Source organism: Cupriavidus sp. FW305-26 (assembly GCF_058787975.1).
This window is the reverse complement of record NZ_JBYTAH010000007.1, coordinates 1-57,146: the sequence shown is the minus strand read 5'-3', so window position 1 is coordinate 57,146 and position 57,146 is coordinate 1. Positions and strand designations below refer to the sequence as shown.

Below are 57,146 nucleotides of genomic sequence, written 5' to 3'. Positions count from 1 at the left end.
CCTCTTCGCCGCGCAGCACCAGCTCGGTCTTGCCGCGATCGGTTTGCACCGTCCACACGCTGGGCGTGGCGTAGGTCGACACGCTGACGATACGCTGGATCTCCGGCATGAACTCGCGCGAGGCGAGTTCCGCTTCGATCATGTCGCGCTCTGCCTGCGGCACATCCTCCAGCCGCGGAATCCACACCACCTCATGCCCGTCGGTGCTCATCAGGCCGATGCCGCCCTGTGGCGCGGAAATCGGGAAGGCGCGCACCGGCACCACGCCTTCGTGGACGGTGCCGTCTTCGGCGATCAGGACCAGGCGGCCAAAACGATTGCGATCTAGCGTAAACATGGGTGTCGGCGTGGTGGCGGGAACGTCATTGGGCATTGGCGGCCTCCGGCGTTTCGATCGCTTCGTCTTCGCCGTCCTCGGTGTCGACATTGCGCGCCTGCGCCTGGTACAGCTTGTAGTATGCGCCTTCGCGCAACAGCAGCTCATCATGGCTGCCGACTTCGACGATCTGGCCGCGGTCCATCACCACCAGCCGGTCGGCCTTGCGCAGTGTCGACAGGCGGTGCGCGATGGCGATGGTGGTGCGGCCCTGCACCAGGTTGTCGAGCGCCTTCTGGATTTCCTTCTCGGTGGCGGTGTCGACCGACGAGGTGGCCTCGTCCATGATCAGGATGCGCGGGTTGATCAGCAGCGCGCGCGCGATCGAGATGCGCTGGCGCTCGCCGCCTGACAGCGCCTGGCCACGCTCACCGACCAGCGAGTCATAGCCGTGCGGCAGGCGCAGGATGAACTCGTGCGCATGCGCGGCGCGCGCGGCGGCGATGATCTCCTCGCGCGTGGCGTCGGGCTTGCCGTAGGCAATATTGTCGGCAATCGTGCCGAAGAACAGGAACGGCTCCTGCAGCACCAGGCCGATATGGCGGCGGTACTCCGACACCGGCAGCGAGCGGATATCGACGCCGTCGACGCGGATCGCGCCCTCGGAAACATCGTAGAAACGGCAGATCAGGTTGACCAGCGTGCTCTTGCCCGAGCCGCTGTGCCCCACCAGGCCAATCATCTCGCCCGGCTCGATCGACAGGTTCAGCCCGCGGATCACCGCGCGGTTGCCGTAGCGGAAGCCCAGGTCGCTCATGTCGATGGCGCCTTCGACCTTGTCCAGCTTCGCCGGGCGCACCGGCTCCGGCACGCTCGACACATGGTCGAGGATGTCGAAGATGCGCTTGGCGCCGGCAGCGGCCTTCTGCGTCACCGAGACGATCCGGCTCATCGAATCCAGCCGGGTATAGAAGCGGCTGATATAGGTCAGGAACGCCACCAGCACACCCACCGTGATGGCGCTGTGCGACACCTGCCAGATGCCGAACACCCACACGATCAGCAGGCCGATCTCGGTCAGCAGGGTCACCGTCGGCGTGAACAGCGACCATACCGCGTTGACGCGGTCGTTGATCGCCAGGTTGTGCTTGTTGGCCTCGCGGAAGCGCGACACCTCACGCTTTTCCTGGGCAAAGGCCTTGACCACGCGGATGCCGGGGATGGTATCGGCCAGCACATTGGTGATCTCGGACCAGATCCGGTCGATCTTCTCGAAGCCGTGGCGCAGGCGGTCGCGCACCAGGTGGATCATCCAGGCGATGAACGGCAGCGGCACCAGCGTGACCAATGCCAGCCACGGGTTGATCGACACCAGGATCACCGCCGTCATGAGGATCATCAGCACGTCGGTGGCAAAGTCCAGCAGGTGCAGCGACAGGAAGACGCAGATGCGGTCGCTTTCCGAGCCGATGCGCGCCATCAGATCGCCGGTGCGCTTGCCGCCGAAGTATTCCAGCGACAGCTTTAGCAGATGTTCGTACGTAGTAGTGCGCAGATCGGCGCCGATACGCTCCGATACGCGCGCGAGCAGGTAAGTGCGCGCCCACCCCAGCGACCAGGCCACCAGCGCCGCCCCCAGCAATCCCGCGAGGTACAGACGCACCAGCCCGTAGTCGATCGGCACCCCGTTCTGGAACGGGATCAGCACCTTGTCCATCAGCGGCATGGTCAGGTACGGCGGCACCAGCGTGGCCGCGGTGGACAGCAGCGTCAGCAGGAAGCCCGCCAGCAGCTGCCACTGGTACGGCCGGGCAAAGCGCCACAGGCGCAGCAGCGCCCAGGTCGACGGCGGGGTTTCCAGCTCCCGGCTGCATTGGGGGCACTGTTCCTCGTCCGGCGGCAGCGGCGCCTTGCAGGTCGGGCACAGCACTTCGCCCGCCCCGCCCGCCGGGCGCGCGCCGGCGGCATCGCGCTGGAATTCGAACTGGTCGGCCAGCCGCAGCGCGGCCGGATTGTAACCAAGCGTGTATCGCCAGCTCGCCAGCCGGCCTTCTGGACCGCTCAGTTCCAGCGCGCCCACGCCCGCGTGGTCGGTGTGCGACAGGCGCAGGGAGGTCCCGATGCTCCATTCCCGCACATTTTTTTCACCGGGAGCCCGGGCAACGATGCGCTGGTCGGTCACAACCAGCCACCCTTGGGTAAAATGCAGCTTCGCGTCGAGGTCCAGAGCCAGTCCGGCCAGGACGGTCTCGCCGGGTCGGAGCCACGATCCGGATTCGGTACGCCAGGGCTCGTCGGCAGCAGGGGCGGTAGGGACAGGCAGGGAGGACTGGGTCATGGATGGCGCGGCGTGCGTCCAGGGGGTACGGACATAACTTGAAACAAATTTAGGCCGGGCACGCTCTGGCGGCCCGCGAATTCGCCCGCAGTATACATAACGACGAACGCGCGGGTACTCCTGATGCACTGCACAATCACTTTTACACGAAGAAAGTCAACCCGCTCTGTGCTGTAACGTTACTGAAAGGTTAGGCTTCCATTTCTCGGGCGGTTCCGCCCACTGCCTCAAGCTAATTCAATGAAAAAGAAGGACATTGAGATTTTCGATGTCATGTCGCTGCGCGGCCCGAATATGTGGACATATCGGCCCGTACTGGAGGCATGGGTCGATATCGGGGAACTGGAGGACTTTCCCTCCAACACGATTCCGGGGTTCCACGAGCGCCTGTCGGCCTGGCTGCCGTCGCTGATCGAGCATCGCTGCAGTATCGGCGAGCGCGGCGGCTTCCTGCAGCGCGTGAAGGACGGCACCTGGCCCGGCCATATCCTGGAACACGTGACGCTTGAGCTGCAGAACCTGGCGGGCATGCCCGGCGGCTTCGGCAAGGCGCGCGAGACCCCGGTGCGCGGCGTCTACAAGGTGATCGTGCGCGCCTGGCACGAGCAAGTCACCCGCGTCGCCCTGTTCACCGCCCGCGACCTGGTCATGGCCGCGATCGAGGACCGTCCCTTCGACGTCCCCGCCGCCGTGGACAACCTGCGCCGCCTGGTGGACGAGCATTGCCTGGGCCCCAGCACCGCCTGCATCGTCGATGCCGCGGACGACCGCGACATCCCGGCGATCCGCCTGTCGGACGGCAACCTGGTGCAGCTGGGCTACGGCGCGCGCCAGCGCCGCATCTGGACCGCCGAGACCGACCGCACCAGCGCCATCGGCGAAAGCATTTCGCGCGACAAGGACCTGACCAAGAGCCTGCTGGAGTCCTGCGGCGTGCCGGTCCCCGAGGGCCGCATGGTCGATTCCCCGGCAGACGCCTGGGACGCCGCCGAGGACATCGGCGTGCCGGTGGTGGTCAAGCCCTATGACGGCAACCACGGCCGCGGTGTGTTCACCAACCTGATGACCCGCGAGGAAGTCGAGACCGCCTACGGCGTGGCCATCGACGAAGGCAACGGCGTCATCGTCGAACGCTTCATCCCCGGCAACGAGCACCGCCTGCTGGTGGTGGGCGGCCGCCTGGTGGCCGCCGCCATGGGCGAGACCGCGAGCGTGGTCGGCGACGGCAAGTCCACCATCGACGAGCTGATCGAGCTGCAGATCAATTCCGATCCGCGCCGCGGCACCACCGAGGATCATCCGCTGAACCGTGTGCGGCTGGACTCGGCCGCGCGCCTGGAACTGAAGCGCCAGGGCATGGACGCCAGCTCGGTACCGCCCGAAGGCCGCACCGTGCTGATCCAGCGCAACGGCAATGTCGCCTTCGACGTCACCGACCGTGTGCACCCGAGCGTCGCCGCGCATGCGGCGCTGGCCGCGCGCGTGGTCGGGCTGGACATCGCCGGCGTGGACCTGGTGGCCGAGGACATCTCGCGCCCGCTGGCCGAGCAGCGCGGCGCCATCGTCGAGGTCAACGCCGGCCCCGGCCTGCTGATGCATATCAAGCCGGCCGAAGGCACGCCGCGCCCGGTCGGCCGCGCCATTGTCAACCACCTGTTCCCTGAGTCCGATGACGACCAGGGCCGCATCCCGGTGGTGGGCGTGACCGGCACCAACGGCAAGACCGTGGTCGCGCGCCTGGTGGCGCGCCTGCTGCAGCTGTCGGGCAAGCATACCGGCCTGGCCTGCAGCGACGGGCTGTTCCTGGACCGCCGCCAGGTGGAAAGCGGCGACCGCGCCAACTGGGAATCGGGCCATCGCATCCTGATGAACCGCGCGGTCGAGGCCGCCGTGTTCGAGAACGACAGCGGCAGCATCCTCTCCGAAGGCCTGGCCTATGACCGCTGCCAGGTCGGCGTGGTCACCAATTTCGACCAGCCCGACCACCTCGGCGACTACTACGTCGAGGACGAGGACCGCATGTACAACGTGCTGCGCACGCAGGTCGACGTGGTGCTGGAGACCGGCGCGGCCGTGCTCAACGCGCGCGACGAACGCCTGGTGGAGATGGCCGGGCTGTGCGACGGCGACGTGATCTTCTTCGGCCTGACGCCGGAGTTGCCCGCGATCGTGTCGCACCGCGCCGCCGGCAAGCGCGCGGTGTACCTGCGCGAAGGCAAGATCGTGCTGGCCACCGGCAGCAGCGAAACCGCGCTGGTGGACGTGGCCGCGGTGCCGCTGACCTATGCCGGGCGCGTCGCGTTCCAGGTCGAGAACGTGCTGGCGGCCGTGGCCGCGGGCTGGGCGCTGGGCATTTCCAACGACCTGATCCGCGCCGGCGTGGTGACCTTCGATGTCGGCCAGGTCGACGTGCCGGGCCGCTTCACGCTGTTCGAGCGCAACGGCGCCACCGTGGTGGTCGACGACGCCCACAACGCGCCCGCGCTGGAAGCCCTGGCGACCGCGCTGGAGCGCTTCCCGGCCGAGCGCCGCATGGTGGTCTACGGCGCCGGCGTGCAGCGCCGCGACGAAGACCTGGTGCGCCAGGGCATGGCGCTGGGGCAGCATTTCGACCGCGTCTTCCTGTGCGAGGACCGCAGCGTCAAGCGCGCCCTGCCCGATGCCGAGGCGCGCGCGCTGCTCAAGCAGGGCCTGTACGAAGGCCGGCGCGTGACCAAGATCATCGACGAAGGCACGCGCGCCAGCGCCATTGAAACCGCGCTCAGCCAGCTGGTGCCGGGCGACCTGCTGGTACTGCAGTGCGACGAGGCCGCCACCGGCGCCACCGTCGACCTGGTGCACCACTGGATGGGCCAGCCTGCGCGCCGCGCCTGACGCGGCCCCAAGCTCAACCGCGCATAGAAGACACGGAAACCGTTCTATGGAAGTCTCACGTATCCGGGCCCTGCGGGGCCCGAACCTGTGGTGCCGCCACACCGCCATCGAGGCGATCGTGGCCTGCCAGGATGCCACCAACATGCTGTCGGCCCTGCCCGGTTTTGAAGACCGGCTGCGCGCCCGTTTCCCTGAGATCGGGCCGCTGCGCCCGGACGAGGAATCGGGCGAGCTGTCGCTGGCCCACGTGCTGGAAGTAACGGCGCTGCGCCTGCAGGCCGCCGCCGGCTGCCCGGTCACCTTCAGCCGCACCGCGCAGACGGTCGAGCCCGGCACCTACCAGGTGATCGTGCAATACAGCGAGGAAGAAGTCGGCCGGCTTGCGTTCGAGCTGGCCGAGGCCCTGTGCCGCGCCGCGCGCAACGACACCCCGTTCGACCTGGCAGACGCGCTGCACCGCCTGCGCGAGCTGGACGAGGACGTGCGCCTGGGGCCCAGCACCGGCTCCATCGTCTACGCCGCCGTGGCGCGCGGCATCCCCTACCGGCGCCTGACGCAGGGCTCGATGGTGCAGTTCGGCTGGGGCAGCAAGCAGCGCCGTATCCAGGCCGCAGAGACCGACCGCACCAGCGCCGTGGCCGAATCGATCGCGCAGGACAAGGACCTGACCAAGACCCTGCTGCACGCCGCCGGCGTGCCGGTGCCGCTGGGCCGCTCGGTGCGCAGCGCCGAAGAGGCCTGGGCCGCAGCGCAGGAAATCGACGCCCCGGTGGTGGTCAAGCCGCGCGACGGCAACCAGGGCAAGGGTGTGGCGGTGCGCATCCGCACCCGCGAGGAAGTGATGACGGCCTACGAGGTCGCCTCGGACATCAGCTCGGACGTAATCGTCGAGCGCTATATCCCGGGCCATGACTTCCGCCTGCTGGTGGTCGGCAAGCAGCTGGTGGCGGCCGCGCGCCGCGACCCGCCGCAGGTCATCGGCGACGGCGTGCATACCGTGCGCCAGCTGGTCGAGGAAGTGAACCGCGACCCGCGCCGCGGTGAAGGCCATGCGACCTCGTTGACCAAGATCCGCTTTGACGACATCGCGCTGGCCACGCTGGCCAAGCAGAACCTGACCGCCGATTCCGTGCCGGCCAACGGCACGCGCGTGGTGTTGCGCAACAACGCCAACCTGTCCACCGGCGGCAGCGCCACCGACGTCACCGATGACGTCCACCCGGACATCGCCGCGCGTGCCGTGGCGGCGGCGCAGATGGTGGGCCTGGACATCGCCGGCGTCGACGCCGTGTGCGAGACCATGCTCAAGCCGTTCGAGGAACAGGCCGGCGGCATCGTCGAGGTCAACGCCGCGCCGGGCCTGCGCATGCACCTGCAGCCGTCGTACGGCAAGGGCCGCGCGGTCGGTGAAGCCATTGTCTCGACCATGTTCTCCGATGGCGACGATGGCCGCATCCCGGTGGTGGCCGTGTCCGGCACCAACGGCAAGACCACCACGGTCCGGCTGATCACCCATATCATGGCCACCAGCGGCCTGCGCATGGGCATGACCGGCACCGACGGCGTGTATATCCAGGGCGAGCGCATCGACACCGGCGACTGCAGCGGCCCGCGCAGCGCGCGCAACGTGCTGCTGCACCCGGACGTGGACGCCGCCGTGTTTGAAACCGCGCGCGGCGGCCTGCTGCGCGAAGGCCTGGCCTTCGACCGCTGCGACGTGGCGGTGGTGACCAACGTGGGCGAAGGCGACCACCTGGGCCTGTCCTACATCAACTCGGTGGAAGACCTGGCGGTGCTCAAGAGCGTGATCGTGCAGAACGTCGCGCCGCACGGCATGGCGGTCCTGAACGCAGCCGACCCGATGGTGGTGCGCATGGCCGACGCCTGCCCCGGCAGCGTCACCTTCTTCGCCCACGATCCCAACCAGCCGGCCATGGCCACGCACCGCGCGCAGGGCAAGCGCGTGGTGTTCGTGGACGGCGCCGACATCGTGGCGTCCGAAGGCGATACTGAAGTGCGCATCGCGGTAGCCGAGATCCCGCTGACGCGCAACGGCACCATCGGCTTCCAGGTCGATAACGCGATGTCGTCGATCGCCGCCGCGTGGGCGCTGGGCATCGACTGGCCGACCATCCGCCGCGGCCTGGCCACCTTCGTCAACGACGCGCAGACCGCCCCGGGACGCTTCAACGTGTTCGACTACCGCGGCGCCACGCTGATCGCCGACTACGGCCACAACCCGGATGCCATCCTGGCGCTGTGCAACGCTGTCGAGACCATCCCGGCCAAGCGGCGCATGGTGGTGATCAGCGGCGCGGGCGACCGCCGCGACGACGACATCCGCCGCCAGACCCAGATCCTGGGCGGCGTGTTCGATGAAGTCATCCTGTACCAGGACCAGTGCCAGCGCGGCCGCGCCGACGGCGAGGTGCTGGCGCTGCTGCGCGAAGGCCTGCAGGGCGCGCAACGCGCCGGCCAGGTCGAGGAGATCCGTGGCGAGTTCCTCGCCATCGATACCGCGCTGTCGCACCTGCAGCCGGGCGACCTGTGCCTGGTCCTGGTGGACCAGGTGGAAGAGGCGCTGGGGCATATCGCCAGCCGCATCGCGCAGGGCTGACCGGCCCGGCGATAAAAAAAGGCCAGCTCCGCAGAGCTGGCCTTTTTCTTTGCGCGCCGATCAGTGGCGCCCGGGCAGCGACAAGCGCCGCTCCAGCATATGCTGCACCCCCGACAGCCCCGTGCTCAGCACCCAGTAGATCGCCGCCACCGCCAGGTACAGAGGCAGCGGCTGGTAGGTGGCCGCGATCACCTCCTGCGCCGTGCGCAGCAGCTCGGTCACAGTGATGACCGATACCAGCGAGGTGTCCTTGATCAGGCTGATCAGGCTGTTGGACAGGCTTGGCACCGCCAGCCGCAGCGCCTGCGGGCCGATCACGTAGCGCAGTGCCTGCGCCGGCGTCAGGCCCAGGCTGTAGGCTGCCAGCCATTGGCCGCGCGACACGCCCAGGATGGCCCCGCGCATGCTCTCGGACAGGTAGGCGCCGACGTTCAGGCTCAGCGTCAGCACGCCCGCGGGCGTGGGCTCCAGCGCGATGCCGATGCCCGGCAGCCCGTAGTAGACGACAAAGATCTGCACCAGCAGCGGCGTGCCGCGCATGATGCTGACGTAGGTGCGCGCCGCCGCCTTGAGCACACGGCTATGGCTGATGCCCATCAGCGCCACCACCGTGCCCAGCATCAGCCCGAACACCATCGACCACAACGCGAACTTGATGGTCAGCAGCGTGCCCTGCAGCAGCACTGGCAGGGAATCGGTGACAAGCTGGAGAGCGGACATGGGCGTGGCGGCGGCAGAAGAATGAAAAAGAAAACGGCGCGGCAGCCATGCAGACCGCGGCGCCGCGACATGATACCGCCCGGCTTGCTGGCCGGCTTACCTGACTGGCTTACTTGATTGGCTTACCGGCGGGCCTGGTCACGTCGGTGCCGAACCACTTCACCGAGAGCTTGCCAAGCGTGCCGTCCTTGCCCAGGTCATCCAGCGCGTGGTTGATGGCCTGCGCGAACTTGGGGTTGTCCTTGCGGAACGGGATGGCCACCTGCGTGGTGGCACCCGCCACGATCGCGCCCGGCCGCAGCGGCAGGTTGGCGGTCTTGACCAGGTAGGCGACCATCAGCCGGTCGTTCAGCGCGGCGTCGACGCGCTGTGCCGCGAGGTCGCGCAGGTACTCAGGCGCGCCGGGATAGGTCTTGACGTCGATGCCCGGCACCGACTTGGCCAGGTCGTTGAAATTGCTGCCCAGGCTGACGCCGAGCTTGTGGCCCTTCAGGTCTTCCAGCGACTTGAACTGGCGCTTGTCGTCCTTGCGCTGGATCAGCTGCGCATCCGAGTAGACGTAGGGCGTGGAGAAGTCCAGCACTTGCTGGCGCTGAGGCGTGACGTTGACCTGGTTGACGATCACGTCGAACTTGCCCGCCTGCAGGCCGGCAATGATGCCGCTCCACTCGGTGGTGACGAACTCCGGCTTCACCCCCAGCTTGCCCGCCACCGCACGCGCCACGTCCACGTCAAACCCTTCCAGCTCGTTCTTCGCGCCGCGGAAGCCGAACGGCGGATACGTGCCCTCCAGGCCGATCTTTAGCACGCCGGCCTGCTTGACGGTATCGAGCAGGTCGGCGGCCTGCGCCGCGGTGGACGCCAGCCCGGCGCCGGCAAGCAGCGAGGCAGCCAGCAGGGATTTGAGCCAGCCAGTACGAATCGATCGCATATGTTCTCCAGTGGATGCGGATAAGCAGTGTGGGGGACAGACAGCGCCGGAGGCCGCTTGTGAGGGCCGCCGGCCAGTTGTGCTGCTATGAGCCTATATCGGGCTCAACACTACCGCAAACACTATCGAGCGCTAAATACTGATTCATTATGGCTAAATAACCGCCGGACCTGATACGGCCCGGCCGTGGCGCCCTGCCCTTACTGGTAGGCCTTGTCGTTGGGCGCCGCGAACAGCGCCTTCATGTCGGCCGAGAGCGGGTAGTTCATGTTGATGCCGCGCGGCGGGATCGGCGACATGAACCACTTGTTGTACAGCTTCTCGGCACGGCCGCTGGTCTGCAGGTCTGCGATCACGCCGTCGGCCAGCTTCTTGAACGAGGGATCGTCCTTGCGGAACATGCAGGCGTAGTTCTCGGTCTGCAGCGGCGCGCCGACCACCACCCAGTCGGCCGCGCTCTTGGCCTTGGTGCGCTCGCCGTACAGCAGCGGCTCGTCCATGACGAAGGCAGCGGCGCGGCCGGTCTCCAGGATCAGGAAGGACTGGCCGTGGTCCTTGGTGCTGATCAGGTTCATGTTCATGGCCTTCTCGCCGTTCATCTTGACCAGCAGGCGCTCGCCGGTGGTGCCGGCGGTGGTGACCACATTGCGGTCCTTCAGGTCGGTGAACTCCTTCACGCCCGAATCCTTCCTGGTCAGCATCTTGATGCCGTAGACGAACATGCTGTTGGAGAACGCCACCTGCTTCTGGCGCTCCAGGTTGTTGGTGGTGCTGCCGCATTCGATGTCGATGGTGCCGTTCTGCACCAGCGGGATGCGGTTCTGCGAGGTGATCGGGGTCAGGCGCATCTGCAGGCCGGGCATCTTCAGTTCGCTCTTCACCTTGTCGACAATCTGCAGCAGGATCTCGTGCGAATAGCCCATGACCTCCTTGCCGTCGGTGTATGAGAACGGGATCGACGATTCGCGATAGCCAAGCGAGATCACGCCGCTGTCCTTGATCTTCTTCAGCGTGTCGCCATCGGCGGCATGGGCGGCGCCGGCGGCCAGCAGCAGCGTGGCGGCCGCAAGCGCGCGGCGGGTGGCGGATCGGTGGGGGTGCAGTGATTGCATGTGGCGCTCCTTGTAGTGGGGCTTGGTCATTGAGGCATGTTTCGTGGACGGCGTCGTGGCTTGCGGACGCACGGGTACGGCATGAACCAACACTTGCCTGCGGCGCTAGCGGGACAGGACGTTAGGCGCACGCAGCATCAAAATCCTCTGCTTCGATGGCCGGACGGCGCCCTGCCAGCCGGTCGGCCAGCAGGCCGGCGCTGCCCATCGCCAGCGTAAAACCGAGCGCGCCATGGCCCAGGTTCAGCCATAGCCCGGACACCCGCGACGGCCCCACCAGCGGCAGGCCGTCCGGCGTGGCCGGGCGCAGCCCGGCCCACGGCTGCAGCTGCGCCAGCGGCAGCTCGGGCACGATGCCCTCGAACAGCGCGCGTGTCTGTGCCACCAGCGTGCCGACCCGCTCCGGGTCGATGCGGGTGCCGCCGCGCACCAGGTCGGCCATGCCCGCCACCCGCAGTGTATTGCCGATGCGCGCGTAGACGATCTTGTTGGCAAAGTCCGTCACGCTGATATGCGGCGCGCGCGTGCCGCTGGCCAGCGGCACCGTGATGCTGTAGCCCTTGAGCGGCCACAGCATCGGCCGCACGCCCAGCGGGCGCAGCAGCGGCACGCTGCCGATGCCGCCGGCCACGATCACTACGTCGGCCGGCACCACGCCGCTGGCGGTCCGCACGCCGGTCACGCGCCCACCCTGCTGCACCAGCTCTTGCACGACGGTGCCGAAGCGCATCGACACCCCGGCGTGCGCCCCGTCTTGCAGCAACCGTGCCAGCGACAGGCAGAAGCGGTGGCAGTCGCCCACTTCCTCGCTCGGCGTGTAGATGGCGCCGGCAATCTCGTTGCGGATGCCGGCCAGCGCGGGCTCCAGCGCCACGCAGGCATCGCGGTCCAGCGCCTGCTGCTCGCAACCCAGGCTGGCTTGGTAGTCCAGCAGCCGGCAGGCCGCATCGAACGCCGCCGCATCGCGGTGCACAACCAGTTTGCCGCGCCGCGCAAAATCGAAACCGGCGCCAACATCGTCATGCTGGTGCCGGGCCACGAACGCCTGCATCAGGTCGCGTGAATAGAACCCCAGCCGCAGCAGCTTGCGCGTGGTGGCTTCACTGGTGGCGGCATTGCAGGCGCCCATGAAGGCTGCCAGCCAGCGCCACTGCGCCGGGTCGGCCGCGGGCCGGAAGCGCATCGGCGAATCGCGCCGCAGCAGCCAGCCCGGCACCTTGGCCATCACGCCCGGCCCGGCCAGTGGCGCCACATAGCTGTAGCTGAGCTGCCCGCCATTGGCAAAGCTGGTCTCCTCGGCCGGCCCGTCGTGGCGCTCCAGCACCGTCACCTGGTGGCCGTCCTCGGCCAGGCGCCACGCCGTCGTCATGCCGACCACGCCGGCGCCCACGATCACTACCTGCATTGCCATCCCTTGATTGCTTTTTCCCGATCCGGCAAAGCGTAGTGCAGGCGGCGCGGATTGCCCAATGCGAATACGTGCCAGAATATGTCATCAGGCTATGGATGCCTGCCCGCTTCCCGGATTGCCATGCGCTTGCGCCAGATCGAAGTCTTCCGCGCCGTGATGCTGACCGGCACCGTCAGCGAGGCCGCGCGCCTGCTGCACGTGTCCCAGCCGGTGGTCACGCGCGTGCTGCAGCACGCCGAGGCCTCGCTCGGCTTTCGCCTGTTCGAGCGGGTGCGCGGCCGGCTGCAGGCCACGCCCGAGGCCAATGCGCTCTATGGCGATGTCGAAAGGCTATATGGCGAGATCGAGCGCGTGCGCCGGGTCTCGGAAAGCCTGCGCCACAAGGGCGCCGGGCGGCTGCGCGTGGCCGCCACCCCCAGCCTGGCCAACCCGCTGCTGGTGCCGGCGGTGCGGCGCTTCTGCGCGCGCCACCCGGACACGCAGGTGCAGGTGCTGACCCACCATACCGACGAGATCGTCGGGGCGCTGCTGGCCAACCAGATCGACCTGGGCTTTGCCTTTGCGCCGCCGGGCCACGAGGCCATCGCCAGCGAGCCGGTGGCCAGCGGCCGCATGCTGCTGGCGGTGCCGCGCGGCCAGCCGCTGCCCGCCGGCGGGCGCCGCCAGGTGGTGCCGATGCAGCGGCTGATGGAGCGCGCCTTCATCGGCTATGACGACAACAGCTCGCTCGGGCTGCTGGTGCGCCAGACCCTGGCCCGGCACGCGCTGGAGCCGCGCTCGACGCTGGAGGTGCAGACCTATTCGCTGGCGCTGGCCCTGGTCGATGCGGGGCTGGGCGTGACCCTGCTGGACCAGTACACCGCGCTCAGCGCCAGCCCCGAGCGGGTCGCGCTGCACGACGTGGCGCCAGTGCTGCCGTTCGAGGTCCAGATGCTGCGCGCCAGCCATCGCGCCGGCTCCAGCCTGGCCGACGACCTGCGCGCGCAGTTTGCGCTGGCCGCCGCGGAACTGGCCGCAACGCTGCCGCAGCGGCTGGAAGCGCCAGCCGCCAGCTTTGACGCCACGCCCCGGAGCCGCGATCGAGGTCCGCCTGATGTCTGACTGATGTCCGATTGACAGCCGCGCGCGGCGTGCACCATCATCAAGCCGCCTGCAGGCACAACCTGCGTGCGCCAAACCGCCTATGTTCGTCCTGACCCTGATCGCCCTTGTCCTTGTCAGCGCCTTTTTCTCGGTCTCCGAGATCGCGCTGACCGCCGCGCGCCGCACCAAGCTGCAAGTCCTGTCGGAGCGCGGCGATGGCCGCGCCACGCGCGTACTGCGGCTCAAGGAAGAGCCCGGGAATTTCTTCACGATCGTGCAGATCGGCGTCAACAGCGTGGCCATCCTGGCCGGTATCCTCGGCGAGAAGCATGTATCGGACCTGCTGCTGGAAACGCTGTCGCCCTATATGCAGGTGGTCCACGCCCAGCGCGTGGCCAATATCGGCTCGTTCCTGATCGTGACGCTGCTGTTCATCCAGTTTGCCGACCTGATCCCCAAGCGCATCGCCATGACCTTCCCCGAGCGGTGCGCGGTGGCGGTGATCGACCCGATGCTGACGCTGCTGCGCGTGCTCAAGCCGCTGGTCTGGATCTTCAACGCCGCCGCCGATGCCACGCTGCGGCTGCTGCGCCTGCCGACCAAGCCGGTCGACCAGATCACCACCGAGGACATCGCCGCGATGGTCGATGCCGGCGCCGAAGCCGGCGTGCTGCACAAGCATGAACTCCACCTGATCGAAAACGTGTTCGAGCTCGAGTTCAAGAGCATTACCGCGATCATGACGCCGCGCGACGACGTGGTCTACCTGAGTCTCGACGAACCCGCCGACAGCGTGCGCCGCAAGCTGGTCAACCAGCCGCACGCGCAATACCCGGTGTGCGGGCACGACCTCGACGACGTGCAGGGCTATATCGATTCCAAGGACATCCTGCAGCTGCTGCTGGCCGACGAGAGCGCCACCGTGATCAACAATATCGGCCGCCACCACGACAAGAACGTGCTGGTGATCCCCGACACGCTGACCCTGTCCGAGGCGCTCACGCGCTTCCGCGAGATGCACCAGAACTTTGCCGTGGTGATGAACGAATACGGGCTGGTGGTGGGCATCGTCACGCTGGACGATATCGTCGGCGCGCTGATGGGAGACATCCTGTATTCCAGCGAGGACGAGCAGATCGTGCGGCGCGACGACAGCTCCTGGCTGGTCGACGGCCTCACCCCGCTGGTGGACCTGAAGAAGGCGCTGGATCTCGACACCCTGCCCGGCGAGGACTATGTCGACACCGCGGCCGGGCTGGTGATCTATTCGCTCAAGCGCATCCCGAAGAAATCCGAGTCGATCACCGTGGCGGGCTATCGCTTCGAAGTGCTGGACATCGACCATCACAAGATCGACCAGCTGCTGGTGTCGCGCCTGCCGCAGGCGCCGGAAGCCGAAGCGCCGCCACGGCTGGCGTAGGCGCGACGGCCTGCCGGTAGCGCTCCAGCGTATCCGGCAGCCGGAACCACGCCACATAGCTGAACGCCACCACCACCGCTGCCGCCGCCACCGCGCCCAGCCGCCATGGCGCCACCGATTCCTTCGGCGCCGGCACGTGCAGCGTGCGGTAAGCCGTGCCGAGCAGCGCGATCCATGCCAGCCCCAGCGCATAGCCTGCAGCGACATCCGACAGCCAGTGCATGCCCAGGTACAGCCGCGATACCCCGATCGCCGCCACCGCCACCACGGTCAGTGCCAGCACCGGGATGCGCACGCGCCACGGCTGGCGCAGGCACATCAGGAAGGCCAGGAAGCCATAGGTGACCATGCTGCTGGTGGCGTGCCCGCTGGGGAAGGAATACGATTCCAGGCCGCTGTAGATGCTGGCCGGGCGCATGCGCGCCATGCCCAGCTTGAGCGCCATCACGCAGGCGCGCGCCCCCAGCAGCGCGGCGGCCCAGTACAGGGCCACGGTCCAGGCGCGCCGCCAGCACAGCCACGCGAACACCGCCACGCCCACCGTCAGGGAAATGCGCGCGCCGCCCAGTTCGGTCACTGCCACCATTGCGATATCGAGCCAGTCGGTACGCAAGGCACGCAGCCATGCAAACACGATCTGGTCGATGCGCACCACGCCCCCGCTTTCTGCGACCTCGCCGGCCAGCCAGAACAGGGCGCTGCCGCAGGCCAGCAGGACCACCAGCAGCTCGGCCATGTCGCGCTCGAGCATGCGCAGCGTGAGCGTGCTCAGCCGGCGCGGCTGTGCGGCCACGCGCGCGGACAGTGCGCCGGCCCCCCACACGCGCCACCGGTCCAGCCAGCGCACCACCGGCCGCAACAGCGCCACCAGCAGCGGCACCAGGCTCAGCAGCAGCACCGTCACCAGCGTGAACAGCGCCAGCAGCCCGAGCGCCGTGCCCGGCGTGAGCCAGGCCTCTGCGAAGGCGCTCGCGCCTGCCGGCACGTCAATCACGGGACCCACCCGCGGCGCCGACGATGCGGGCGATATTGGCGCGCGCCGGCGCCTCGCAGTCGGCAAAGGCGTCGGTCAGGAATAGTCGCGGGCGCTGCGCCAGCTTGCCCAGGAACGCCGCGCGGCGGCGCATGAATTCAGTCTCCAGCGCCTCCCCCTGGAGACCGGTGCGGGCGGCCAGCATGGCGCGGTTCTCGGCGAACACATCCAGGCTGTGGGCATCGAACATTTCCGAAGCCGCGGCCAGCCTGAGCAGGTCGAGATCGAGCACGGTGTCGGCGCCGGCAATGCTCGGGCCATGGCCGCGCGTATCGAGCACGATCTGCGCGGCACGCTCCAGCACCGCGCGGTCCTCGCCGGGCGCCACCGTTTCGATCAGCGCGGCTGAGGCGGCTTCGTTGTGCTCGCACCCCGCCACATAGACCGCGTCGTGGCACAGCACCGCCAGCGCCTGCGCGCGGTCCAGCGCAATGCCGCGCGCGTGGGCGGTCTCGAACATCTCCAGGATATGGCGGCTGTCGTGGTAGTGCCGGTACGGCGTATCGTGCAGCGCCAGCACATCGAGCACCGCCTGGCGCGGCAGGAAGTCCAGGCACGCCAGCGCCGCGGGCCAGGCGGGCGCAAAGCGCGGCACCTCGCCCTGCGGCGTGGCCACCGGTTCACTGAACACATCGGCGCGGCGCACCCACAGCAATGAGGGATCGCGCATCGCGCGGTAGACCACCACGGGCGCGAGATCGGCCTCGAAGCGGCCGATGCCGACTGCCGTGTAGGCGCCGCCCTTGTAGTGCCGGTACGGCATGCCGGCGACCAGGTTGGGGTCGGCCGGCAGTTCGGCCGGATCGCCGTGGAAGGCCGGTGCTGGGGGTTGGCTGGCGGGTGGCTGTGTCATGGTGCGGCATCCTGCGTTGCGGATCGCCATGATAGTGCACCCGGCAGCGCGTCCGGTACGCGGGCCAGTGCCGCGGCCCATGCCCGCCGCATGAAAAACCGGCCGCGGAAAAAACAAAACCGACGCGCACTGTCGTGGGCGTCGGCCTGAGTTTTACTACACTGTTGTTGCCTGCCGGTGGTCGATTCCGACAGCTTCTTGTTTTGGCGGAGAGGGTGGGATTCGAACCCACGGTACCGTCGCCGGTACGCCTGATTTCGAGTCAGGTACATTCGACCACTCTGCCACCTCTCCGGTAACTTGTTGCCGTGTGGCGAAACCGAAATTATAGCCATGTCCGGCCAGCCGATGCAATAGGCTGGCAGCGGATTTTTTCGGTTCGCTTTACATCTCCGGTTCCAGGCGGGTGATGCCGCCCATGTACGGCTGCAGCGCGGCCGGCACGGTGACCGAGCCGTCTGCGTTCTGGTAGTTCTCAAGGATCGCCACCAGCGTGCGGCCCACGGCCAGCCCGGAGCCGTTGAGGGTGTGCACCAGCTCCGGCTTGCCCTGCCCCGCGCGCATGCGCGCCTGCATGCGGCGCGCCTGGAAGTCGCCCATATTCGAGCACGAGCTGATCTCGCGGTAGGTGTTCTGCGCGGGGATCCACACTTCGAGGTCGTAGGTCTTGGTGCTGCCGAAGCCCATGTCGCCGGTGCACAGCACGATGGTGCGGAACGGCAGCTCCAGCTTCTTCAGGATTGCCTCGGCGTGGCCGGTCAGTTGTTCCAGCGCCTCGAACGACTGCGCGGCCGGCACCACCTGCACCAGCTCGACCTTGTCGAACTGGTGCTGGCGAATCATGCCGCGCGTGTCCTTGCCATACGAGCCGGCCTCCGAGCGAAAGCACGGCGTATGCGCGACAAAGCGCAGCGGCAGCTTCTCGCCGGCGACGATGGCGTCGCGCACGATATTGGTCAGCGGCACCTCGGCGGTCGGGATCAGGTAGAAGTTCTCGATGCGCTCGCCGTCTTCGCTGCCGACCTTGCGCGGCACCTTGAACAGGTCTTCCTCGAACTTGGGCAGCTGGCCGGTGCCGCGCATCGAGGCGGCGTTGACCATGTACGGCACGTACATCTCGGTGTAGCCGTGTTCCTGCGTATGGGTGTCGAGCATCAGCTGGACCAGCGCGCGGTTCATGCGCGCCAGGCCGCCGCGCAGCATCGAGAAGCGCGAACCGGTGACCTTGACCGCGGTGTCGAAGTCCAGGCCCAGCTTCTCGCCCACGTCGACGTGATCGCGCACGGCGAAGTCAAACTGGCGCGGCTCGCCCACGCGGCGCACTTCAACGTTCTGGGTTTCGTCGTTGCCCACCGGCACGCTTTCATGCGGCAGGTTGGGGATGGCCAGCATCAGCTCGGCCAGGTGCGCCTGGATCTCGTCCAGCCGCGCGGCCGAGGCCTTGAGCGTGTCGCCGATGCCGCCAACTTCCGCCATCACGGCCGAGGCGTCCTCGCCCTTGCCCTTGAGCATGCCGATCTGCTTGGACAGGCTGTTGCGGCGCGCCTGCAGTTCCTCGGTCTGGGTCTGCAGTTGCTTGCGTTCGGCCTCAAGTGCCTGGAACGCCGCAACGTCGAGTTGGTAGCCGCGCGTGGCAAGGCGTTGCGCCACGGCGTCGATGTCTTTGCGGAACAGCTGGATGTCGAGCATGTTGCTTTGGTGAAGTGCAGGGCCAGCGACATGCCGGCGGACCCGCCATTTTACTGCACCGGCCCCGTCCGGCGCGAACCGGGCGATGCCAGGCCAGCGCCGTGTTGCCGGCTCACGCCACCGCTCACTCCCCGCCCTTGCCGCCGTCCTTTGGCTTGGCCACGCGCTGCTCGCGATGCCAGGCGGCATCCAGCTCGCGCAGGTGGCGCAGCTTCTCGGCGATCTTGCCCTCCAGCCCGCGCGGCACCGGCTGGTACCAGTCCTGGGCCTTGAGGTCGTCCGGGAAGTAGTGCTCGCCGGCGGCGTAGGCCTCGGGCTCGTCGTGCGCGTAGCGGTAGGCGTGGCCGTGGCCAAGCTCCTTCATCAGCTTGGTCGGCGCGTTGCGCAGGTGCACCGGCACCGCGCGCGACTTGTCCTTGGCGACGAAGGCGCGCGCCGCGTTGTAGGCGTTGTAGCCGGCGTTGGACTTGGGCGCCACGGCCAGGTAGATCAGGGCCTGACCCAGCGCCAGCTCGCCCTCGGGCGAGCCAAGGCGCTCATAGGTCTCGGCCGCGTCCAGCGTGATGCGGGCGGCACGGGGATCGGCCAGGCCGATATCCTCCCATGCCATGCGCACGATGCGCCGCGCCAGGTAGCGCGGGTCGGCGCCGCCGTCGATCATGCGGCAGAACCAGTACAGCGCCGCGTCCGGGTCCGAGCCGCGCACGGACTTGTGCAGCGCGCTGATCTGGTCGTAGAAGGCGTCGCCGCCCTTGTCGAAGCGGCGCAGGTTTTCCGACAGCGCGCTGCCCAGCAGCGCGGTATCGATCTGCGCGGCGCCGGCGGTGCGCGCGGCACGCGCCACGATCTCGATATTGTTCAGCAGCTTGCGCCCGTCGCCATCGGCCGAGGCCACGATCAGCTGCAGTGCTTCGTCCTGCCAGCTCAGGTCGCCCGCCTGTGCGCCGAGTTCTTCGCTGGCGCGCAGCGCCAGCTGGGTCAGCTCGGCATCGTCCAGGCTCTTGAGCACATAGACCGCAGCGCGCGACAACAAGGCACCGTTGACTTCGAACGAGGGGTTCTCGGTGGTGGCGCCGATAAAGGTGAAGAGCCCGCTTTCCACATGCGGCAGGAAGGCATCCTGCTGGCTCTTGTTGAAACGGTGGACTTCGTCGACGAACACCAGCGTGCGCCGGCCGTGCGCGCGAAACTGCTCGGCGCGCTCGACCGCCTCACGGATGTCCTTGACCCCCGACAGCACCGCCGACAGCGCGATGAACTCGGCGTCGAAGGCACTGGCCATCAGCCGCGCCAGCGTGGTCTTGCCCACGCCCGGAGGGCCCCACAGGATCATCGAATGCGGCTCGCCGGACTCGAACGCCACGCGCAGCGGCTTGCCCGCACCGAGCAGGTGCTGTTGCCCGATCACCTCGTCGATGGTGCGCGGGCGCAGGCGCTCGGCCAGCGGTTGCCGGGAACGGTCGGGAGTATCGGAAAACAGCGTGTCCGCCACGGTATTCAAGCCTTGTGAATGCAGAACGCCACAGTGTAGACCATCGGCGCCCTGCCCCTGCGTGGCACGCTAGGCGGCAAATGCCACCACATCCTCGATCTCGACACGGATGCCGATGCGCTCGCCCACGGCATGGTTGTGGTGGGACGGCACCAGCGCCAGTACGCGGCCGCCGCTGGCCAGGCGCAGCGTGTACAGGATCTCGGCGCCGCGGAAGGCCTTGTGGACCACCTCGGCGCGCATCGGGCTGGCGTCGTCGTGGATGATGTCATCGGGGCGCACCAGCACGTCTACGGCGGCGCCAGCGGGCAGCGCCAGCGGCGCCGCGGGGCGCAGCAGGCCCAGTTCCAGTTCAATCTCCGCGGTCTCGCGCAACCGCCCCGCCATCAGCACGCCCTGCCCGATAAAGCCCGCGACAAAGCGCGATGTCGGCCGGTGGTAGAGGTCGTGCGCGCTGCCCCACTGCTCGATCACCCCGTCGTGCATGACGCCGATCTCGTCGGCCATGGCAAAGGCCTCGTGCTGGTCGTGGGTGACCAGGATCGCGGTGGTGCCCTGCGCCTTCAGGATCGCGCGCACCTCCAGGCTCAGGCGTTCGCGCAGGTCGACATCGAGGTTGGAGAACGGCTCGTCGAGCAGCAGCAGCTCCGGGCGCGGTGCCAGCGCGCGCGCCAACGCCACGCGCTGCTGCTGGCCGCCGGAAAGCTCATGCGGATATTTGCGGCCCGCGCCGGCCAGTCCGACCAGCTGCAGCACCTCGTCCACGCGCGCCGCGCGCCCGGCGCGGCTGGCGCGCACCAGGCCGAAACCCACGTTGGCCGCCACGTCCAGGTGCGGGAACAGTGCATAGTCCTGGAACACCATGCCGATGCGGCGCTGCTCCGGCGCCAGCATCGCCCCGGACGACGACACGACCTGCCCGTCCAGCACGATGCGGCCGTCCTGCAGCGGCTCGAAACCGGCGATGGCACGCAGCACCGTGGTCTTGCCGCAGCCGCTGGGCCCCAGCAGGCAGGCGATATTGCCGCGCGCCACCGAGAACGACAGCCCCTTGACCACCACATGGCGGCCAAAAGCGTGACGGATATGGTCGACCTCGATGACAGCGGCGCCAGCGCCAGTGACGTCAGCAACGCCTGCGCGGGTCGCCGGCCGGCTGCGGGCCTGGGCGCCGGGCAAGCGTGAATAGGAATCGGTTCGCATGTGCGCATTATAGAGACGCGGCCGGGGGCCGTGAGCGCCTTTCGGGGCAAATGCGTGCCCCACATTGCTAGAATGCGGCAGCCGCACGCTGTGCGCGGCACTTCCGCCCACTTTCCGACGCATGCTCCTGTCCAGCCGCCGCCGCTTCCATCCCCTGACCCTGGCCACCCTGGTGATGGCGCTGCTGATCGCCGTGCCGGTGCTGGTGATCGCCTCGGCCGTGCTGCTGCCCGCCGGCGACACCTGGCGCCACCTGATCGACACGGTGCTGGCGGAATACGTGCTCAACACCGTCTGGCTGCTGTGCGGCGTCGCCGTGGGGGTATTGCTGCTGGGGGTGACCACCGCCTGGCTGGTATCGACCTACCGTTTCCCGGGCCACGCCGTGATGGAATGGGCGCTGGTCTTGCCGATGGCGATGCCCGCCTACGTGATCGCCTATGCCTACACCGACGCGCTGCAGTTTGCCGGGCCGGTGCAGGGCTGGTTGCGCGAGCTGACCGGCTGGAAGGCGCGCGAGTACTGGTTTCCAGATATCCGCTCGCTGGGCGGCGCCATCGCCCTGTTCTCGCTGGTGCTGTATCCCTACGTCTACCTGACCGCGCGCGCCGCCTTCCTGCAGCAGACCCAGAACACGCTGGAGGCCGCGCGCCTGCTCGGCCACGGCACCTGGAGCAGGCTCTGGCGCGTGGTGCTGCCGCTGGCGCGCCCCGGCATCGTTGCCGGCACCGCGCTGGCAATGATGGAAACGCTGGCCGACTTCGGCACCGTCGCCTACTTTGCCATCCCGACTTTCTCCACTGGCATCTACCGCGCCTGGTTCTCGCTTGGCGACAAGAACGCCGCGGCGCAGCTGTCGGCATGCATGCTGCTGTTCGTCGCCGCCATCCTGCTGCTGGAGCGCGCCAGCCGCGGCCGCGCGCAGGTCTACGGCAACCAGCGCCGCGCCGTGGCCTGGACGCTGGACGGCGCGCGCGGCTGGCTGGCGCTGGCCGTATGCATGGTGCCGGTGCTGCTGGGCTTTCTGATTCCCGCGCTGATGCTGTGCCGCATGGCCTTCACCGACGGCGATGCGCAGTTCGGCGCGCGCTTTGTCGGGCTGGTGCGCAACAGCTTCCTGCTGGCCAGCGCCACCGCGCTGGCCGCGGTGACGGTCGCGCTGGCGGTGGGCTACGCCGCGCGCGCGGCCAACGGCAAGCGCAGCTGGCTGATGCGCGGCCTGACGCGGCTGTGCGGCATGGGTTATGCGCTGCCGGGCTCGGTCATTGCCGTGGGCGTGCTGGTGCCGGTGGCGCGGCTCGACAACGCGCTGTCGGCCTGGCTGCAGCAGCAGTTCGGGCTCTCGGTGGGGCTGCTGCTGACCGGCGGCATCGCCGCGCTGGTCTATGCGCTGCTGGTGCGCTTCCTGGGCGTGGCGCTGCAGACCGTCAATGCCGGGCTGGGCAAGATCACCCCCAGCATGGATGCGGCCGCGCGCAGCCTGGGCCACGGCCCCGGCGCCACGCTGCGGCGCGTGCATTTCCCGATGCTGCGAGGCAGCCTGCTGACCGCGGCACTGATCGTCTTTGTCGACGTGATGAAGGAGTTGCCGGCCACCTTCGTGATGCGTCCGTTCAACTTCGACACGCTGGCCGTGCAGGCCTACAACCTCGCTGCCGACGAGCGCCTGACCGAGGCCGCCACCGCCTCGCTGGTGATCGTGGCCGTGGGCCTGCTGCCGGTGATCGTGCTGTCGCGCACGATCCGGCGCGAAGCGCAGCGCTGAGCCTCCCACGCTTCTTGCCCTAAAGTCGCGCCACAACGCGCCGATAGCCTTTTATGGCCCGGCGTTCGCCCGGGAGCGAACAGCGGCAGGCCTGCCGCGCAAGAACCTATGCTGCGATATCACATCCTGCTGTTCAAGTTGAACCGGCTGAGCCGCAACAAGCTGAGCGGCGTGGAAGAAGTCTCGCTGGCCGGACAGCTGGCCGAGATGGTCGATTCGGCCGACACCGCCGCGCGCGTCATCGCCGACCTGTTCGATCACGCCAACCCGCAGGTGCGACGCATCGCGCTCAACGCGATCCGCCGCGCGCGGCAGTTCTCGTCGCCCGAGCTGCAGCCCGCGCTGGTGCGCCGCATGGCCGATGCCGAAGCGGTGCTGCGCCATGACGCCGTCTGGATCGTGCAGGAAACCCGGATGGATGGCGCCGAACTGCGCGCCGCGCTGCGCCGCGTTGCCGGCAAGGTGCAACTGCCGTGGGACGCCGAGCGCGCCCGCGCCAATCCCGGCGACATCGCGCTGGCCGCGCAGGTGCGCGCCCGCATGGCGCTGGACAAGCTGCTGGAAAAGAGTGCCGCCGAACGCAACCAGGCACTGGCCGCGATGGCGCTGGGCGGGACCTCGGACCAGCCTTATGCCGAAGGCACGGTCGGCCACAAGGGCCTGCTGCACCGCGCACTGGTGCGGCGACAGGCGGGGCGGCGGCTCAACAGCAGCGTGAAGCTGACGTTCCGCAAGCTGGAGCCCACGCAGGTGACTGGGAACAAGCGGTTCCTGCTGTAGCAGGAACCGCCCCTACTGCAAAGGCCGTGGCGGCTTACTTGAAACCGGCGCGGTCCACCAGCTTCTGCGCTTGCGGCTGGTACTTGCCCAGCTCGGCCACGTTGATGGTGTCGGCCTTGAACGTGCCCAGCGCTTCCAGCGCCGGGTTGCTGACCTTCACGCCCTGCACCACCGGCCATTCGTTGTTGCCGTCGGCAAAGTAGCGCTGCGCCTCGTCGCTGGCCAGGTACTCCAGGAACTTGACCGCCGCTTCCTTGTTGGGCGCATGCTTGAGCATGCCGCCGCCCGAGACGTTCATGTGCACGCCCTGGCTCGACTGGTTCGGCCACAGCACGCCCAGCTTGTCGGCCACGGCCTTGTCTTCCGGCTTGGTCGACTTCAGCAGGCGCGCGATGTAATAGGTGTTGGCGATGGCCACGTCGCACTCGCCGGCGGCAACCGCCTTGAGCTGGTCGGTGTCGCCGCCCTTGGGCACGCGCGCCAGGTTGGCGGCCACGCCGCGCGCCCACTGCTCGGTGCGTGCCTCGCCATCGTGGGCGATCAGGCTGGAGACCAGCGACAGGTTGTAGACATGGCCGCTGGAACGCGTGCAGACCTTGCCCTTCCACTTGGGATCGGCCAGGTCTTCATAGCTGGCGATATCGCCGGCCTTGACCGCGGTCTTGTTGTAGGCAATCACGCGGCCGCGCGCCGAGAAGCCGAACCATTCGCCATTGGGGTCGCGATAGTTGGCCGGGATGCGCGATTCCAGCGCCTTCGACTTTACCGGCGCAAACACGCCAGCCTGCTGGGCGCGCCACAGGCGGCCGATATCCACCGTGATGAACACGTCCGCCGGGCTGTTGGCGCCTTCATTGCGGATACGCTCCAGCAGCGGGTCTTCCTGGCCTTCGATGCGGTTGATCTTGATGCCGGTCTGCTTGGTGAAGTTGGCGTACAGCGCTTCGTCCGTCTGGTAGTGACGCGCGGTGTAGAGGTTGAGCACCTTTTCCTGCGCCGCAGCGGCGAGCGGCAGGGTCAGCAGGGCCAGCGCCGCAGCGCGCGGCAGCAAGGTTCGGATAGTGGTCTTCACGCGGATGGCTCCCCAGCATGGTTTGGGCAGCCGCCGGGGACCCCGAGGCCGCCCGGTTATTGGATTCCGGTCAGCGGGAAACAATATTGATTCTTGTTCAGGCGGTCAAATTACATTTCTGTCATGTTGACGCCCGTTGACCGATCAATACCAGGGAGATGCCCGCACTAACGTAATCGCCCCCTGTGCGAAGACGAACCGGCAAGGCGGGCGCCGAAATCTCAGCCGCGGCGTACCCAGACCACCTTGCCAGCCTTGACGCCCAGCGTGCGGCGTTGCGGGTTGTAGTCCATGGTGCCGGGGAACTGCTGGCCGTCGCGCTCGCCCAGTCGCCACGCGCAGCCCTGCAGCAGGCCGATGGCTTCGGCCTCGGGCTTGCCGACCAAGGCATCGTCGGCCAGCTTGTCGGCGGCACAGCCCTCCGGCGTGCCACGCGCGCCTTGCGGGCCGGTCGGCGCGGGCGCCGCGCAAGCCGCCAGCAGGGCCCCGCCCGCCGCCAGCATGGCGGACTGGCGCAGCCAACGCCGGATGGTTCGCTTCGCAATCATGTCGTTCTCCTGATGGATTTGGCGAGTATGAGGATGCTGGGACACGCGGCACACCGCGGCGTTCAGCTTCTTTGCACACCGATATGAAACTTTTGCCAGATTACGCTGTATTGCGCACATTTTCAGTGTGGCTTCGGCTTGATCTGGATAAACCGAGCTATAAGCCATGCGTGCTATCAGTGAGTAAGCGGGCCGGCAACGTCCCGCACCACTCCACCCACCGCGCATCCCTCTGCGCCTTCCCTGGGAGCAACGCATGACCGCAATGATGAAAGCCGCCGTTTTTGTCGAGCCTGGCCGGATCGAACTGGCAGACAAGCCGATCCCGGATATCGGCCCCAACGATGCCCTGGTGCGTATCACCACCACCACCATCTGCGGCACCGACGTGCACATCCTCAAGGGTGAGTACCCGGTGGCGAAGGGCCTGACCGTGGGCCATGAGCCCGTCGGCATCATTGAAAAGCTCGGCAGCGCGGTGACGGGATACCGCGAAGGCCAGCGCGTGATCGCCGGCGCAATCTGCCCCAACTTCAACTCCTACGCGGCGCAGGACGGCGTGGCCTCGCAGGATGGCAGCTACCTGATGGCCAGCGGCCAGTGCGGCTGCCACGGCTACAAGGCGACCGCGGGCTGGCGCTTCGGCAACATGATCGACGGTACCCAGGCGGAATACGTGCTGGTGCCCGACGCCCAGGCCAACCTGACGCCAATCCCCGATGGCCTCACCGACGAGCAGGTGCTGATGTGCCCCGACATCATGTCCACCGGCTTCAAGGGCGCGGAAAACGCCAATATCCGCATCGGCGACACCGTGGCCGTGTTCGCGCAGGGCCCGATCGGGCTATGCGCGACCGCCGGCGCGCGGCTGTGCGGCGCCACCACCATCATCGCCATCGACGGCAACGACCACCGGCTGGAGATCGCGCGCAAGATGGGCGCGGACGTGGTCCTGAACTTCCGCAACTGCGACGTGGTGGACGAGGTCATGAAGCTGACCGGCGGGCGCGGCGTGGATGCCTCGATCGAGGCGCTGGGCACGCAGGCAACCTTCGAGCAGTCGCTGCGCGTGCTCAAGCCCGGCGGCACGCTGTCCAGCCTGGGGGTCTATTCAAGCGACCTGACCATTCCGCTGTCGGCTTTCGCCGCGGGGCTGGGCGACCACAAGATCAACACCGCGCTGTGCCCCGGCGGCAAGGAACGCATGCGGCGGCTGATCAATGTGATCGAGTCGGGGCGGGTCGACCTGGGAGCGCTGGTGACGCACCAGTACAGGCTGGACGACATCGTCGCGGCCTACGACCTGTTCGCCAACCAGCGCGACGGCGTGCTGAAGATCGCCATCAAGCCGCACTGACGGCGGCGCCTCGGGTTCAGCCCTTGGCCCGGGCGGCCAGCGCCTGCATGGCGTCGGCCGGCAGCGGCCCATGGCAGGTGCGCTCGCCGCCGGACTCGCTGACCACCAGCCATACCTGGTCCGGCTGGCCCTTCGGATGCAACAGCCAGGCCGGGCCGCGCGCATTGCTGCTGGGCGGCAGGTCTTCCAGCACGCCGGTGCTGGCCGACTGCAGCATCACCGCGCACTCGGTGGCGGACACGCGCGTGGCCTTGAGAAAGCCAGAATTGCCCAGCACTTCGGGCAATCCCGAGTCCGGTGCGCGCAGGAAGGAATCGACATCGAACTTGCTGGCGCCGCCGCCGCTGCTGGCACATGCCGCCAACAGCAGCGCGCCGGCACTGGCCAGCAACACGGCGTGCTGGCTGCGCCGCGAACGGATGGTGACTGCGGGACCTTCCTGCGGATCGTTCATGGCGGGCCTCACTGCTTCATCACATCGGCGCCCTTGGGCACCGTAAACCGGAATGCATCGGCCGCCAGCGGCGGGTTCTTCTGCATGCCCGTGAAGGTCAGCAGGGTGGTGTTGCCGAACGCGTCGCGCAGTTCCATGGCTTCAAGATTGCCGGCCTTGAAGCCGATGCCGATGCGCTCGAACTGCGTGTCCTTGGCCTTGGGCGTCAGCTCCAGCCACTCTACGCCGTCGCGCGTCGGGCCGTTCTTGACCACGAAGTTCTTTTCCAGGTCGTTGCTGCCGAACAGGATCGCCGCCGGGCTGGAGCCGAGTGCGCCGTCGAGCTTGCGCTCGGTGACCTGGTTCAGGTCCTTGTCATAGATGTACAGGGTCTGGCCGTCGGCCTGCAGCAGCTGGTCGTAGGGCTTGGTATAGCGCCAGGTGAACTTGCCCGGGCGCGAGAACACAAAGGTGCCGCTGGAGGTGCCGGTCACCTTGCCGTTGGCGCCCTGCCCCTTGACCTGGCGCTGCGTGAATTCGCCGCGCGCGCTCTTCACGCCGGTGACAAAGCTCTGCAACTGGTCAGTGGCTGCGGCATGGGCCGGCGCCTGGATGGCAAACATCGCCAGCGCGGCGCAGGCCGACACGATGATGCGGTTGCGCATGGTTCGGGTCCTGGTAGTTATGGAGGGCGTCGCCGCGTGTGCTGCGCCCAACGCTGTAGGCCGCTGCACGGGCAACTTGTCTGTTTAGAGCAGGCGGCAGCCGGAGGATTCCACACGGCCCGCGCTCGCGGGTAACCGGATATTACGGCAGACACCGCGGGAACCGCGCCTGTTCTGCGGCGATGTTGTCTTTTCCGTGATGACATGGCTGAATGAGACCACGCAAGACAAGGTCGACAAGGCCACCGCGCCGCTCGCCACCGGGATGACCGAGATGGACCGCCGCCTCACGGATCGCCTCGATGCGGCCGATGCGCGCATCGAGCGCCTGGAAGTGCGCTTCGACAAGCAATTTGAAACCATCAACACGAAGCTCGACGTGCTGCTCAAGCGCCGCTAGCACACATCACAGGCCGCATGGGAGGAGCGCTGGCAGCGCTCAGTCATCGTCACGCGCGGCCGCACCGCCACCCTGCGCCAGAATGTCACGATTGCCGTTGCCCGACATCGCCGACACCAGCCCTGCCTTCTCCATATCCTCCAGCAGCCGCGCGGCACGGTTGTAGCCGATGCGCAGGTGGCGCTGCACCAGCGAGATTGACGCGCGCCGGTTCTTCAGCACCACCTCGACCGCCTGGTCGTACAGCGGATCGGCCTCGCCGCCGCCGCCGCCAATGCCGGCACCGCCGCCAAACCCGTCGCCGCCGCCGGCGTCATCGGTCAGGCCGCCTTCGAGGATGCCCTCGATGTAGTTGGCTTCGCCGGATTCCTTGAGCTTTTCCACCACGCGGTGGACTTCCTCGTCCGAGACAAAGGCGCCGTGCACGCGCACCGGCAGGCCGGTGCCCGGCGCCAGGTAGAGCATGTCGCCCATGCCCAGCAGCGCTTCGGCGCCCTGCTGGTCGAGGATGGTGCGCGAGTCGATCTTGCTGCTGACCTGGAACGCGATCCGGGTCGGCACATTGGCCTTGATCAGGCCGGTGATCACGTCCACCGACGGACGCTGCGTGGCCAGCACCAGGTGCAGGCCGGCCGCGCGCGCCTTCTGCGCGATGCGGGCGATCAGCTCTTCCACCTTCTTGCCGACCACCATCATCAGGTCGGCCAGCTCGTCGATGACGATGACGATGGTGGGCAGCCGGTCCAGCGGCTCCGGGGCGTCCGGGGTCAGGCTGAACGGGTTGGGGATCTTTTCTTCGCGGGCCGCGGCCTCGTCGATCTTTTTGTTGTAGCCGGCCAGGTTGCGCACGCCCAGCTTGCTCATCAGCTTGTAGCGGCGCTCCATCTCGCCGACCGCCCAGTTCAGGGCATTGCCGGCCTGGCGCATGTCGGTCACCACCGGGCACAGCAGGTGCGGGATGCCCTCGTAGACGCTCATTTCGAGCATCTTCGGGTCGATCAGGATCAGGCGTACGCTTTCCGCCTTGGCCTTGTACAGCAGCGACAGGATCATCGCGTTGATGCCGACCGACTTGCCCGAGCCGGTGGTGCCGGCCACCATGCAGTGCGGCATGCGGGCCAGGTCGGCCACCATCGGCTTGCCGGCGATGTCCTTGCCCAGCGCCATGGTCAGGCTGGACGAACTCTCGTTGTAGACCTGCGAGCCGAGGATTTCCGACAGGCGCACGGTCTGGCGCTTCGGGTTGGGCAGCTCCAGCCCCATGTAGTTCTTGCCCGGGATGGTCTCGACCACGCGGATCGACACCAGCGACAGCGAGCGCGCCAGGTCGCGCGCCAGGTTCACCACCTGGCTGCCCTTGACGCCGGTGGCCGGCTCGATCTCATACCGCGTGATGACCGGGCCCGGGTAGGCCGCCACCACCTTGACCTCGACGCCGAAGTCCTTGAGCTTTTTTTCGATCAGGCGCGAGGTGAACTCCAGGGTCTCGGCGCTGACGGTTTCCTGGTGCGGCGGAATCGGGTCCAGCAGCGACAGCGGCGGCAGGTCCGAGTCCTGGATATCGGCAAACAGCGGCTGCTGCTTCTCACGCTCGACGCGCTCATGCTTGGGCACTGCCTGCGGGCGCACGATCTGCACCGGCGCCGCCTCTTCGATGCGCACGCGCTGCACCTCGACGGTTTCTTTGCGCTCGGTCTTGGCGGCCTCGCCGATGATGCGGTCCTGCTTGCTCTCGCGGCGGGCCTTGAAGCCCAGGAACAGGGTCTCGACAAAGCCGCCGACGTGCTCGGCCACGGTCAGCCAGGAGAAATGGAAGAACAGCGACAGCCCGATCGCCAGCAGCAGCAACAACAGCAGGGTCGCGCCGGTGAAACCCAGCGCCACCTGCAGCCAGCCGCCCAGCAGATCGCCCAGCACCCCGCCCGGCGCGCGCGGCAGCGCGGCGCGCAACGGGTACATGCGGATCGCCTCCAGGCCCATGCTGGAGAACAGGGTCAGACCAAAGCCGATCCAGCTGACGGTCACGCCCTGGCGGTGCAGGCCGGGGTCCGCGCGCTCGGGCAGCTCGGCGGTCAGCGTGCGCCAGCCGCGCCAGCAGCGGCGCACCAGCAGCACCGCCAGCCAGTAGGCGGAAAAGCCGAAGATGAAGAACAGCACGTCGGCCACCCAGGCGCCGACGCGCCCGCCCAGGTTGTGGATATCGGCCACCTGGTTGGCATGCGACCAGCCGGGATCGGTCTTGCTGTAGCTGGCCAGCACGCACAGGAAACCCAGCGTGACGGCCAGCAGCAGGAACCAGCGGACCTCTCCCAGCAGTTTGCCGATGCGGGATGGCAAGGCTGAGGGATCGGTGCGGGTGGTCGTGGTAGCTCGGGCCATGCCTGGTTAAGACTCGCGTGTAAGGTGATTCCGGATGCGTTTCGGGCCGATGCCGGCAGCGGTCAGTGGTTGCTCACCAGGTGACTGACGGTCATCGTGGCGGCCATTTTAACGTGGCCCGAGACTATCGCACTCATTGGAATTTGCAACAGTGAGCAAATGCGGCTCCTCTTATAATGTCGCTTTCGAGCAATGCCGGTGGGCAGCATGCCGCACCGGCCACAGGAACGCATCATGGCAAAACACGCAAAAGTGCTGATTCTCGGTTCTGGTCCCGCCGGCTATACCGCCGCGGTCTACGCGGCCCGCGCCAACCTGGAACCGGTGCTGATCACCGGCCTGGCACAGGGCGGCCAGCTGATGACCACCACGGACGTCGAGAACTGGCCGGGCGATGCCAAGGGCGTCCAGGGTCCTGAACTGATGCAGCGCCTGCTGGCGCACGCCGAGGAATTCAAGACCGAAATCATCTTCGATCACATCCACACCGCCAAGCTGGTGGACGACAACGGCCAGCCGGCCCGCCCCTTCCGTCTGATCGGCGACGCCGGTGAATATACGTGCGACGCGCTGATCATCGCCACCGGCGCCTCGGCGCAGTACCTGGGCCTGCCGTCCGAAGAGTCCTTCATGGGCCGCGGCGTGTCGGCCTGCGCCACCTGCGACGGCTTCTTCTACAAGAACCAGGAAGTGGCCGTGGTCGGTGGCGGCAACACCGCCGTGGAAGAGGCGCTGTACCTGTCGCATATCGCCAGCAAGGTCACCGTGATCCACCGCCGCGACAGCTTCCGCGCCGAGCCTATCCTGGTCGACCGCCTGCTGCAGCGTGAAAAGGAAGGCCGCGTGGTGATCCGCTACGACAGCGTGCTGGACGAGGTGCTGGGCGATGAATCCGGCGTGACCGGCATCCGCGTGCGCGGCACCAAGACCGGCCAGGCCGAGGACCTGAAGCTGGCGGGCGTGTTCATCGCCATCGGCCACAAGCCCAACACCGACCTGTTCGAAGGCCAGCTGGCCATGGAAAACGGCTACCTGGTGACCAAGTCGGGCCTGCAGGGCGACGCCACCGCCACCAGCGTGCCGGGCGTGTTTGCCGCCGGCGACGTGCAGGACCATGTCTACCGCCAGGCCATCACCAGCGCCGGCACGGGCTGCATGGCCGCGCTGGACGCCCAGCGCTTTGTTGAAGCCCTGAAGTAAGCACGCCCCTCCGCCGGCCGGGCCGCCACGGCCCGCCGGCGCGTCCCCTGCGGCATCTCCTGCCGCCCCGCCAGTCGATATAATCTGCGCCGAGCCCCCGGAGATTTTTCAATGACGCACGGCGCCAGCAAACCCGACCGACCGCCCCAACGTTTCGGCCTGAACGACCTTGCCAGGCTGCGCGACACCCTCAAGGCCGATACCGAGCGCCGCGAAGCCGAGCGCGTGGCCGCCGAGCAGGCCGCCCGGCGCGCCCGTGAAGAGGCCGACGTCTTCCGCACCAGCGTGGGCCAGGTCAGCCAGCTGCGCGACCGCAACCGCGCCCCCCTGCCCGCCAGCAAGCCCGCCCCGGTGCCGGTGCAGTCGCGCCGCAACGACGAAGCCGTGCTGGCGGCCTCGCTGTCCGATGATTTCGACGTGGAAAGCCTGCTGGAAACCGACGAGACCCTGTCGTTCCGCCGGCCCGGCATCGGCATGGACGTGATCCGCAAGCTGCGCCGCGGCGAATGGGTGGCGCAGGACAAGGTCGACCTGCACGGCCTGCGCAGCGACGAGGCGCGCGAGGCGCTGGCCGAGTTCCTGCGCCGCTCGGTGCGCAACGGCGTGCGCTGCGTGCGCGTGATCCACGGCAAGGGCCTGGGCTCGCCCGACAAGCTGCCAGTGCTCAAGGGCAAGGTGCGCAGCTGGCTGGTGCAGAAGGAGGAAGTGCTCGCCTTCGTGCAGGCGCGCGAGGCCGAAGGCGGCGCCGGCGCGCTGATGGTGCTGCTGCGCCAGCCGCGCACCTGACGCATCGCCACGGATGCACGTTCCGCTTGAATTGCTGATGGGGCGGCTGCCCCTGATCCTCCACATCATGGAGGTGATCGGCGTGCTCGCCTTCGCGGTCTCGGGCGTGGTCGACGCGCGCAAGCAGCGCCTGGACGTGGTCGGCACCTTCGTGGTGGCCTTTGCCACCGCCTTTGGCGGCGGCACCGTGCGCGACGTGCTGCTGGACCGGCGCCCGTTCTACTGGGTCGACCACGAAGGCTACGTGCTGCTGATCTTCGTGATGTCGTTCGGCGCCTCGTTCGTGCTGCGCGTGGTCAGCCGCGTGGCCTCGGACCGGGCCATGATCGTGGCCGACGCGATCGGGCTGGGGCTGTTCTCGGTGACCGGCGCCTCGCTGGCGCTGGTGGCGCAGATGACGCCCACCGTGGCGGTGATGATGGGCATCATCTCGGCCGTGTTCGGCGGCGTGGTGCGGGACGTGCTGTGCAACGAGGTGCCGATGATCCTGCGCGACCGCTCGCCCTACGCCACCTGCTCCTTTGTCGGCTGCTGGATCTATGTCGGCATGACCTGGCTGGCGGTGCAGCAGGAAGCGGCGCTGCTGACCGGGGCAGTGGCGATCATCGCCATGCGGCTGGTGTCGGTGCGCTACGGGTGGAAGCTGCCCAGCTGAACCGCACCCACCAATGAAAACGCCGCCCTGCAAGGCGGCGTTTCTCTATCCTGGCCCGAGGCTCAGACCGCGGCTTCGTCCTGCTCGCCGGTGCGGATGCGGATCACACGCTCGATCTCGGTGACGAAGATCTTGCCGTCGCCGATCTTGCCGGTGTGGGCGGCCTTGACGATGGCGTCCAGCACGGTGTCCAGCTGGTTCTCGGCCACCACCACTTCGATCTTGATCTTGGGCAGGAAGTCGACCACGTACTCGGCGCCACGGTAGAGCTCGGTATGCCCTTTCTGGCGGCCAAATCCCTTCACTTCGGTCACCGTCAGACCGGTCACGCCGACGTCGGCCAGGGCTTCACGCACCTCGTCGAGCTTGAACGGTTTGATGATGGCGGTAATCTGCTTCATGACTGGCCCCTGTTTATCGTTTGTTCACGCGCCTGGCGGCGCATCGCCGCGGTCGCGGCGCTCTCCGGGTGGCATTTTACCAGCCCTTGGCCGCTTGCATTTCCGCCTGCCCCACAGCCAGCGCGGCCGCAGCGTTGGCTAGCGCGCATCCGGGCAGGCCCCGGCCCTGTGGATAAACCTGTGGACAGCCACTGGAGAAACTGTGCACAAGCCGCCACCCAAGAGCCGGAGCTCGACCGGCGCTGCGCTCAGTCCGGCACCTTCTCCAGGTCCGCCAACCACACCACCGACTCTGAATCGCTCGGCGCGCGCCAGTCACCGCGCGGCGACAGCGATCCGCCCGAGCCCACCTTGGGCGCGTTCGGGATGCATGAGCGCTTGAACTGGCTGGTGCGGAAGAAACGGTCCAGGAAGATCGCCAGGTTGCGCTTGATCTCCGGCAGCCCGTACTGGTTGCGTACCACATGCGGGCCGTTGGGCCAGACGCCGCGCTCGCGGTCGCCCCAGGCATGCAGCGCCAGGAAGGCGATCTTGGACGGCGTGAAGCCGAAACGCAGCGTGTAGTAGAGGTTGAAGTCCTGCAGCTCATACGGGCCGATGGTGCTCTCGGTCTTCTGCTCGGGGCCGTGGTTGCTGTCGCCCGGGACCAGCTCGGGGCTGATGTCGGTGTCGAGCACGGCCAGCAGCACGTCGGAACCGCCCTCGCCCACCTGCCCGGTCTCGGCCACCCAGCGCACCAGGTGCGAGATCAGCGTCTTGGGCACGCTGGCATTGACGTTGTAGTGCGACATGTGGTCGCCCACGCCATAGGTGCACCAGCCCAGCGCCAGTTCGCTCAGGTCGCCGGTGCCGATCACGATGGCGTGGTGGAAATTGGCCAGCCGGAACAGGTGGTTGGTACGCTCGCCGGCCTGCACGTTCTCGAAGGTCACGTCGTAGACCTTCTCGCCGGCGGCGTATGGGTGGCCCAGGTCCTTCAGCATGGCCAGGCACGACGGCCGGATATCGATCTCGGTCGCGGTGCAGCCCACCACCTGCATCAGCTGGCGCGCCTGCAGCAGCGTGCGGTCGCTGGTGGCGAAGCCCGGCATGGTGAAGGCCAGGATATTGGCGCGCGGCAGGCCCAGGCGGTCCATCGCCTTGGCGCAGACCAGCAGCGCGTGGGTGGAATCCAGCCCGCCCGACACGCCGATCACCACCTTGCTGATCTTGCTGGCCGACAGGCGCTGCACCAGCGCCTGCACCTGGATGTTGTAGACCTCCATGCAGCGTTCGTCGCGCTGGCGCGGATCGGCCGGCACGTACGGGAAGCGCGCCACGTTGCGCGCCAGCGGCAGCGACTTTTCCAGGGTCAGGTCGAGCGGGAAGCGCACCACGCGGAACTTGTCCACTTCTGCCTTGTGCCGGCGCACCGAGTGGCCGAAGGTGACCTGGTGCATGCGCTCGCGCGACAGCCGCTCGACGTCGATATCAGCGCAGAGCAGGTGCGAGGTATCGGCAAAGCGCTCGGATTCGGCCAGCAGCTCGCCGTTCTCGCAGATCAGCGCCTGGCCGTCCCAGGCCAGGTCGGTGGAAGACTCGCCCTTGCCGGCCGAGGTGTACAGGTAGGCCGCCAGGCATCGCGCCGACTGCTGCGAGACCAGCTGGTGCCGGTACCCGGCCTTGCCGACCACGATATTCGAGGCCGACAGGTTGACCAGCACCGTGGCCCCGGCCAGCGCCGCGAACGACGACGGCGGGATCGGCACCCAGACGTCTTCGCAGATTTCTGCGTGGAAGCGGAAGTCGGGGATGTCTTCGACATCGAACAGCAGCCCGGCGCCGAACGGCACGTCCTGGCCCAGCAGCCGGATCGACTCGACCGCGGCGTTGTCGGCGGCGCTGAACTGGCGCGCCTCGTAGAACTCCCAGTAGTTCGGCAGGTAGGACTTGGGCACCACGCCCTGGATACGCCCGCGCGCCACCACCACGGCGCAGTTGAACAACTGGTGCTCGACCCGCAGCGGCATGCCGACGATCAGCGCCGCCGGCAGCTTGCGCGAGGCCTCGACGATGGTGGCCAGCGCCGCCTCGCAGGCGTCCAGCAGCGCGCGCTGGTGGAACAGGTCGTCGCAGGTGTAGGCGGAGATGCCCAGCTCCGGGAACGCAACCAGCACGGCGCCCTTCTGGGCCGCCTGCGCCGCCAGGGCAATGGTCTCGGCGGCGTTGAAGGCCGGGTCGGCCACCCGGCAGACGGGCACGCCCACCGCGACACGCGCAAAGCCGTGGGAATACAGGTTGAAAAACGGGTTCTTCATATCGGGCCTTGGTTATCGAACCATGCGGACCATGCCGCCGCCTGAAGCATCCCGGGATGCTTCGGCAAGCACTGGTGACGAGGATGCTCCATTTTACGACGCCCGCCCCGCCCCTGCCGTGCGGCGCAGCAACGGCGCATCGTTTCCGGTAGACTCGATCGATCCACAGACGGGAACTGGTGCAATGCAGTCTGAATCATGCGTGCCCGGCGAGGGCAAGGACCCGCGCCAGCCGGCACGGCACAAGCGCAAGGCGGCAGGCGACCCTGCGCAGGAATACCGTACCGAGATCATCTCCGACCTGGGCGAGATCGATGCCGCCGCCTGGGATACGCTGGTGGCGCACCACGCCGACGCCACGCCGTTCCTGAAGCATGCCTTCCTGCACGCCCTGCACACCAGCGGCAGCGCCTGCGCCGAGACCGGGTGGAACCCGCGCTACCTGACGTTGTGGGCGCCGGCCAAGGACGGCCGCCCGGAACGGCTGGCCGCGGCCATGCCGCTTTACGCCAAGGCGCATTCCTATGGCGAATATGTCTTCGACTGGGCCTGGGCCGACGCCTATGCCCGCAACGGGCTCGAGTACTACCCCAAATGGCTGGCGGCAATTCCCTTCACGCCGGTGCGCGGCGCGCGGCTGCTGGCCGAAGACGCCCATGCGCGCCGCCTGCTGCTGCAGATGGCGCTGGCGCTGGCCGCCGAAAGCCAGATGTCGTCGCTGCACATCCTGTTCCCCGACGAGGCCGAGGCCGCGCTGATGCAGCAGGCCGGCATGCTGATGCGGCACGGCGTGCAGTTCCACTGGACCAATGACGGCTATGGCAGCTTTGACGACTTCCTGGCCACGCTGTCGCAGAAAAAGCGCAAGAACATCCGCGCCGAGCGCCGCCAGGTCGCGCAGGCCGGCATCAGCTTCCGGCGCCTGCGTGGCGCGCAGATCGACGACGATGCGTGGAAGTTCTTCAACCGGTGCTATCGCCAGACTTACCGCGAGCACCATTCCACGCCCTACCTGAACCTGGACTTCTTCCGGCGCATCGGCGCCGCCATGCCGCAGCACCTGCTGCTGGTGATCGCCGAGCGCGAGGGCCAGCCTATCGCCAGCTCGCTGCTGGTCTATGACGATACGCCCGAAGTCAGCACGCTCTATGGGCGCTACTGGGGCGCACTGGAGTACCACGCCTGCCTGCACTTCGAAACCGCGTACTACCAGCCGCTGGAATTCTGCATCGAGCAAGGCATACGCACCTTCGAAGGCGGCGCCCAGGGCGAACACAAGATGGCGCGCGGCTTCCTGCCGGTGGCGACGCGCTCGGCCCACTGGCTGGCGCATCCCGCCTTTGCCGATGCCGTCGAGCGCTTCCTTGAGCGCGAGCGCCAGGGCATTGACGCCTACCTGGACGAGCTGGGCGAACGCAACCCGTTCGCCCGCGCCTGAACACGCAAGCCGGCGCTCAGCGCCACATCCGCCGCAGCGTGTTGTCGCCCAGCATGTAGTGGTGGAACAGCGACGCCATCGCGTGCAGGCCGATCACCAGGTAGAAGGCGGTGCCCAGGGTCTCGTGGACCTCCTTGACGGTGTCCTTCAGCGCCGGGTCGGCCGCCACCATCGCCGGCACTTCCAGCCCCAGCGAAGGCAACGCCAGCAGGTGGCCGCCAGCGTTCATCGCCAGCAGCCCCAGCAGCGGCTGGGCCAGGATATACAAGTAAAGCACCCAGTGCATGGCCTCGCCGGCCAACTGCATCCAGCGCGCGCCCGGCTCCGGCGCGGGCGCGCCGCGCACCAGGCGCCACACCAGGCGCGGCACCGCCAGCACCAGCACCAGCGCCCCCGCCCATTCATGGACTGTCATCGCCAGCGCGCGCGGCGGCGTGCCCTTGGCAAAACTGCCCTTCAGCTCGATCGCGGAATAGGCCAGCGCCACCAGCAGGAACACCGCCCAGTGGAAGCACACCGCCAGCCGGTCATAGCAGCGCAGCGGCGACAAGGCCTGCGGCAATGCCTGGATTTCGGTGATGGGATTCATAGGGGACTCCTCTTGTCAGCACCCGCATAGCGTAGCGCAAGGCACTTGCCCGGATGCTGCCGTACATCAAGCGCGCGGCAACAAAAAACCCCGCCGGAGCGGGGCTTCTTCAGCGGCGGTTCAGCTTACTTCTTGTAGTTGGCCACGCCGTCGGTGATTTCCTTGTGGGCTTCCTCGATGCCAGCCCAGCCTTCGACCTTGACCCACTTGCCGGCTTCCAGTGCCTTGTAGTGCTCAAAGAAGTGCTTGATCTGGTCCAGCTGGTTCTGCGGCACGTCCGACAGGCCCTTCATGTAGGCCGTGGCCGGCGACAGCTTGTCCAGCGGCACGGCGACCAGCTTGGCGTCCACGCCCGACTCGTCGGTCATCTTCAGCATCCCGAGTGCACGGCAGCGCACCACGGCGCCGGCCAGGATCGGGAACGGCGACAGCACCAGCACATCCACCGGGTCGCCGTCGCCCGACAGCGTCTGCGGGATGTAGCCATAGTTGGCCGGATAGCGCATGCCGGTGCCGATAAAGCGGTCGACGAACAGCAGGCCGGTTTCCTTGTCTGCCTCGTACTTCACCGGATCGCTCTGGGCCGAGATCTCGATGATGACGTTGAAATCGTTGGGGATGTCCTTGCCCGGGGTTACGAGGTTGAAGCTCATGCGGTTCTCCAGATGCCTGCGCGGTGTTGTTGGATGGCGGGCATTATAGCGGCTCATGCCTGACCGCAGGCTGACAGCTGGGCCAGGCACGGCGCATTGCACGCTGGCCAGTGTCGGCGATAATGGCGCATTCTTCAGCCGTCACTGAAAAGCGCAGCCGCCGTGCTGCCCCCTGTTGCACCCGCTGCCCCGGAGCCACCCATGCACGCCCAGCACTTCGTCGCCAACCGCCTGATCGCGCCCGACAACGGCCTGCGCATCAAGGTCTTCGATCCGTCCAACGGCGAGCCGTTCGCCGAGATCGCACGCGGCAACGCCACCGATATCAACGTCGCCGTCCATGCGGCCCGCCAGGCCGCCGAAGGCGCCTGGGGCCAGATGGCGCCAGCGGAGCGGGTGCGCCTGCTCAACCGCGTCGCCGTGGCGCTGATCGCGCACGAGGACGAACTGGCCGCGCTCGAGGCCCGCGACACCGGCAAGCCGCTGCGCCAGGCGCGCGCCGATGCCCGCGCCGTGGCCCGCTATTTCGAGTTCTACGCCGGCGCGGTGGACAAGCTGCACGGCCAGACCATCCCCTACAACCCCGGCTACACCGTGCTGACCGTGCGCGAGCCGCACGGCGTGACCGGCCACATCATCCCGTGGAACTACCCGCTGCAGATCTTCGGGCGCAGCGTGGGCGCGGCGCTGGCCACCGGCAATGCCTGCGTGGTCAAGCCGGCCGAGGACGCCTGCCTGTCGCTGCTGCGCGTGGCCGAGATCGCCGCCGATGCCGGCCTGCCCGAAGGCGCGCTCAATATCATCACCGGCTACGGCCATGAAGCCGGCGCCGCGCTGGCGCGCCACCCGGGCATCAACCATATCTCGTTCACCGGCTCGCCCCAGACCGGCAAGCAGGTGGCCCAGCTGGCCGCCGAGAACCACGTGCCGGTCACGCTGGAGCTGGGCGGCAAGTCGCCGCAGATCGTCTTTGCCGATGCCGACCTGGATACGCTGGTGCCGGTGGTGGTCAACGGCATCGTGCAGAATGCCGGCCAGACCTGCTCGGCCGGCAGCCGCCTGCTGGTGGAGCGGCCGGTCTATGACGCGCTGCTCGACCGGCTGGCGTCGGTGTTCGAGTCGCTGCGCGTAGGCCCGTCCGAGCTGGACCTGGAATGCGGGCCACTGATCAGCCGCAAGCAGCAGCAGCGCGTGTGGGACTTTGTCTCGGATGCGCAGCACGCCGGCGTGGCCGTGATGGCGCAAGGCCAGATCGTGGCCGACGCGCCCGAGGCCGGCTACTACCAGGTGCCGATGCTGTTCCGCGACGTGCCGCCCGCACACCGGCTGGCGCAGGAAGAAGTGTTCGGCCCGCTGCTGGCGGCGATGCCGTTCGACACCGAGGCCGAGGCCATCGCACTGGCCAACGGCACGCCCTACGGGCTCGTGGCCGGCGTCTGGACCCGCGACGGCGGGCGCCAGCTGCGCCTGGCGCACAAGCTGCGCGCGGGCCAGGTCTTTATCAACAACTACGGTGCCGGCGGCGGCGTTGAACTGCCCTTCGGCGGCACTGGCCAGTCCGGCTACGGCCGCGAGAAGGGCTTCGAGGCCCTGTACGGATTCACCACCCTGAAAACCATCGCCATCCAACATGGGTAACATCAATTTCCTGTCCGTCGCCTTTGCCATCTTCTTTTTCTGGATGGCATGGCATGTCCGGAACAAGCGCGCCACCAATCCTTCCGGCATGCCGCGGCTGCAGGTCTTCAAGCGCAAGTGGGGCGACGTCGTCGGCGACCGCGTGCACTGGTGCCTGTATGTGGCACTGCCCTTCCTGCTGGCACTGATGATGGTTGCCAATGCCCTGCGCGGGCGGGGGCCGTTCTCGCACTAGGCATTGAGTACCCCGCAGCACGGAACACCAGAACATAACCACGACACCAGGAGACAAGCCATGAGACTGGCCAACAAGGTAGCGATCATCACCGGCGGCGGTTCCGGGTTCGGCGAAGGCATTGCCCACACCTTTGCGCGCGAAGGCGCCAACGTGGTGGTCGCCGACCTGCGCGAGGAAGCCGCCGAACGAGTCGCCGCCGCGATCCGCGACGCCGGCGGCCGGGCCCGCGCGGTGCGCGCCGACGTTTCGCGCGAAGCCGGCACCGAGGCCATGCGCGAAGCCGCGCTGGCCACCTTCGGCGACGTCCATATCGTGGTCAACAACGCCGGCACGACCCATCGCAACAAGCCCATCCTCGAAGTCACCGAAGAGGAGTTCGACCGCGTCTACGCCGTCAACGTCAAGAGCATCTACTGGTCGGCGCGCACCTTTATCCCGCATTTCCGCCAGCGCGGTGGCGGCGTGTTCGTCAATATTGCCTCCACCGCCGGCATCCGGCCGCGCCCGGGCCTGGTCTGGTACAACGGCAGCAAGGGCGCGGTGATCACCGCCAGCAAGGCCATGGCCGCGGAACTCGGCAAGGACAATATCCGCGTCAACTGCGTCAACCCCGTGATCGGCGCCACCGCCCTGCTCGAAGAATTCATGGGCATGCCCGATACGCCCGAGAACCGCGCCAGATTCCTTGCCACCATCCCGATGGGCCGCATGTCGACCCCGCAGGACGTGGCCAACGCCTGCCTGTACCTGGCCTCGGACGAAGCTGCCTTTATCACCGGCACCTGCATCGAAGTGGACGGCGGCCGCTGCGTCTGAGCCGGTGCCGGCCACCTGCCTTCCCCGTTAGTCGTAGCTGTAAACGCATCATACAGAAGCGCCATATCCTCAGGAGACAGCATGACAACAACCGCAGTAAACCCCGGCATCAGCGACGCCGCCTTTGAAGACGCCACCTACCGCAAGGTCAGCTGGCGCCTGGTGCCCTTCCTCTTGCTGTGCTACGTGGTGGCCTACCTGGACCGCGTCAACGTGGGCTTTGCCAAGCTGCAGATGCTCAACGACCTGCAGTTCAGCGAGACCATCTATGGCTTGGGCGCCGGCATCTTCTTTATCGGCTACTTCCTGTTCGAAGTGCCCAGCAACGTGATCCTGCACAAGGTGGGCGCGCGCATCTGGATCGCGCGCATCATGATCACCTGGGGCGCGATCTCGGCGGCGATGATGTTCGTCACCACGCCGACCATGTTCTACGTGCTGCGCTTCCTGCTGGGCATTGCCGAGGCCGGCTTCTTCCCCGGCATCATCCTGTACCTGACCTACTGGTACCCGGCCAACCGGCGCGGGCGCACCACCACCTACTTCATGACCGCGGTCGCGCTGGCAGGCGTGATCGGCGGGCCGCTGTCGGGCTGGATCATGCAGTCCTTCCACGGCCAAAACGGCTGGTCCGGCTGGCAGTGGATGTTCCTGCTCGAGGGCATTCCGTCGATCCTGGTGGGGCTGTGGGTGCTGGCCTACCTGGACGACCGCATCGCCCACGCCAAGTGGCTGTCGCCGGAAGAGAAGGCGCTGCTGGAGCGCAATATCGCCAGCGAGGATGCGCACAAGGAAGACCCGCCGATCCGCACCGTGATGTCCAGCCCGCGCGTCTGGCTGATGAGCGCGATCTACTTCTGCTTCGTGATGGGCCTGTACGGCGTCAGCTTCTGGCTGCCGACCATCATCAAGCAGACCGGCGTCAGGGGCGCGCTCGATATCGGCCTGCTGACCGCCATCCCCTATGGCTGCGCAGTGGTCGGCATGGTGCTGGTGGCCTACAGCGCAGACCGCAGCGGCGAGCGCCGCTGGCATATCGCGCTGCCCGCGCTGGCCGGTTCGCTGGGCCTGCTGCTGTCGGTGCAATGGCATAGCGACACCACGCTGGCAATGGTGGCGCTGACGCTGGCCACCATCGGCATCCTGACCACGCTGCCGCTGTTCTGGAGCCTGCCGACTTCCTTCCTGGCCGGCACTGGCGCGGCCGCGGGCATCGCGCTGATCAACTCGCTGGGCAACCTTGCGGGCTTCCTCAGCCCCTATGCGGTGGGCTGGCTCAAGGACCTGACCCACAGCACCGATTCGGGCATGTACCTGCTGACCGCCTGCCTGGTGGTGGGCGCGGCGCTGACGCTTTCGGTGCCCAAGCGGCTGGTGAGCCGGAAATAGCCCGCCCGCCAGGATCAGACGCCGTCAACGGCCCTTCCCTTTGCGGGCAGGGCCGTTTTTCTTCCGGCACCTGCGAAGTCGCTCACACGCCGCCTGCGGGCCACAATGCGCCGTCGGCTGACGCGGATGTAGGACCAAGCCCGGCAGTGTCGCCCACCCTTGGGCCCTAGGATGGAAAAGAGAGACCCGGAGTGATCCCACGGGGTCCTCCGGGGCATCTGATTCCGAAGCTCGCCCAAGGAGGCCACGATGCTGCACCTGCCCCCGTTTGCCCCTACCCGTTCGCTGGAACTTGTCGAAGCGCGCCTGGCACGCCGCTCGCGCGTCAAGCGCCTGGTGATCGCGCTCAGCGCCGGCGTGGTCGCACTGCTCGCCCTGGTGCCAGCGGCCAGCCATGCGCAGGCGCCGGTGGTGGAGGCCAACCCTGCGCCTGCCGCCCCGGCACCCGCTGCTCCGGCCGGCACCATGGCGCCGACCCCGGGTGCCACGATGCCGGCCGCGCCGCCGGCCGACACCATGCCCCCTGCCACACAACCCGCGCCGGGCATAGCTGCGCCTGCCACGGCAGCACCGCCGCCGACGGCATCCCCGGCACCCGCGCCCACCGGCACGCCACCAGCCGCGCCGGCGCCAGCGCCGATGGCAGCGCCCGCGCAGCCACGCCCGCCGCTGACCACTCCGCCCCCGCCGCCGCCGCGTGATGCGATGGTCCAGCGTACGGCCGGCTCGGTCGCCTATATCTGCGGCGGTGTCGCCGAAGACGAGCAGGTCGCGCTGCAATCGGAGGCGCGCAAGTACAACATGAGCCTGCTGTTCACGCAGGGCGCGCGCGGCGAGTACCTGTCCGACGTGGACGTCAAGCTGATGCGCGGCGGCAAGGAAGTCGCCAGCTTTGTCGCCGACGGTCCGCGCTGCCTGGTGAAGGCGCCGTCGGGCACGTACAACGTGCGGGCGACTTACCAGGGCCGGACCAAGACTGCCACGGTCAGCACCGGCGGCAAGAACGCGCAGATGCGCTGGTAGTCAGCTGGAACGGCGCGCCGTGCGGCGCGCCCATGGAGGAGGAAAAAAGGCTCGGCATCTTGCGATGTCGAGCCTTTTTGTCTTGGAAGTCATTGGCAGGCTTCCGCACAGCATCCGCTTACCGATTGGGTGCTCCCCTCTCCCGCAAGCGGGAGAGGGAGCAAACCGTCAGTCCGCCTGGCCATCCCCCAGCATCTGCCCCACCGACCCCGCCGTACCGGCCGCCCGCTCACCCAGCAACCGATGCAGCGTGCCCAGCAGCTCATCCTCGTTGTAAGGCTTGCCCAGGTACACGTTGACGCCGATCTCCTCGGCATAGCGGCGGTGCTTGTCGGCCGTGCGCGAGGTGATCATCACCAGCGGCATATGCGCGGTGCGCGCGTCGGAGCGCACGTTGCGGGTCAGGTCGAAGCCGTCCATGTGCGGCATCTCGATGTCGACCAGCATCGCGTCCGGCATGACATCCTGCAGTTGCTTGAGCGCATCCACACCGTCGCGCGCCAGCACCACCTGGTAGCCGGCGCGGCTCAGCAGGCGCTGGGTGGCCTTGCGCACGGTCAGCGAGTCATCCACCACCATCACGGTCGGCTGCACCGCCAGGCCGCGCACCGGCTCGGTGGTGCCGTCGCTCGCCAGTTCCGCAACCGCGCCCATCCGCGCCTGCACGGCAGGCATCTGCGGCAAGGCCTGCGGCACCGGCTGGCCGCGTTCGCGCACCAAGCGCTGCGCCAGCACCACCGGGTTGTAGATCAGCACGATCTCGCCATCGCCCAGCGTGGTCGCGCCGGCAATGCCTTCCAGGCGTGCCAGGTGCGGGCCGATATGCTTGACCACCACTTCGCGGTTGCCGACCACATCGTCCACATGCACCGCCACGCGCTCGGCGCCGCTGCGCACCAGCACCACCGGCGAATACTTGCGCCCGGCCGCGACCGCGTTGCCTTCCTCCAGCAGCGCGCCGAAGTAGAAGAACGGCACCTCGGCGCCGGCCACAGTGAGGCGGCCCTGGTTGTAGGCATCCAGCAGTGCCGGGGCGCGCAGCTGCTGGACCTGGTCGATCATGCCGCTGGGAACGGCATAGCGCCGCGCGCCCAGCGAGATCACCAGCACCTGCGTGATCGCCGTGGTCAGCGGCAGGTGCACCGTGAAGGTGGTGCCCTGCCCGGGCTTAGACTCCAGCGTGATGCGTCCGCCCAGCGCCACGGTCTCGGCGCGCACCACGTCCATGCCCACGCCGCGGCCGGCCAGCTCCGACACCGCGTCGGCGGTGGAGAAGCCCGGCGCAAAGATCAGCTCGGTCAGGCGCGCTTCGCTGGCGTCGTCGTCCGGCGCCAGCAGGCGGCGCTCGACCGCGCGCGCGCGGATGCGCTCCAGGTCCAGCCCGCCGCCGTCATCGACGAAATGCAGCACCACCTCGTTGCCTTCCTGCTGCACCTCCAGCGTCAGCGCACCAGTGGCGGCCTTGCCCGCGGCGCGGCGCGGCGCGGCGGCCTCGATGCCGTGCACCACCGCGTTGCGGATCAGGTGCTCGATCGGGCCGGCCATGCGGTCCAGCACCGAGCGGTCGATTTCCACGGTGCCGCCCTTGATCAGCAGGCGCACTTCCTTGCCGGTCTCGGCCGCGGCCTGGCGTGCCACGCGGTAGAGGCGCTCGGCCAGCGCGTCGAACTGCACCATGCGCGCCTGCATCAGCCCGCGCTGCAAGCCGCGCGTCAGGCGCGCCTGCGCCGCCAGGTCGCCGGCGGCGCGGTCAAAGCCGCGCTGCAGGTTCTGCTCGACGGTGGCCACGTCGTTGACCGACTCGGCCATCATCCGCGTCAGCTCCTGGAAGCGCGTGAAGCGGTCGAACTCAAGCGGGTCGAATTCCTGCTTGTGCTGCGCGTCGGCAATGCGCGACGCCATCTGCGATTCGGCCTGGATCTCGATTTCACGCAACTGCCCGCGCAGGCGCGCGACGTTGTCGTTCAGTTCGCCCAGGTAGGCGCGCATCGCCTCCAGTTCGCTGTCCAGGCGCGCGCGCGTGGCGCCGACTTCGCCGGCTTCGTTGATCAGCGTGTCGAGCGCGCGCGCCTGCACGCGCACCAGCGCGCGTTGCGGCTCGGCGGGCACGGCCGGCGGCATCGCCACCATCACGTCTGCCGGCCCCGGCATGGCGGGCAGGCTGGCGGCGGGCACCGCCTCGACGACGGTATCCGCCTGCGGCAGCGGCGCATCGGCCTGCCCTTGCTCGGGCACCTCGGCCAGGCCGTTGACCACGTCCGGATCGTCCGCGGGCAGCAGGCGGCCAGTCGGCAGCGCCTCGACATGCGCCAGGATGCGGTCGTACCAGGCATAGAGCCGCTCGAACAGCTTTGGCCCGACGGCCTGCTGCCCCTGCCCGCGCAGGCTGGCGTCGAGCAGCGTCTCCATTTCATGCGCGGCCTGGCCCAGCGCCATGGCACCCGCCATGCGCGCACTGCCCTTGAGCGTATGCAGCGCGCGCAGCACCAGGCCGCCGTGGCGCGAGTCTTCCGGGGCGGCTTCCCAGCCGCGCAGCAGCTTGCCCAGCTCGGGCAGCGTGCCTTGTGCCTCTTCCAGGAAGATCTGGACCAGCGCGGGATCCGGCGCGGCGCCCTCGTCCGCTACCGGCGCAGCGGGCGCCCGGTGCGGGGTCGGCAGCGCGATAACCACCGCGTCATGCGGCACTGCCGGCGGCTCCGGCTGGTCTTCCTGCGCGGGCGGCAACTGGCCCAGCAGCTGCGCCACCGAACCGTCCGGCTCGGCCGGCGCCTGCGGCGCGGGCACCGCCACGCGCGGACGCAGCAGCGCGCGCTCGCCAAACTCAACCAGGCTGCGGCGCAGGCCGGCATCGGCATCCGGCCAGACGCCCGCGGCAAACTGGTGCAGCATGCCGCGCAGGCGCTCGACCGCCTGCTCCAGCAGGCGGAAATCGCCCGGGTGCATCGCCACCGGGTGCGAGCCCAGCTGCAGCAGCAGGGCCTCCAGCGCCTCGGCGATCTCACGCACGGGTTCCAGGCCGACGGTGGACGCACTGCCCTGGAGCGTGTGGGCAACGCGCAGCCCCAGCTCGCTCGGGCACGGATGGCCTTCATGCCGCCATTCGGAGATGTCGGTGGCGAACTGGCGCAGCAGGTCATCGGCCTCCTGCAGGTAGACGTTGTAGAGCGCCAGGCCGATGCGCACCGGCCCGATCACCTTGTAGTGGTCGTCCTCGCCCGACAGGCCGCCGGACAGGCGGAACGGGATCACATTGTCTTCGCCGTGCCCGACCGCATCGGCGCCGGTGTGACCGGCGGCGTCGACGGCCGGCCCGGGCGGCGCTTCCGCAGCCGCGCCGGGCAGTACTGGCAGTTCATCCGCGGCCTGCGCGGCGCCCGGGTCGCGCACCGCTTCGGCGGCTGCCACCAGCGGCGCGATGTCGTGCCAGGTTGCCGCATCGCGATGCAGCTGTGCCGCCCATGCCGACAACTCGGCATGGGCGCGGCGCAGCAGCGCCAGCAGCGCGGGCACCGGCTCGCGCGCTTCGGCAATCCACAGGTTCATGACCTGCTCGACCGCCCACGCCGCTTCGCCATAGCGATGCAGGCCGACCATGCGGCTGGAGCCCTTGAGCGTGTGAAAGGCGCGCCGCACGCGGCTGAGGGTATCGGCATCGTGCAGCGCCTCAACGCCCGAGCCGAGGTCGCCGGCGATGCCGCCCAGGACCTCGTCGGCTTCGTTCAGGAAGATGTCGAGCAGTTCGGCGTCCAGCGCCGACTTGTCGCCGTCAGCCGGCAGGCCTTGCGCCGCGGGCGGCGCGGCTGCGGGTGCCGCCGCCCGTGCCGGCTCGGCCAGTGCCAGTGCCAGCCTGCCGGCCGCATCATCGCTGCCGGCCAGCCAGGCATTGCATTGCATGGTGGCTTCGGCGGCCTGGCGGCGCAGCGCGGCATCGTCGTCGATGGTGGCCTGGTCGGCCAGCGCCTGCAGCGCGGCACGCAGGCGCTGCACTGGCGGCGCATCGGGAACGGGGCCAGCCTGGATCGCCTCGGCCGCGGCGGCGCGCGCGGCGGCCAGCGGATGCTGCGCAGCGCGCGGCGCATCGGGCTCGCCGGCCTCGGCAAGCGTATCGGCCCGACGCACGCGGCCGAATTCCAGCGCATCGGCAAAGGCATGGACCGCGCCCAGCTCGGCTGCGACCTCGCCCAGCAGCGCGGCGCGCGCACTGGCATCAGCGAGTTCGCCCGAAACGGCCAGCCGCGCATTGACGGACTGCACCGCGGCGGCGGCCTGCGCGGCATCGTCCACCAGCGCTGCAGGCAGCGCGGCGGACGACTGCAATTGCGCCAGCGTGGCGCCAAGCGCGGCGAAGGCCTGGCAGGCATCGCGCAGGTGGCCTGCGCCTTCGGCGCGGGCCGCGTTGCGGTCGAAGCTGTCCAGCCACGATTCACCGCTGTCCAGCTGCGCCCGCAGCTGCGTCACGGCCTCGCTGCGCAGCGCCTGGGCGCGCGCCTCGTCGACCATGCCCGCAAGCCACGCGGGCGCGCTCGCGGCGGGATCGGCCAGGCATGTCGCCAGCGCCTCGCACTGCGCGGCAAAACGCGCCGCCGCCGGATGGGCGGATTGCCCGTGCACGCGCCACGGCAGCGCCAGCGCGCGCGCCAGGAACAACGCGATGCCGGCGGCGCCCAGCGCCTCGCCGCGGTGGTGCTGCCCGCCGTGCATGGCCGCCTGCGCCAGGCAGCGCTGCAGCGCCGGCTGCCCGAGCGGCTGCGCGGCTTCGGCCAGCGCGGCCAGCGCGGTTTCCCAGCCGGCCGGCTCGCCCGCGGCGGCGTGCTCGAGCCCAGCGGCGGCCTGCTGCAGGTTGCGCGTGTCGATCGGGTCGAGCCAGCCGTAATAGCGCTGGCGGAAGTCCGCATTGGCAAGCGCGTGCGCGGGGTCGAGGCGGAATGCCGCGAGCGTGCGCGCAATATCGGCACGCAACGCGGCACGCGGCTCAGCCACGCCATCGTCGTCACCGGCCCCGTCGCGGGCCAGGCCGGTGCAGACCAGCAGGAACACCGCGTCGTTGAGCAGCGCCTGCGGCACGCGCACATGGCCCTGCAGGTACTGGCGCAGCAGCAGGTTGGCGCGGCCGGCAAAGCGCTTGGCCAGCAGGTCGGAAGGCAACAGGCCAAGCCCCAGCGCGCGGAACACCAGCCCCAGCACATGCCAGACCCCGCGATCCGGATGATCCGCCGCGCGGCGCGCCTCCTGCTCATTGGCGCGCACCTCGTCCAGCGCCGCGCACAGCGGCAGCCAGGCTTCGCGCAGCAGCGCCGCGTCGGTGCACGGCGCAGGCAGGCGCAATGCCTTGAGCAAGGCCGATTCAAACTGCTGGCGCGCACGCATGACCGGCGCCGGGCCCTTCGCCGGCAGCAGCATGCCGGGCAGCATCTGCAGCTCATCGAGCCACAGGTCGGCCGGATGCACGCGCTCTTCGCCCAGGTGCGCCAGCACGCCCGCGTAGGGCTGGAACAGGCGCAGCGGCGCTTCATCGTCACCGGCCATCAGGTCGTCGACATACTCGGCCAATGCCTGCACGCCGGCGCGGAATACCGCCAGCGCCTCGGGGCCGGCGGCAATGGTGCCGGCGTCGATGGCTTCGAGCAGGCGGCGCAGGGCCTGGCAATACGGATCGGTGCCGTGCAGCCCGACGATATGCACCGCGCCGGCGGCCTGGTGCAGGTGCTGGCCGGCCAGCCGCAGCGAGGTGGTGTCGCGCGCGCCCAGCGCTTCGGGCGCCTGGCGGACCTCGTCGACATAGTGGCCAAGCTCGGCGGCGGCGTCTTCGAGCGCGCTGCGCAGGCTGGGCGCAAGCCACGCCAGCCCGGACAGGTCGCGCGCGGGGGCGCCTGGGTCGGAAACAGCAGGTGCGCTGGCGGATGGCGGCGCCGGAGCCGGCTCGGGCACGGCGCTGGCTTCAGCCGGTGCGCCGGCTGCGGCGCCATCGCGCGGGACAGGGAAATTCAGGGACATGACGGCTTCCAGTGCGGCGCCCGATGGGCGGCCGCGGGCAACCTGCCGCAACAGGCGGCAGGCGCGGAGTTGGCATGGAGCGCGTGGCCGCTAAGCCCGGTAAGGCCGCGGTGCGCGGAAGCGGTCGCAGGCGTCATCCGGCCACTCAGGCGATCTTGAATCGCGAGACGGAGTTGCGCAGCTCTTCGCTCAGCAGCGTCAGCTGGCGCACCGACTGCGCAGTCTGGCGCGTGCCGGTGGTGGTCTGCTCGGTGACCTGCAGGATGCGTTCGATATGGCGGGCCACGGTGGTGGCCAGGTCGGCCTCGTGCGAGGTGGACTGCGAGATCTGCTCGATCAGCTCGGCCAGCTGGCGCGACACGCGCCCGATCTCGACCAGTGCGGCGCCGGCGTTGTCCGACAGCCGCGCCCCTTCGACCACGCCCTGCGTGCTGCGCTCCATGGCGTGCACCGCGTCCTGGGTATCGGTCTGGATGGTGCGGATCAGCGCGCCGATCTGCTTGGTGGCCTCGCCGGAGCGTTCGGCCAGCCGCTGCACTTCTTCGGCCACCACCGAAAAGCCGCGCCCGGCCTCGCCCGCGGACGCGGCCTGAATGGCGGCGTTCAGTGCCAGCACGTTGGTCTGCTCGGTAATGTCCGAGATCAGCTCGACGATTTCACCGATCTCCTGCGACGACTCGCCCAGGCGCTTGATGCGCTTGGAGGTTTCCTGGATCTGCTCGCGGATGTCGTTCATGCCGGTGATGGCGTTCTGCACCGCCTGCTGGCCCTGCTCCGCGGCAGACAGCGAGGCACGCGCCACGTTGGCGGACTCGGCCGCGCCGCGCGACACCTGCGTGATGCGGTCGGCCATCTCCACCACCGATTCGCCGGTCTGGCGGATCTGGCGCGACTGCTCTTCGGTGGTCGACACCAGCTGGGTCGAGGTGGACTGCACCTGCCCCGAGGCCTGCGTCACCTCGCCGGCGGTCTGCTGCACCCGGCCGACCAGCTCGCGCAGTTCTTCCACGGTGTAATTGACCGAGTCGGCAATGGCGCCGGTGATGTCCTCGGTCACCGTGGCCTGGCGCGTCAGGTCGCCGTCGGCGATGTCCTGCAGTTCGTTCATCAGCTGCAGAATCGCCTTCTGGGTATTGTCGTTGTTGCGCTTTTCGTCCAGCCGGCGGGACTCGGCCTCGCGCTCGCGCGCCTCGGCTTCCAGCGCGCGCACGCGTGAGTCGCGCAGGTACAGCGCCGCCAGGCCTACCAGGCACAGCAGCGTCATGGCCGCCGACACCACGGTCGCGCCCAGCGTCACCGGGCGCACGCGCGCCGATTGCGCGTAGGCGCGCTGCAGCGCCGAGAGTTCGCCGCGCAGCGCCTCGTTGTCGTTGAAGATCTGCTGCTGCGCGCGCTTGGCGGCAATCAGGCCGGGCAGGTTCTGCAGGATGGTCTGCGTGGTTTTCTGCACCGCTTCAAAGCGCTGCGACAGCTGCTTCAGGTAGCCGCGCGTTTCTTCGTCGGCGGCCGCCGACAGGCGCAGCGCCTCGCTGCCGTTGAGCAGGCCGTCCAGCGATTCGCGGAAGGTGTTGGTGTCCTTGCCCAGCAGGAACGCGGTTTCGGGGTTGACGCCTTCGCCGGCCAGGAACTCGTTCAGGTTCTTGCCCAGGCGCTGCGTCAGCATCACCAGCTGCGCCGACGCCGCCACCTCGCGCGCGTTGGCGCCGGACTGCAGCTTGATTGCCGCGACCTGTTCGGCGGATTCCAGCAGCTCGGGGTTGGAAGCATTGAAGATCTGCAGCGTCTGGCCAATGGTGTTCAGCACCGGCTGCTGCGCCAGCACGTCGGCGGCGCTTTTCTCGGAGCGCTTCCACGATTGCATCGCGGTCTCGAGCAGCGGTTCGGCCGCGCCGGTGGTGGCGCGCACGCGCTTCTCGTCGCTGCCTTCCTGCAGCGCCTTCAGGTCGCCCGCCAGCGCGTCTTTCGACTGGCGCAGCTGCGTGAAGGCCTGCGCATTGCCCAGCAGCGCCACCGGCACCGCCTTGCCCAGGCGCTGCGAGTGCATCAGCATGTCGCCGGCGATCTCGATCTGCGCGGCGGCGTTGTTGGCGATGCGGTTGTCCAGGTACACCGAGCCCAGCAGCGCCACCAGCGACACCACCACGCCCACCGTCAGCAGCCGCTGCTGCGACGAGAACGGCATGCGCCCAAGCCAGCGCGTGACATGCTCCATTGGCGTGGCGCCCAGGCCGTCGGCGGATGGGGGTGCCGGTGCGGGTTCCGGGCCGCCGGCATAGGCCATGCCGGGCCCGCCCGCCAGGCCGGTGGCTGCTTCGGCTGCCGGCGTGCGCCGGCCCAGGCTGAATTTCTTGAAACCCATGGCACCCTCTTCCATTTAATCGTTGTCATACCCGGCGGCTCGTGCCGGGTGCGGCAGGCAGTGGCCTGCGCGTCATTCTTGTTTCTTGTTATTGGCGGCGCGGTGGCGGGCCTCAGGCCTCAGGCCGTAACCCGTCCCACCTGCAGGAAGGCCGGCGCGTCCAGCAGCGCGCGCACGTCCAGCACCTGCCAGTCACGCCCGTCGCGGTCGGCAAAGCGTTGCCCTTCCCATGCCGGCGTGCCGGCCGGCGGCGCCGCCGCATCGCCGTGCGGCAGGCTCAGGTCGGCGGCATGGCGCAAACCCGCCACGCGCGTGGCCAGGATCGCGCAGGCGCGCTCCACCTGGCGCGACAGCACCACGATCTTGCTGCCGGGCTGCAGTGGCGTTGGCGCGCCGCCGCAGAACAGGCTGAAATCAATCACGCCCAGCAGGCTGCCGCGCGCATTGACCAGGCCGCTGTACCACGGCTGCGTCAGCGGCACCGGGCTGGGCGGGCGCATGTCGAGCACTTCGCCGGTATCGGCCAGCGGCAGCAGCCAGTTGCGCGCGCCCACCTGCAGCGCCAGGTAGCTGTCGGCCGCGGGCAGGCTGCGCGCCTCGCGCAGGCGCCGGGCCAGCATGGCCTGGTAGTCCTGCAGGCGAGTCTGGCGGGCGCGGAGGTCTTGGCGTGGCGCGTTCATCTGGCGGTCCCCGGAACAGGTGGCAGTGGCTTCCCGTACGGCCTGCGCTGGCAGCTCAATGCGCCAGCGCGGCAATCTTGCCCAGCAGCTCTTCGCCGTCGACGGGCTTGACGATGTAGTCCGACGCGCCCTGGCGCATGCCCCAGATGCGGTCGGTGTCCAGGCCCTTGCTGGTGCACATGATCACCGGGATGTCCTTGAAGCGGTCGTCGCGCTTGATCGCGCGGGTGGCCTGGTAGCCGTTCTGGCCAGGCATCACCACGTCCATCAGGATCAGGTCGAAGCTCTCGGCCTGCAGGCGCGCGAAGGCCTGGTCGCTGTTGCTGGCAACCGAGACCTTGAAGCCGCGCTTGCCGAGCAGGTCGGACATGAACAGGGCTTCGGTGGGGGAGTCGTCGACGATCAGGATCTTGTTGATGGCAGTCATGAGGTTTTCCTTCGATTCGTACATGGCGTCGCGTGCATGCGCGTCAGGCAGGCAGCACGTGGCCCGCGGCCTGGCATGGCAGGCAGGCCTGCACGGCGTGCAGCAGCGCTTCGCGGGTAAAAGGCTTGGCAAGATGGTCGTGCGCGCCGACCAGGCGGCCGCGCGAGCGGTCGAACACGCCGTCGCGCGAGGACAGCATGATCACGGGGATGGCGTGAAAGCGCGGACTCTTCTTGATCAGGGAGCAGGTCTGGTACCCGTCCAGGCGGGGCATCAGGATGTCGCAAAAGACCAGGTCCGGGTGCAGCTCGCCCACCTTGGCGAGCGCCTCGAAGCCGTCTTCGGCCAGCACCACCTGGTATCCCGCCTGCGACAGGAAGATCTCCGCGGTGCGGCGGATGGTGCTGGAATCATCGATGACCAGCACCTTGCGGCGCGGCTGCGCCGTGGTGTCCGGAATGGAAACGCCAGGCGCCAGACCCTGGGCGCCGGCGGTATTGACCCGCTGGTTTTCTTCTGTTTGAGCGACCCGCATTGTTGTTCCCGCGACCAGCTGCCCCTTGCGGAGCGCCGGCAAGCACTAGAGAACACCCGCGCGGAGCAGCGCGACCCATGCGCGCCCCGACGGACCCCCGACAATTCTTGTTTCCCTTCCAAGGCCGGGCTGTGCCCGGCAGTGGCGGTGCGTGGAACCCGCACCTGCCTACCGTCCTCCCCACCAGCGGCAGAGGGACGGGCAGTCATTTTGCAACAGAGTGTGACAAGACGCCGGGGGGCCGTCAATCGGGGCCGGCCGCGGCCAGCCAGCGTTTTGTCGCATCGGCGCGACGCGCGCCCGGTTATTGTTGTTCTGGGGACGTCGCCTCAGATGGCGACCATCTCGAAATCTTCCTTGCGCGCACCGCATTCCGGGCAGGTCCAGTTGATCGGCACGTCTTCCCACCGGGTTCCGGGGGCGATGCCGTCTTCCGGCGCGCCTGCGGCTTCATCGTAGATCCAGCCGCAGATCAGGCACATCCAAGTCTTGTATTCCATAACAGGCTCTGGCCACTCTCCATTAAAATCCAGCGCAGATGGTACCGAAACCGTGCCGCCGGCGCCAGCCGGCGGCCGCCAGAATCGTGCCAGATCCGCCGTGTTCGCGCATGTTAGCGCCCTGTTAGCGCCTGATTGGCCGGCAATTGCAGCGAATTTCCGCTGTTTTTGCCGCATGTCAACGATAAGTCCCGGGCCGCCGCACACGATCCCAGCAGTCCTTGTCCTCACCTCAACGCCATGTCCCGTAATCAGCAGCTCTTCGACCGCGCCCAGCAGACCATTCCCGGGGGCGTCAACTCGCCCGTGCGCGCCTTCCGCTCGGTGGGCGGCACGCCGCGCTTCATCACGCGTGCCGAAGGCGCCTATATGTGGGACGCCGACGGGCAGCGCTATATCGACTACATCGGCTCCTGGGGCCCGATGATCGTGGGCCACGCCCACCCCGAAGTGGTGCGTGCGGTACAGGAAACCGCTGCGCACAGCTTCTCGTTCGGCGCCCCGACCGAGGCCGAGATCACCATGGCCGAGGAAATCTGCAAGCTGGTGCCGTCGATCGAGCAGGTGCGGCTGGTCTCCTCCGGCACCGAAGCCACCATGAGCGCACTGCGGCTGGCGCGCGGCTTCACCGGGCGCGACCTGATCATCAAGTTCGAAGGCTGCTACCACGGCCACGCCGACAGCCTGCTGGTCAAGGCCGGCTCCGGCCTGCTGACCTTTGCCGACACCACCCAGAACGCGCCGTCGTCGGCCGGCGTACCGGCCGACGTGACGCGCCACACCATGGTGCTGGAGTACAACAACGTCGAGCAGCTGGAACAGGCCTTCGCCAGGCATGCCGGCGAGATCGCCGCGGTGATCGTCGAGCCGGTGGCCGGCAACATGAACCTGGTGCGCGCCAGCGATGCCTTCCTGAAGGCCATGCGCGAGCTTTGCACCCGCGACGGCGCAGTGCTGATCCTGGACGAGGTCATGACCGGCTTCCGCGTGGCGCTGGGCGGCGCGCAGGCGCACTACGGCATCCGGCCCGACCTGACCTGCCTGGGCAAGGTGATCGGCGGCGGCATGCCGGCGGCGGCCTTCGGCGGGCGCCGCGACATCATGGCCAGGCTGGCGCCGCTGGGCGGCGTCTACCAGGCCGGCACGCTGTCGGGCAACCCACTGGCGGTGGCCGCGGGCCTGGCCACGCTCAAGCTGATCCAGGCACCCGGCTTCTATGACCGCCTGGCCACCCAGACCCGCAAGCTGGCCGACGGCCTGGCCGAGGCCGCCAAGGCTGCGGGCGTGCCGTTCGCGGCGGACGCCATCGGCGGCATGTTCGGGATCTACTTCCGCGAGGGCGTGCCGGGCAGCTTCGCCGAAGTGACCAGGAGCGACACCGCGCGCTTCAACCGCTTCTTCCACGCCATGCTGGATCACGGCGTCTACCTGGCGCCGTCGGCCTTCGAGGCCGGCTTTGTCTCGGCGCAGCATGACGACGCCATCCTGGCGGCCACGCTCGAGGCCGCACGCAAGGCGTTCGCGGCGGGCTGAGGCCTTGCCACGCAGGCGGCGCACCAGTGCGCCGCCTGCACCTCTGGCGACAAGGGCGGTGCGCTACACTTGGGTTTTCGTCCAACCCGCGGAGTCTCCGATGCGCGCTTCTTCGTCCCCCTCCTTGCCCGGCAGCTCGCCGATGCCGGTCTTGCGCTGGCTGCTGCTGGCGGTCATGGCCAGCCTGCTGTCCGCCTGCGGCTACAACGACTTCCAGGCCAAGGATGAGGCGGTCAAGGCAGCCTGGGGCGAAGTCATCAACCAGTACCAGCGCCGCGCCGACCTGATCCCGAACCTGGTCAACACGGTCAAGGGCTACGCCACGCACGAGCGTGAGACCCTCGAGGCCGTGACCAAGGCACGCGCCGCCGCCACCAGCATCCAGGTCTCGCCCGAGACCCTGAACGACCCCGAAGCCTTCAAGCGCTTCCAGCAGGCCCAGGGCGAGCTGTCCAGCGCGCTGTCGCGCCTGCTGGCGGTGTCCGAGAACTACCCGCAACTGAAGGCCGACGCCTCGTTCCGCGACCTGCAATCGCAGCTCGAGGGCACCGAGAACCGCATCACCGTGGCCCGCCAGCGCTATATCGCCGCCGTGCAGCAGTACAACGTGCTGGCGCGCAGCTTCCCGACCAACCTGACGGCGATGATCTTCAAGTACCCGGTCAAGCCGTCGTTCACGGTGGACAACGAGAAAGCCATCTCCACGCCGCCCGCAGTCAAGTTCTGAGGCGGGCCACTCCATGGGCCACACCCCGCGCTCGCCCTGGCGGCACGCCTGGCTGGCGGCCGCCCTGCTCTGGCTGGCGGCATTGCTGGCCGGCCCGGCGCTGGCGGCAGACGGCTTCGTCGCGGTGCCGCCGCTGACCCAGCGCGTGACTGATCTGACCGGCACGCTGACGCCGCAGCAGCGCGGCGCGCTCGAGAACGTGCTGGCGGAATACGAGCAGCAGCGCGGCAGCCAGATCTTCGTGCTGATGGTGCCCACCACCGATCCAGAGCCGATCGATGCCTACAGCATCCGCGTGGCCGACGCCTGGCGCGCCGGGCGCAAGGGCATCGACGACGGCGTGATCGTGCTGATCGCCAAGGACAACCCGCCCGGGCTGCGCAAGATGCGGCTGGAGGTCGGGCGCGGCGTGCAGGGGTCTCTGACCGATGCCATGTCCAGGCGCATCCTGCAGGACGTGATGGCCCCGCACTTCCGCCAGAACGACTTCTACGGCGGGCTGGCGGCGGGGATCTCGGCGATCCAGGCCACCATCGACAAGGAAGGCCTGGCGGCACCGCAGCGCAGGGCGCAGCAATCGTCCGCGCTGGCCGAGTGGCTGCCGGCACTGCTGCCGCTGGCGATCATCGTGTTCTTCTTCCTCAGTGCCATCCTGCGCCGGCGCGGGCCGCAGATCGTCACCACCCGGCGCGGGCGCGACGTGATCGCCGGCGGCCTCGGCGGACTGGGTGGCTACACCATGGGGCAGGACTGGGGCCGCCGCGGCGGCTGGGGTGG

At 68.4% G+C, this 57,146-nt stretch carries 46 protein-coding genes and 1 tRNA gene (1 of these 47 running past the window's edge); 20 read left to right on the top strand and 27 right to left on the bottom strand.

Features of this window, described 5'->3' with window-relative positions; all coding sequences use genetic code 11:
- Together AC3WQZ_RS06570 and AC3WQZ_RS06565 are read right to left on the bottom strand one after the other, a co-directional pair.
- Positions 1–373, bottom strand: partial view of a cyanophycin metabolism-associated DUF1854 family protein gene (locus AC3WQZ_RS06570; RefSeq protein ID WP_010812975.1) — the 5' portion only. 122 nt of this gene lie to the left of the window's left edge; 373 of the gene's 495 nt are visible here — the first part of the coding sequence; it begins with the start codon at positions 371–373; its stop codon lies off the left edge, out of view.
- The gene (locus tag AC3WQZ_RS06565; protein WP_492300199.1) at positions 363–2,654 is read right to left on the bottom strand and encodes a cyanophycin metabolism-associated ABC transporter; all 2,292 of its coding nucleotides are present in this window, start codon (positions 2,652–2,654) and stop codon (positions 363–365) included. Before AC3WQZ_RS06565 ends, AC3WQZ_RS06570 begins: the two co-directional genes overlap by 11 nt.
- A 240-nt stretch (positions 2,655–2,894) precedes the next feature.
- On the opposite strand from AC3WQZ_RS06565, the gene cphA (AC3WQZ_RS06560) reads away from it, so the two are divergent.
- A complete protein-coding gene (cphA, locus tag AC3WQZ_RS06560; protein WP_492300197.1) occupies positions 2,895–5,528 on the top strand; it encodes a cyanophycin synthetase in 2,634 nt (877 codons plus the stop codon).
- A gap of 46 nt (positions 5,529–5,574) precedes the next feature.
- Positions 5,575–8,145 carry a cyanophycin synthetase gene (gene cphA, locus AC3WQZ_RS06555; RefSeq protein ID WP_010812978.1) on the top strand — a complete coding sequence of 857 codons (2,571 nt, stop codon included), beginning with the start codon at positions 5,575–5,577 and terminating at the stop codon, positions 8,143–8,145.
- Between the two features lie 60 nt (positions 8,146–8,205).
- Here the strand turns inward: cphA (AC3WQZ_RS06555) and AC3WQZ_RS06550 are convergent, their stop codons facing one another.
- From AC3WQZ_RS06550 to AC3WQZ_RS06535, 4 genes are all read right to left on the bottom strand, one after another.
- Positions 8,206–8,865, bottom strand: coding sequence for an amino acid ABC transporter permease (locus AC3WQZ_RS06550; RefSeq protein WP_010812979.1), 660 nt, complete (start codon positions 8,863–8,865; stop codon positions 8,206–8,208).
- A gap of 109 nt (positions 8,866–8,974) precedes the next feature.
- Positions 8,975–9,796: a transporter substrate-binding domain-containing protein gene (locus AC3WQZ_RS06545; protein WP_011614689.1), complete on the bottom strand. Its 822-nt coding sequence runs from the start codon at positions 9,794–9,796 to the stop codon at positions 8,975–8,977.
- 200 nt (positions 9,797–9,996) lie between these two features.
- Positions 9,997–10,908 carry a glutamate/aspartate ABC transporter substrate-binding protein gene (locus AC3WQZ_RS06540; RefSeq protein ID WP_011614688.1) on the bottom strand — a complete coding sequence of 304 codons (912 nt, stop codon included), beginning with the start codon at positions 10,906–10,908 and terminating at the stop codon, positions 9,997–9,999.
- Positions 10,909–11,029: 121 nt separating this feature from the next.
- Positions 11,030–12,313, bottom strand: coding sequence for a D-amino acid dehydrogenase (locus AC3WQZ_RS06535; protein WP_492300236.1), 1,284 nt, complete (start codon positions 12,311–12,313; stop codon positions 11,030–11,032).
- Positions 12,314–12,439: 126 nt separating this feature from the next.
- On the opposite strand from AC3WQZ_RS06535, the gene AC3WQZ_RS06530 reads away from it, so the two are divergent.
- Together AC3WQZ_RS06530 and paeA are read left to right on the top strand one after the other, a co-directional pair.
- Positions 12,440–13,420: a LysR substrate-binding domain-containing protein gene (locus tag AC3WQZ_RS06530; RefSeq protein WP_010812983.1), complete on the top strand. Its 981-nt coding sequence runs from the start codon at positions 12,440–12,442 to the stop codon at positions 13,418–13,420.
- A gap of 82 nt (positions 13,421–13,502) precedes the next feature.
- Complete coding sequence (gene paeA, locus AC3WQZ_RS06525; protein WP_010812984.1) at positions 13,503–14,822, top strand: polyamine export protein PaeA; 1,320 nt, start codon at positions 13,503–13,505, stop codon at positions 14,820–14,822.
- On the opposite strand, the gene AC3WQZ_RS06520 is transcribed toward paeA, so the two are convergent.
- The 6 genes from AC3WQZ_RS06520 to AC3WQZ_RS06495 all read right to left on the bottom strand — a co-directional run bounded on the left by AC3WQZ_RS06520 (position 14,704) and on the right by AC3WQZ_RS06495 (position 21,092).
- Positions 14,704–15,816: a phosphatase PAP2 family protein gene (locus AC3WQZ_RS06520; RefSeq protein WP_143010659.1), complete on the bottom strand. Its 1,113-nt coding sequence runs from the start codon at positions 15,814–15,816 to the stop codon at positions 14,704–14,706. The two genes, paeA and AC3WQZ_RS06520, sit on opposite strands and share 119 nt — an antisense overlap.
- A complete protein-coding gene (locus AC3WQZ_RS06515; RefSeq protein WP_037023924.1) occupies positions 15,809–16,738 on the bottom strand; it encodes a DUF1653 domain-containing protein in 930 nt (309 codons plus the stop codon). Before AC3WQZ_RS06515 ends, AC3WQZ_RS06520 begins: the two co-directional genes overlap by 8 nt.
- Before the next feature lie 174 nt (positions 16,739–16,912).
- A tRNA-Ser gene (locus tag AC3WQZ_RS06510) sits at positions 16,913–17,002 on the bottom strand.
- A gap of 90 nt (positions 17,003–17,092) precedes the next feature.
- Positions 17,093–18,397 carry a serine--tRNA ligase gene (gene serS / locus AC3WQZ_RS06505; protein ID WP_010812988.1) on the bottom strand — a complete coding sequence of 435 codons (1,305 nt, stop codon included), beginning with the start codon at positions 18,395–18,397 and terminating at the stop codon, positions 17,093–17,095.
- 124 nt (positions 18,398–18,521) lie between these two features.
- Complete coding sequence (locus tag AC3WQZ_RS06500; RefSeq protein ID WP_011614682.1) at positions 18,522–19,889, bottom strand: replication-associated recombination protein A; 1,368 nt, start codon at positions 19,887–19,889, stop codon at positions 18,522–18,524.
- Between the two features lie 69 nt (positions 19,890–19,958).
- Positions 19,959–21,092, bottom strand: coding sequence for an ABC transporter ATP-binding protein (locus AC3WQZ_RS06495; RefSeq protein ID WP_081225771.1), 1,134 nt, complete (start codon positions 21,090–21,092; stop codon positions 19,959–19,961).
- A gap of 121 nt (positions 21,093–21,213) precedes the next feature.
- On the opposite strand from AC3WQZ_RS06495, the gene AC3WQZ_RS06490 reads away from it, so the two are divergent.
- Both AC3WQZ_RS06490 and AC3WQZ_RS06485 read left to right on the top strand, forming a co-directional pair.
- Complete coding sequence (locus AC3WQZ_RS06490) at positions 21,214–22,857, top strand: ABC transporter permease (RefSeq protein WP_492300194.1); 1,644 nt, start codon at positions 21,214–21,216, stop codon at positions 22,855–22,857.
- Between the two features lie 108 nt (positions 22,858–22,965).
- Positions 22,966–23,637, top strand: coding sequence for a hypothetical protein (locus AC3WQZ_RS06485; RefSeq protein ID WP_010812992.1), 672 nt, complete (start codon positions 22,966–22,968; stop codon positions 23,635–23,637).
- 34 nt (positions 23,638–23,671) lie between these two features.
- Here the strand turns inward: AC3WQZ_RS06485 and AC3WQZ_RS06480 are convergent, their stop codons facing one another.
- Complete coding sequence (locus AC3WQZ_RS06480; RefSeq protein ID WP_011614680.1) at positions 23,672–24,709, bottom strand: Fe(3+) ABC transporter substrate-binding protein; 1,038 nt, start codon at positions 24,707–24,709, stop codon at positions 23,672–23,674.
- 221 nt (positions 24,710–24,930) lie between these two features.
- Positions 24,931–25,257 (bottom strand): hypothetical protein, encoded by a 327-nt coding sequence (locus tag AC3WQZ_RS06475; RefSeq protein WP_010812994.1) that lies wholly within the window; start codon positions 25,255–25,257, stop codon positions 24,931–24,933.
- Positions 25,258–25,513: 256 nt separating this feature from the next.
- Between AC3WQZ_RS06475 and AC3WQZ_RS06470 the strand changes: the two genes are divergently transcribed.
- Complete coding sequence (locus tag AC3WQZ_RS06470; RefSeq protein WP_010812995.1) at positions 25,514–26,614, top strand: NAD(P)-dependent alcohol dehydrogenase; 1,101 nt, start codon at positions 25,514–25,516, stop codon at positions 26,612–26,614.
- 16 nt (positions 26,615–26,630) lie between these two features.
- Here the strand turns inward: AC3WQZ_RS06470 and AC3WQZ_RS06465 are convergent, their stop codons facing one another.
- Together AC3WQZ_RS06465 and lolA are read right to left on the bottom strand one after the other, a co-directional pair.
- Positions 26,631–27,068, bottom strand: coding sequence for a hypothetical protein (locus AC3WQZ_RS06465; RefSeq protein WP_011614679.1), 438 nt, complete (start codon positions 27,066–27,068; stop codon positions 26,631–26,633).
- An 8-nt stretch (positions 27,069–27,076) separates the two neighbouring features.
- Positions 27,077–27,712, bottom strand: coding sequence for an outer membrane lipoprotein chaperone LolA (gene lolA, locus AC3WQZ_RS06460; protein ID WP_010812997.1), 636 nt, complete (start codon positions 27,710–27,712; stop codon positions 27,077–27,079).
- Between the two features lie 199 nt (positions 27,713–27,911).
- On the opposite strand from lolA, the gene AC3WQZ_RS06455 reads away from it, so the two are divergent.
- Positions 27,912–28,112, top strand: coding sequence for a hypothetical protein (locus tag AC3WQZ_RS06455; protein WP_010812998.1), 201 nt, complete (start codon positions 27,912–27,914; stop codon positions 28,110–28,112).
- A 39-nt stretch (positions 28,113–28,151) separates the two neighbouring features.
- Here AC3WQZ_RS06455 and AC3WQZ_RS06450 read toward each other — a convergent pair whose 3' ends face one another.
- Positions 28,152–30,491 carry a DNA translocase FtsK gene (locus AC3WQZ_RS06450; RefSeq protein ID WP_011614678.1) on the bottom strand — a complete coding sequence of 780 codons (2,340 nt, stop codon included), beginning with the start codon at positions 30,489–30,491 and terminating at the stop codon, positions 28,152–28,154.
- Positions 30,492–30,725: 234 nt separating this feature from the next.
- Here AC3WQZ_RS06450 and trxB point away from each other — a divergent pair, with 234 nt between their 5' ends.
- From trxB to AC3WQZ_RS06435, 3 genes are all read left to right on the top strand, one after another.
- A complete protein-coding gene (gene trxB / locus AC3WQZ_RS06445; RefSeq protein WP_010813000.1) occupies positions 30,726–31,691 on the top strand; it encodes a thioredoxin-disulfide reductase in 966 nt (321 codons plus the stop codon).
- Between the two features lie 111 nt (positions 31,692–31,802).
- Positions 31,803–32,477, top strand: coding sequence for a Smr/MutS family protein (locus AC3WQZ_RS06440; protein ID WP_010813001.1), 675 nt, complete (start codon positions 31,803–31,805; stop codon positions 32,475–32,477).
- Positions 32,478–32,490: 13 nt separating this feature from the next.
- Positions 32,491–33,132, top strand: coding sequence for a trimeric intracellular cation channel family protein (locus tag AC3WQZ_RS06435; protein ID WP_011614676.1), 642 nt, complete (start codon positions 32,491–32,493; stop codon positions 33,130–33,132).
- Between the two features lie 62 nt (positions 33,133–33,194).
- Here AC3WQZ_RS06435 and glnK read toward each other — a convergent pair whose 3' ends face one another.
- Together glnK and AC3WQZ_RS06425 are read right to left on the bottom strand one after the other, a co-directional pair.
- Entirely contained in the window at positions 33,195–33,533 is a 339-nt protein-coding gene (gene glnK / locus AC3WQZ_RS06430; RefSeq protein ID WP_006162803.1) for a P-II family nitrogen regulator, read from the bottom strand.
- A 248-nt stretch (positions 33,534–33,781) separates the two neighbouring features.
- Positions 33,782–35,830 carry an NAD(+) synthase gene (locus tag AC3WQZ_RS06425; RefSeq protein WP_010813003.1) on the bottom strand — a complete coding sequence of 683 codons (2,049 nt, stop codon included), beginning with the start codon at positions 35,828–35,830 and terminating at the stop codon, positions 33,782–33,784.
- 184 nt (positions 35,831–36,014) lie between these two features.
- Here AC3WQZ_RS06425 and AC3WQZ_RS06420 point away from each other — a divergent pair, with 184 nt between their 5' ends.
- Positions 36,015–37,268, top strand: coding sequence for a GNAT family N-acetyltransferase (locus AC3WQZ_RS06420; RefSeq protein WP_492300192.1), 1,254 nt, complete (start codon positions 36,015–36,017; stop codon positions 37,266–37,268).
- Between the two features lie 16 nt (positions 37,269–37,284).
- Here the strand turns inward: AC3WQZ_RS06420 and AC3WQZ_RS06415 are convergent, their stop codons facing one another.
- Together AC3WQZ_RS06415 and ppa are read right to left on the bottom strand one after the other, a co-directional pair.
- Positions 37,285–37,857: a cytochrome b gene (locus AC3WQZ_RS06415; protein ID WP_492300190.1), complete on the bottom strand. Its 573-nt coding sequence runs from the start codon at positions 37,855–37,857 to the stop codon at positions 37,285–37,287.
- Between the two features lie 125 nt (positions 37,858–37,982).
- Complete coding sequence (gene ppa / locus AC3WQZ_RS06410; protein WP_010813006.1) at positions 37,983–38,510, bottom strand: inorganic diphosphatase; 528 nt, start codon at positions 38,508–38,510, stop codon at positions 37,983–37,985.
- A gap of 201 nt (positions 38,511–38,711) precedes the next feature.
- On the opposite strand from ppa, the gene AC3WQZ_RS06405 reads away from it, so the two are divergent.
- The 5 genes from AC3WQZ_RS06405 (at position 38,712) to AC3WQZ_RS06385 (ending at position 43,614) form a co-directional block, all read left to right on the top strand.
- On the top strand, positions 38,712–40,148 hold the full coding sequence (locus tag AC3WQZ_RS06405) for an aldehyde dehydrogenase family protein (RefSeq protein ID WP_010813007.1): 1,437 nt from the start codon (positions 38,712–38,714) through the stop codon (positions 40,146–40,148).
- Positions 40,141–40,383, top strand: coding sequence for a hypothetical protein (locus AC3WQZ_RS06400; RefSeq protein WP_010813008.1), 243 nt, complete (start codon positions 40,141–40,143; stop codon positions 40,381–40,383). Before AC3WQZ_RS06405 ends, AC3WQZ_RS06400 begins: the two co-directional genes overlap by 8 nt.
- A 60-nt stretch (positions 40,384–40,443) precedes the next feature.
- Positions 40,444–41,202 carry an SDR family oxidoreductase gene (locus AC3WQZ_RS06395; protein WP_010813009.1) on the top strand — a complete coding sequence of 253 codons (759 nt, stop codon included), beginning with the start codon at positions 40,444–40,446 and terminating at the stop codon, positions 41,200–41,202.
- A gap of 81 nt (positions 41,203–41,283) precedes the next feature.
- Positions 41,284–42,591, top strand: a complete 1,308-nt coding sequence (locus tag AC3WQZ_RS06390) for an MFS transporter (RefSeq protein ID WP_010813010.1) — start codon at positions 41,284–41,286, stop codon at positions 42,589–42,591.
- A gap of 639 nt (positions 42,592–43,230) precedes the next feature.
- Positions 43,231–43,614 (top strand): hypothetical protein, encoded by a 384-nt coding sequence (locus AC3WQZ_RS06385; RefSeq protein WP_081225841.1) that lies wholly within the window; start codon positions 43,231–43,233, stop codon positions 43,612–43,614.
- A gap of 168 nt (positions 43,615–43,782) precedes the next feature.
- Here the strand turns inward: AC3WQZ_RS06385 and AC3WQZ_RS06380 are convergent, their stop codons facing one another.
- The 6 genes from AC3WQZ_RS06380 to AC3WQZ_RS06355 form a co-directional block, all read right to left on the bottom strand.
- A complete protein-coding gene (locus AC3WQZ_RS06380; protein WP_492300188.1) occupies positions 43,783–49,608 on the bottom strand; it encodes a hybrid sensor histidine kinase/response regulator in 5,826 nt (1,941 codons plus the stop codon).
- Between the two features lie 145 nt (positions 49,609–49,753).
- Positions 49,754–51,967, bottom strand: coding sequence for a methyl-accepting chemotaxis protein (locus tag AC3WQZ_RS06375; protein WP_439668622.1), 2,214 nt, complete (start codon positions 51,965–51,967; stop codon positions 49,754–49,756).
- Positions 51,968–52,086: 119 nt separating this feature from the next.
- Positions 52,087–52,647: a chemotaxis protein CheW gene (locus AC3WQZ_RS06370; protein ID WP_010813014.1), complete on the bottom strand. Its 561-nt coding sequence runs from the start codon at positions 52,645–52,647 to the stop codon at positions 52,087–52,089.
- 55 nt (positions 52,648–52,702) lie between these two features.
- Complete coding sequence (locus AC3WQZ_RS06365) at positions 52,703–53,074, bottom strand: response regulator (RefSeq protein ID WP_010813015.1); 372 nt, start codon at positions 53,072–53,074, stop codon at positions 52,703–52,705.
- A gap of 43 nt (positions 53,075–53,117) precedes the next feature.
- A complete protein-coding gene (locus tag AC3WQZ_RS06360; RefSeq protein WP_010813016.1) occupies positions 53,118–53,609 on the bottom strand; it encodes a response regulator in 492 nt (163 codons plus the stop codon).
- 329 nt (positions 53,610–53,938) lie between these two features.
- A complete protein-coding gene (locus AC3WQZ_RS06355) occupies positions 53,939–54,109 on the bottom strand; it encodes a rubredoxin (RefSeq protein WP_010813017.1) in 171 nt (56 codons plus the stop codon).
- A gap of 240 nt (positions 54,110–54,349) precedes the next feature.
- On the opposite strand from AC3WQZ_RS06355, the gene hemL reads away from it, so the two are divergent.
- The 3 genes from hemL to AC3WQZ_RS06340 form a co-directional block, all read left to right on the top strand.
- Positions 54,350–55,642: a glutamate-1-semialdehyde 2,1-aminomutase gene (gene hemL, locus AC3WQZ_RS06350; RefSeq protein ID WP_439668621.1), complete on the top strand. Its 1,293-nt coding sequence runs from the start codon at positions 54,350–54,352 to the stop codon at positions 55,640–55,642.
- Between the two features lie 100 nt (positions 55,643–55,742).
- Entirely contained in the window at positions 55,743–56,369 is a 627-nt protein-coding gene (locus tag AC3WQZ_RS06345; protein WP_011614669.1) for a LemA family protein, read from the top strand.
- A 13-nt stretch (positions 56,370–56,382) separates the two neighbouring features.
- Positions 56,383–57,146, top strand: a 764-nt coding sequence (locus tag AC3WQZ_RS06340; protein WP_492300185.1) for a TPM domain-containing protein, incomplete at its 3' end; no start/stop codon positions are given.

What these genes read in the sequence shown, in the direction of transcription:
- AC3WQZ_RS06565 (WP_492300199.1), bottom strand. Translation starts at nt 2,654, where the DNA reads ATGACCCAGTCCTCCCTGCCTGTCCCTACCGCCCCTGCTGCCGACGAG.
- cphA (WP_492300197.1), top strand. Translation starts at nt 2,895, where the DNA reads ATGAAAAAGAAGGACATTGAGATTTTCGATGTCATGTCGCTGCGCGGC.
- cphA (WP_010812978.1), top strand. Translation starts at nt 5,575, where the DNA reads ATGGAAGTCTCACGTATCCGGGCCCTGCGGGGCCCGAACCTGTGGTGC.
- AC3WQZ_RS06550 (WP_010812979.1), bottom strand. Translation starts at nt 8,865, where the DNA reads ATGTCCGCTCTCCAGCTTGTCACCGATTCCCTGCCAGTGCTGCTGCAG.
- AC3WQZ_RS06545 (WP_011614689.1), bottom strand. Translation starts at nt 9,796, where the DNA reads ATGCGATCGATTCGTACTGGCTGGCTCAAATCCCTGCTGGCTGCCTCG.
- AC3WQZ_RS06540 (WP_011614688.1), bottom strand. Translation starts at nt 10,908, where the DNA reads ATGCAATCACTGCACCCCCACCGATCCGCCACCCGCCGCGCGCTTGCG.
- AC3WQZ_RS06535 (WP_492300236.1), bottom strand. Translation starts at nt 12,313, where the DNA reads ATGCAGGTAGTGATCGTGGGCGCCGGCGTGGTCGGCATGACGACGGCG.
- AC3WQZ_RS06530 (WP_010812983.1), top strand. Translation starts at nt 12,440, where the DNA reads ATGCGCTTGCGCCAGATCGAAGTCTTCCGCGCCGTGATGCTGACCGGC.
- paeA (WP_010812984.1), top strand. Translation starts at nt 13,503, where the DNA reads ATGTTCGTCCTGACCCTGATCGCCCTTGTCCTTGTCAGCGCCTTTTTC.
- AC3WQZ_RS06515 (WP_037023924.1), bottom strand. Translation starts at nt 16,738, where the DNA reads ATGGCGATCCGCAACGCAGGATGCCGCACCATGACACAGCCACCCGCC.
- serS (WP_010812988.1), bottom strand. Translation starts at nt 18,397, where the DNA reads ATGCTCGACATCCAGCTGTTCCGCAAAGACATCGACGCCGTGGCGCAA.
- AC3WQZ_RS06495 (WP_081225771.1), bottom strand. Translation starts at nt 21,092, where the DNA reads ATGCGAACCGATTCCTATTCACGCTTGCCCGGCGCCCAGGCCCGCAGC.
- AC3WQZ_RS06490 (WP_492300194.1), top strand. Translation starts at nt 21,214, where the DNA reads ATGCTCCTGTCCAGCCGCCGCCGCTTCCATCCCCTGACCCTGGCCACC.
- AC3WQZ_RS06485 (WP_010812992.1), top strand. Translation starts at nt 22,966, where the DNA reads ATGCTGCGATATCACATCCTGCTGTTCAAGTTGAACCGGCTGAGCCGC.
- AC3WQZ_RS06475 (WP_010812994.1), bottom strand. Translation starts at nt 25,257, where the DNA reads ATGATTGCGAAGCGAACCATCCGGCGTTGGCTGCGCCAGTCCGCCATG.
- AC3WQZ_RS06470 (WP_010812995.1), top strand. Translation starts at nt 25,514, where the DNA reads ATGACCGCAATGATGAAAGCCGCCGTTTTTGTCGAGCCTGGCCGGATC.
- AC3WQZ_RS06465 (WP_011614679.1), bottom strand. Translation starts at nt 27,068, where the DNA reads ATGAACGATCCGCAGGAAGGTCCCGCAGTCACCATCCGTTCGCGGCGC.
- lolA (WP_010812997.1), bottom strand. Translation starts at nt 27,712, where the DNA reads ATGCGCAACCGCATCATCGTGTCGGCCTGCGCCGCGCTGGCGATGTTT.
- AC3WQZ_RS06455 (WP_010812998.1), top strand. Translation starts at nt 27,912, where the DNA reads ATGACATGGCTGAATGAGACCACGCAAGACAAGGTCGACAAGGCCACC.
- AC3WQZ_RS06450 (WP_011614678.1), bottom strand. Translation starts at nt 30,491, where the DNA reads ATGGCCCGAGCTACCACGACCACCCGCACCGATCCCTCAGCCTTGCCA.
- trxB (WP_010813000.1), top strand. Translation starts at nt 30,726, where the DNA reads ATGGCAAAACACGCAAAAGTGCTGATTCTCGGTTCTGGTCCCGCCGGC.
- AC3WQZ_RS06440 (WP_010813001.1), top strand. Translation starts at nt 31,803, where the DNA reads ATGACGCACGGCGCCAGCAAACCCGACCGACCGCCCCAACGTTTCGGC.
- AC3WQZ_RS06435 (WP_011614676.1), top strand. Translation starts at nt 32,491, where the DNA reads ATGCACGTTCCGCTTGAATTGCTGATGGGGCGGCTGCCCCTGATCCTC.
- glnK (WP_006162803.1), bottom strand. Translation starts at nt 33,533, where the DNA reads ATGAAGCAGATTACCGCCATCATCAAACCGTTCAAGCTCGACGAGGTG.
- AC3WQZ_RS06425 (WP_010813003.1), bottom strand. Translation starts at nt 35,830, where the DNA reads ATGAAGAACCCGTTTTTCAACCTGTATTCCCACGGCTTTGCGCGTGTC.
- AC3WQZ_RS06420 (WP_492300192.1), top strand. Translation starts at nt 36,015, where the DNA reads ATGCAGTCTGAATCATGCGTGCCCGGCGAGGGCAAGGACCCGCGCCAG.
- AC3WQZ_RS06415 (WP_492300190.1), bottom strand. Translation starts at nt 37,857, where the DNA reads ATGAATCCCATCACCGAAATCCAGGCATTGCCGCAGGCCTTGTCGCCG.
- ppa (WP_010813006.1), bottom strand. Translation starts at nt 38,510, where the DNA reads ATGAGCTTCAACCTCGTAACCCCGGGCAAGGACATCCCCAACGATTTC.
- AC3WQZ_RS06405 (WP_010813007.1), top strand. Translation starts at nt 38,712, where the DNA reads ATGCACGCCCAGCACTTCGTCGCCAACCGCCTGATCGCGCCCGACAAC.
- AC3WQZ_RS06400 (WP_010813008.1), top strand. Translation starts at nt 40,141, where the DNA reads ATGGGTAACATCAATTTCCTGTCCGTCGCCTTTGCCATCTTCTTTTTC.
- AC3WQZ_RS06395 (WP_010813009.1), top strand. Translation starts at nt 40,444, where the DNA reads ATGAGACTGGCCAACAAGGTAGCGATCATCACCGGCGGCGGTTCCGGG.
- AC3WQZ_RS06390 (WP_010813010.1), top strand. Translation starts at nt 41,284, where the DNA reads ATGACAACAACCGCAGTAAACCCCGGCATCAGCGACGCCGCCTTTGAA.
- AC3WQZ_RS06385 (WP_081225841.1), top strand. Translation starts at nt 43,231, where the DNA reads ATGGCAGCGCCCGCGCAGCCACGCCCGCCGCTGACCACTCCGCCCCCG.
- AC3WQZ_RS06380 (WP_492300188.1), bottom strand. Translation starts at nt 49,608, where the DNA reads ATGTCCCTGAATTTCCCTGTCCCGCGCGATGGCGCCGCAGCCGGCGCA.
- AC3WQZ_RS06375 (WP_439668622.1), bottom strand. Translation starts at nt 51,967, where the DNA reads ATGGGTTTCAAGAAATTCAGCCTGGGCCGGCGCACGCCGGCAGCCGAA.
- AC3WQZ_RS06370 (WP_010813014.1), bottom strand. Translation starts at nt 52,647, where the DNA reads ATGAACGCGCCACGCCAAGACCTCCGCGCCCGCCAGACTCGCCTGCAG.
- AC3WQZ_RS06365 (WP_010813015.1), bottom strand. Translation starts at nt 53,074, where the DNA reads ATGACTGCCATCAACAAGATCCTGATCGTCGACGACTCCCCCACCGAA.
- AC3WQZ_RS06360 (WP_010813016.1), bottom strand. Translation starts at nt 53,609, where the DNA reads ATGCGGGTCGCTCAAACAGAAGAAAACCAGCGGGTCAATACCGCCGGC.
- AC3WQZ_RS06355 (WP_010813017.1), bottom strand. Translation starts at nt 54,109, where the DNA reads ATGGAATACAAGACTTGGATGTGCCTGATCTGCGGCTGGATCTACGAT.
- hemL (WP_439668621.1), top strand. Translation starts at nt 54,350, where the DNA reads ATGTCCCGTAATCAGCAGCTCTTCGACCGCGCCCAGCAGACCATTCCC.
- AC3WQZ_RS06345 (WP_011614669.1), top strand. Translation starts at nt 55,743, where the DNA reads ATGCGCGCTTCTTCGTCCCCCTCCTTGCCCGGCAGCTCGCCGATGCCG.